This window comes from Desulfovibrio sp., assembly GCA_016208105.1.
Classification (GTDB): Bacteria; Desulfobacterota; Desulfovibrionia; order Desulfovibrionales; family Desulfovibrionaceae; genus Fundidesulfovibrio.
On sequence record JACQYS010000019.1, the window covers coordinates 114,007 to 171,677 of the forward strand.

General features: G+C 59.4%; 50 protein-coding genes and 1 pseudogene (2 of these 51 only partly in view). 24 read left to right on the forward strand and 27 right to left on the reverse strand.

Annotated elements, in window-relative coordinates; genetic code table 11:
• The 3 genes in view from HY795_10410 to HY795_10420 are tightly spaced (at most 5 nt apart) and all read right to left on the reverse strand, a layout consistent with a single transcriptional unit that may run on beyond the window.
• Positions 1 to 960, reverse strand: partial view of a metallophosphoesterase gene (locus HY795_10410; GenBank protein MBI4805633.1) — the 5' portion only. The gene continues 24 nt to the left of window position 1, outside the view; the window shows 960 of its 984 coding nt (coding positions 1-960); it begins with the start codon at positions 958 to 960; the stop codon falls past the left edge of the window.
• The gene (locus HY795_10415) at positions 914 to 2,146 is read right to left on the reverse strand and encodes an AAA family ATPase (GenBank protein ID MBI4805634.1); all 1,233 of its coding nucleotides are present in this window, start codon (positions 2,144 to 2,146) and stop codon (positions 914 to 916) included. The genes HY795_10410 and HY795_10415 overlap by 47 nt, the downstream gene beginning before the upstream one ends.
• Positions 2,147 to 2,151: 5 nt before the next feature.
• Positions 2,152 to 3,321 (reverse strand): sensor histidine kinase, encoded by a 1,170-nt coding sequence (locus tag HY795_10420; GenBank protein MBI4805635.1) that lies wholly within the window; start codon positions 3,319 to 3,321, stop codon positions 2,152 to 2,154.
• Positions 3,322 to 3,401: 80 nt separating this feature from the next.
• Here HY795_10420 and HY795_10425 point away from each other — a divergent pair, with 80 nt between their 5' ends.
• The 10 genes from HY795_10425 (at position 3,402) to HY795_10470 (ending at position 15,682) form a co-directional block, all read left to right on the forward strand.
• Entirely contained in the window at positions 3,402 to 4,451 is a 1,050-nt protein-coding gene (locus tag HY795_10425; GenBank protein ID MBI4805636.1) for a hypothetical protein, read from the forward strand.
• Positions 4,448 to 6,541 carry a methyl-accepting chemotaxis protein gene (locus tag HY795_10430; GenBank protein MBI4805637.1) on the forward strand — a complete coding sequence of 698 codons (2,094 nt, stop codon included), beginning with the start codon at positions 4,448 to 4,450 and terminating at the stop codon, positions 6,539 to 6,541. The genes HY795_10425 and HY795_10430 overlap by 4 nt, the downstream gene beginning before the upstream one ends.
• Positions 6,542 to 6,985, forward strand: a complete 444-nt coding sequence (locus HY795_10435; GenBank protein MBI4805638.1) for a chemotaxis protein CheW — start codon at positions 6,542 to 6,544, stop codon at positions 6,983 to 6,985.
• Positions 6,982 to 8,127, forward strand: coding sequence for a hypothetical protein (locus HY795_10440; GenBank protein ID MBI4805639.1), 1,146 nt, complete (start codon positions 6,982 to 6,984; stop codon positions 8,125 to 8,127). Before HY795_10435 ends, HY795_10440 begins: the two co-directional genes overlap by 4 nt.
• Positions 8,124 to 8,681, forward strand: a complete 558-nt coding sequence (locus HY795_10445; GenBank protein MBI4805640.1) for a chemotaxis protein CheW — start codon at positions 8,124 to 8,126, stop codon at positions 8,679 to 8,681. The genes HY795_10440 and HY795_10445 overlap by 4 nt, the downstream gene beginning before the upstream one ends.
• Before the next feature lie 41 nt (positions 8,682 to 8,722).
• Complete coding sequence (locus HY795_10450) at positions 8,723 to 10,891, forward strand: hybrid sensor histidine kinase/response regulator (protein ID MBI4805641.1); 2,169 nt, start codon at positions 8,723 to 8,725, stop codon at positions 10,889 to 10,891.
• The gene (locus tag HY795_10455; GenBank protein MBI4805642.1) at positions 10,891 to 11,481 is read left to right on the forward strand and encodes a chemotaxis protein CheB; all 591 of its coding nucleotides are present in this window, start codon (positions 10,891 to 10,893) and stop codon (positions 11,479 to 11,481) included. Before HY795_10450 ends, HY795_10455 begins: the two co-directional genes overlap by 1 nt.
• Positions 11,474 to 12,634: a fused response regulator/phosphatase gene (locus HY795_10460; protein MBI4805643.1), complete on the forward strand. Its 1,161-nt coding sequence runs from the start codon at positions 11,474 to 11,476 to the stop codon at positions 12,632 to 12,634. Before HY795_10455 ends, HY795_10460 begins: the two co-directional genes overlap by 8 nt.
• A gap of 359 nt (positions 12,635 to 12,993) precedes the next feature.
• Complete coding sequence (locus HY795_10465; GenBank protein MBI4805644.1) at positions 12,994 to 13,941, forward strand: hydrogenase small subunit; 948 nt, start codon at positions 12,994 to 12,996, stop codon at positions 13,939 to 13,941.
• Positions 13,942 to 13,990: 49 nt separating this feature from the next.
• Positions 13,991 to 15,682, forward strand: coding sequence for a nickel-dependent hydrogenase large subunit (locus HY795_10470; protein ID MBI4805645.1), 1,692 nt, complete (start codon positions 13,991 to 13,993; stop codon positions 15,680 to 15,682).
• Positions 15,683 to 15,751: 69 nt separating this feature from the next.
• Here HY795_10470 and HY795_10475 read toward each other — a convergent pair whose 3' ends face one another.
• Positions 15,752 to 16,018 (reverse strand): hypothetical protein, encoded by a 267-nt coding sequence (locus HY795_10475; protein ID MBI4805646.1) that lies wholly within the window; start codon positions 16,016 to 16,018, stop codon positions 15,752 to 15,754.
• Positions 16,019 to 16,064: 46 nt separating this feature from the next.
• Entirely contained in the window at positions 16,065 to 18,008 is a 1,944-nt protein-coding gene (locus tag HY795_10480) for a right-handed parallel beta-helix repeat-containing protein (protein MBI4805647.1), read from the reverse strand.
• A gap of 177 nt (positions 18,009 to 18,185) precedes the next feature.
• On the opposite strand from HY795_10480, the gene HY795_10485 reads away from it, so the two are divergent.
• The 4 genes from HY795_10485 to HY795_10500 all read left to right on the forward strand — a co-directional run bounded on the left by HY795_10485 (position 18,186) and on the right by HY795_10500 (position 24,087).
• Entirely contained in the window at positions 18,186 to 18,680 is a 495-nt protein-coding gene (locus HY795_10485; GenBank protein MBI4805648.1) for a HyaD/HybD family hydrogenase maturation endopeptidase, read from the forward strand.
• A gap of 59 nt (positions 18,681 to 18,739) precedes the next feature.
• Positions 18,740 to 20,371, forward strand: a complete 1,632-nt coding sequence (locus tag HY795_10490; GenBank protein MBI4805649.1) for a 5'-nucleotidase C-terminal domain-containing protein — start codon at positions 18,740 to 18,742, stop codon at positions 20,369 to 20,371.
• A 123-nt stretch (positions 20,372 to 20,494) separates the two neighbouring features.
• Positions 20,495 to 22,819 (forward strand): glycosyltransferase family 39 protein, encoded by a 2,325-nt coding sequence (locus HY795_10495; protein ID MBI4805650.1) that lies wholly within the window; start codon positions 20,495 to 20,497, stop codon positions 22,817 to 22,819.
• A 44-nt stretch (positions 22,820 to 22,863) separates the two neighbouring features.
• Complete coding sequence (locus tag HY795_10500) at positions 22,864 to 24,087, forward strand: MFS transporter (GenBank protein MBI4805651.1); 1,224 nt, start codon at positions 22,864 to 22,866, stop codon at positions 24,085 to 24,087.
• A 287-nt stretch (positions 24,088 to 24,374) separates the two neighbouring features.
• Here HY795_10500 and HY795_10505 read toward each other — a convergent pair whose 3' ends face one another.
• The 4 genes from HY795_10505 to HY795_10520 form a co-directional block, all read right to left on the reverse strand.
• Complete coding sequence (locus HY795_10505; protein MBI4805652.1) at positions 24,375 to 25,961, reverse strand: SGNH/GDSL hydrolase family protein; 1,587 nt, start codon at positions 25,959 to 25,961, stop codon at positions 24,375 to 24,377.
• Between the two features lie 275 nt (positions 25,962 to 26,236).
• Positions 26,237 to 28,033: an ATP-dependent metallopeptidase FtsH/Yme1/Tma family protein gene (locus tag HY795_10510; protein ID MBI4805653.1), complete on the reverse strand. Its 1,797-nt coding sequence runs from the start codon at positions 28,031 to 28,033 to the stop codon at positions 26,237 to 26,239.
• 840 nt (positions 28,034 to 28,873) lie between these two features.
• Positions 28,874 to 30,784: a molecular chaperone HtpG gene (htpG, locus tag HY795_10515; GenBank protein ID MBI4805654.1), complete on the reverse strand. Its 1,911-nt coding sequence runs from the start codon at positions 30,782 to 30,784 to the stop codon at positions 28,874 to 28,876.
• Between the two features lie 69 nt (positions 30,785 to 30,853).
• Positions 30,854 to 31,075 carry a zinc ribbon domain-containing protein gene (locus HY795_10520; protein MBI4805655.1) on the reverse strand — a complete coding sequence of 74 codons (222 nt, stop codon included), beginning with the start codon at positions 31,073 to 31,075 and terminating at the stop codon, positions 30,854 to 30,856.
• Between the two features lie 205 nt (positions 31,076 to 31,280).
• Here HY795_10520 and HY795_10525 point away from each other — a divergent pair, with 205 nt between their 5' ends.
• The 5 genes from HY795_10525 (at position 31,281) to HY795_10545 (ending at position 34,265) form a co-directional block, all read left to right on the forward strand.
• On the forward strand, positions 31,281 to 31,697 hold the full coding sequence (locus HY795_10525; protein ID MBI4805656.1) for an Hsp20/alpha crystallin family protein: 417 nt from the start codon (positions 31,281 to 31,283) through the stop codon (positions 31,695 to 31,697).
• Between the two features lie 15 nt (positions 31,698 to 31,712).
• Positions 31,713 to 32,078 carry an Hsp20/alpha crystallin family protein gene (locus HY795_10530; protein MBI4805657.1) on the forward strand — a complete coding sequence of 122 codons (366 nt, stop codon included), beginning with the start codon at positions 31,713 to 31,715 and terminating at the stop codon, positions 32,076 to 32,078.
• A gap of 325 nt (positions 32,079 to 32,403) precedes the next feature.
• Positions 32,404 to 33,264, forward strand: coding sequence for a bifunctional methylenetetrahydrofolate dehydrogenase/methenyltetrahydrofolate cyclohydrolase FolD (gene folD / locus HY795_10535; protein MBI4805658.1), 861 nt, complete (start codon positions 32,404 to 32,406; stop codon positions 33,262 to 33,264).
• A gap of 10 nt (positions 33,265 to 33,274) precedes the next feature.
• Entirely contained in the window at positions 33,275 to 33,745 is a 471-nt protein-coding gene (locus tag HY795_10540; GenBank protein MBI4805659.1) for a YbhB/YbcL family Raf kinase inhibitor-like protein, read from the forward strand.
• Positions 33,729 to 34,265, forward strand: coding sequence for a YbhB/YbcL family Raf kinase inhibitor-like protein (locus tag HY795_10545; protein MBI4805660.1), 537 nt, complete (start codon positions 33,729 to 33,731; stop codon positions 34,263 to 34,265). Before HY795_10540 ends, HY795_10545 begins: the two co-directional genes overlap by 17 nt.
• A gap of 319 nt (positions 34,266 to 34,584) precedes the next feature.
• On the opposite strand, the gene HY795_10550 is transcribed toward HY795_10545, so the two are convergent.
• Positions 34,585 to 34,728: a hypothetical protein gene (locus tag HY795_10550; GenBank protein ID MBI4805661.1), complete on the reverse strand. Its 144-nt coding sequence runs from the start codon at positions 34,726 to 34,728 to the stop codon at positions 34,585 to 34,587.
• 115 nt (positions 34,729 to 34,843) lie between these two features.
• On the opposite strand from HY795_10550, the gene HY795_10555 reads away from it, so the two are divergent.
• From HY795_10555 to HY795_10570, 4 genes and pseudogenes are all read left to right on the forward strand, one after another.
• Positions 34,844 to 35,590 (forward strand): hypothetical protein, encoded by a 747-nt coding sequence (locus HY795_10555; GenBank protein MBI4805662.1) that lies wholly within the window; start codon positions 34,844 to 34,846, stop codon positions 35,588 to 35,590.
• On the forward strand, positions 35,587 to 36,093 hold the full coding sequence (locus tag HY795_10560) for a bifunctional adenosylcobinamide kinase/adenosylcobinamide-phosphate guanylyltransferase (GenBank protein ID MBI4805663.1): 507 nt from the start codon (positions 35,587 to 35,589) through the stop codon (positions 36,091 to 36,093). The genes HY795_10555 and HY795_10560 overlap by 4 nt, the downstream gene beginning before the upstream one ends.
• Positions 36,094 to 36,100: 7 nt before the next feature.
• Positions 36,101 to 37,069 (forward strand): annotated as a pseudogene (locus HY795_10565) (DHH family phosphoesterase).
• An 83-nt stretch (positions 37,070 to 37,152) separates the two neighbouring features.
• A complete protein-coding gene (locus HY795_10570; GenBank protein MBI4805664.1) occupies positions 37,153 to 38,154 on the forward strand; it encodes an HD domain-containing protein in 1,002 nt (333 codons plus the stop codon).
• A gap of 80 nt (positions 38,155 to 38,234) precedes the next feature.
• Here HY795_10570 and HY795_10575 read toward each other — a convergent pair whose 3' ends face one another.
• The 5 genes from HY795_10575 to HY795_10595 all read right to left on the reverse strand — a co-directional run bounded on the left by HY795_10575 (position 38,235) and on the right by HY795_10595 (position 41,942).
• The gene (locus HY795_10575; protein MBI4805665.1) at positions 38,235 to 39,590 is read right to left on the reverse strand and encodes a protein kinase; all 1,356 of its coding nucleotides are present in this window, start codon (positions 39,588 to 39,590) and stop codon (positions 38,235 to 38,237) included.
• Positions 39,587 to 40,327, reverse strand: coding sequence for a metallophosphoesterase family protein (locus tag HY795_10580; protein MBI4805666.1), 741 nt, complete (start codon positions 40,325 to 40,327; stop codon positions 39,587 to 39,589). Before HY795_10580 ends, HY795_10575 begins: the two co-directional genes overlap by 4 nt.
• Entirely contained in the window at positions 40,324 to 40,704 is a 381-nt protein-coding gene (locus tag HY795_10585; GenBank protein ID MBI4805667.1) for a response regulator, read from the reverse strand. The genes HY795_10580 and HY795_10585 overlap by 4 nt, the downstream gene beginning before the upstream one ends.
• 122 nt (positions 40,705 to 40,826) lie before the next feature.
• On the reverse strand, positions 40,827 to 41,171 hold the full coding sequence (locus HY795_10590; protein ID MBI4805668.1) for a hypothetical protein: 345 nt from the start codon (positions 41,169 to 41,171) through the stop codon (positions 40,827 to 40,829).
• Between the two features lie 66 nt (positions 41,172 to 41,237).
• Positions 41,238 to 41,942 carry a HEAT repeat domain-containing protein gene (locus HY795_10595; GenBank protein ID MBI4805669.1) on the reverse strand — a complete coding sequence of 235 codons (705 nt, stop codon included), beginning with the start codon at positions 41,940 to 41,942 and terminating at the stop codon, positions 41,238 to 41,240.
• A 755-nt stretch (positions 41,943 to 42,697) separates the two neighbouring features.
• On the opposite strand from HY795_10595, the gene HY795_10600 reads away from it, so the two are divergent.
• A complete protein-coding gene (locus tag HY795_10600; protein MBI4805670.1) occupies positions 42,698 to 43,582 on the forward strand; it encodes a GGDEF domain-containing protein in 885 nt (294 codons plus the stop codon).
• Positions 43,583 to 43,590: 8 nt separating this feature from the next.
• Here the strand turns inward: HY795_10600 and HY795_10605 are convergent, their stop codons facing one another.
• The 12 genes from HY795_10605 to HY795_10660 all read right to left on the reverse strand — a co-directional run.
• Positions 43,591 to 45,225: a radical SAM protein gene (locus tag HY795_10605; GenBank protein ID MBI4805671.1), complete on the reverse strand. Its 1,635-nt coding sequence runs from the start codon at positions 45,223 to 45,225 to the stop codon at positions 43,591 to 43,593.
• A gap of 60 nt (positions 45,226 to 45,285) precedes the next feature.
• A complete protein-coding gene (gene ftsZ, locus HY795_10610; GenBank protein MBI4805672.1) occupies positions 45,286 to 46,641 on the reverse strand; it encodes a cell division protein FtsZ in 1,356 nt (451 codons plus the stop codon).
• Between the two features lie 61 nt (positions 46,642 to 46,702).
• On the reverse strand, positions 46,703 to 47,935 hold the full coding sequence (gene ftsA, locus HY795_10615) for a cell division protein FtsA (GenBank protein ID MBI4805673.1): 1,233 nt from the start codon (positions 47,933 to 47,935) through the stop codon (positions 46,703 to 46,705).
• A gap of 33 nt (positions 47,936 to 47,968) precedes the next feature.
• On the reverse strand, positions 47,969 to 48,904 hold the full coding sequence (locus tag HY795_10620) for an FtsQ-type POTRA domain-containing protein (protein ID MBI4805674.1): 936 nt from the start codon (positions 48,902 to 48,904) through the stop codon (positions 47,969 to 47,971).
• Complete coding sequence (gene murB / locus HY795_10625; GenBank protein MBI4805675.1) at positions 48,901 to 49,803, reverse strand: UDP-N-acetylmuramate dehydrogenase; 903 nt, start codon at positions 49,801 to 49,803, stop codon at positions 48,901 to 48,903. The genes HY795_10620 and murB overlap by 4 nt, the downstream gene beginning before the upstream one ends.
• Positions 49,793 to 51,169, reverse strand: a complete 1,377-nt coding sequence (locus HY795_10630; protein ID MBI4805676.1) for a UDP-N-acetylmuramate--L-alanine ligase — start codon at positions 51,167 to 51,169, stop codon at positions 49,793 to 49,795. Before HY795_10630 ends, murB begins: the two co-directional genes overlap by 11 nt.
• Before the next feature lie 135 nt (positions 51,170 to 51,304).
• On the reverse strand, positions 51,305 to 52,369 hold the full coding sequence (murG, locus tag HY795_10635; GenBank protein ID MBI4805677.1) for an undecaprenyldiphospho-muramoylpentapeptide beta-N-acetylglucosaminyltransferase: 1,065 nt from the start codon (positions 52,367 to 52,369) through the stop codon (positions 51,305 to 51,307).
• A complete protein-coding gene (gene ftsW, locus HY795_10640; protein MBI4805678.1) occupies positions 52,366 to 53,502 on the reverse strand; it encodes a putative lipid II flippase FtsW in 1,137 nt (378 codons plus the stop codon). Before ftsW ends, murG begins: the two co-directional genes overlap by 4 nt.
• Complete coding sequence (gene murD / locus HY795_10645) at positions 53,499 to 54,815, reverse strand: UDP-N-acetylmuramoyl-L-alanine--D-glutamate ligase (protein ID MBI4805679.1); 1,317 nt, start codon at positions 54,813 to 54,815, stop codon at positions 53,499 to 53,501. Before murD ends, ftsW begins: the two co-directional genes overlap by 4 nt.
• 2 nt (positions 54,816 to 54,817) lie before the next feature.
• Positions 54,818 to 55,894, reverse strand: a complete 1,077-nt coding sequence (locus HY795_10650; GenBank protein MBI4805680.1) for a phospho-N-acetylmuramoyl-pentapeptide-transferase — start codon at positions 55,892 to 55,894, stop codon at positions 54,818 to 54,820.
• Entirely contained in the window at positions 55,891 to 57,288 is a 1,398-nt protein-coding gene (gene murF, locus HY795_10655) for a UDP-N-acetylmuramoyl-tripeptide--D-alanyl-D-alanine ligase (GenBank protein ID MBI4805681.1), read from the reverse strand. Before murF ends, HY795_10650 begins: the two co-directional genes overlap by 4 nt.
• Positions 57,285 to 57,671, reverse strand: partial view of a UDP-N-acetylmuramoyl-L-alanyl-D-glutamate--2,6-diaminopimelate ligase gene (locus HY795_10660; protein ID MBI4805682.1) — the 3' portion only. The gene runs 1,062 nt beyond the window's last position; only the last 387 of its 1,449 coding nucleotides appear in the window; its start codon lies beyond the right edge, outside the window; its stop codon occupies positions 57,285 to 57,287. Before HY795_10660 ends, murF begins: the two co-directional genes overlap by 4 nt.

Sequence of the window (57,671 nt, forward strand, 5' to 3'; positions counted from 1 at the left end):
CACCTCCTTGTAAAGTTCCCATATCAGCCCGGCTTCGGGGTGTTCCGGGTTCAGATTGGCCGAAAGAAAATCCTTGAGCCCGAGGGCCTCTTGCGTGCGCCGCCAGGCAAGCCGTTCCAATCCCTTCAAAAAAAGGGACTTCTTTTCGCCTGCAACGGTTTCAGGCGGAAAGGGCTGGTCCGGGAAGACCATTTCAAATGCCAACGCGGGAACAGGCCAACACTCCAGTTCCAGCGCGCCTGGACGCCATACTGACGCGGCCGGGACACGCTCCTTGCTGCGCTTGGAAAAAGTGAGTCTGGTGATGTTTCCGGGATTGCACCAGCGCGTAGCGCCCGTGACCACCATGGGCTGCGGACGATGGATGTGGCCGTTGATTACCCAATCCAGACCTGGGATTTCCCGCGGGGAAACCACACGATCCTGAAAATCCGGAAATGTTATGGAGTGGTGGGTGAACCACACGGTGGCCACTGCGCCGTCGCGATCCACCTGGCGAGGAAGAGGGGTCCCGTCCGGTGAACCGCCCACCAGAACGGCTCCGGCCGGAGTGTCCAGCCAGAAGGAAGGGCACGGTTCCGCCATGAGGCGGATCGCACCGGCGGCGTCCAGCACGGCCATGGACACGTCCCGGGTGAACCGGGCCAGGTACTTGTCGTGGTTGCCCACCAACACGGAAGGCCTATGCGGCCTGAGCAGCTCGATGAGCTCGACCACCAGACCGTTGGGATTCTCCCTGGGCCAGTGGAATAGATCGCCCGCGATGACGGGATGGCACTCAAGTTCACGCGCTCTATTCAAGCACGCAGAGAGTTTGCCAAGTATCTGTTCACGATAGCCTTCCAGGCGCTGTCCCGGAGGCGTGGCCGCCACATGCGGGTCCGCAATGACGAAAAGGCCCTTGCCAGCGAGCCTAGGGAGTTCCACGGTTCCCAGCCTTTTTGAGGAATCGTTCGGCATCGAGCCCGGCCCCGCATAGTGGGCATTCCTCAGCCTCTTTTAGTCGGATGGAAATGGTCTCGGCCAGAAGCGCGAGGTCCTGCTCCCGCTTATTGAGCCACTCTTTCCCGTTGGCCACACGCGCGCGGACAGACTCAAGGGATCCAAGCAGCTCCGCCAACGGAGCAGGATCGGCAGTTATAGGAGCCGGGCTTAATGAGGCGAATGCCTCAAGCCTAGCCTTGGCCTTGGCTGTGCGTGAGCGCAACTCCCCTGTCAGCACAACTGTTGCGGCAAGATCAATCGTTGAAACGACATCAGGAGGCGGGGCAAGAGGGGCCAGAAGTTCCAGCCCGGCCTGTACGGCATCACGCTTTCGCCCAAGAACGTCCATGGAACGAAGGGTCTCGGCCAGTTCCGCAGCAGGCGCGGGGACAGGCGGTGGCGTCAGCTTACGCAATCGGCCTGTGCGCGCCTCAAGCGAAGCGGTTTTGGACACAACCGTTTGCATCCGCTCCATGGTGTTTTCGAGTGCAGGGACTCTCGCAATGGTCTCACGAATTGCCCGTCCATCTGTCCTCAACCTATCCAAAGAGAGCGATACATCCGGTAGCCCCACCAGTCGGTCAAGGCCAGCCCGTACACGGGCCGTCTCGTCTTCGAGCTTGCGCGCATCAATCTTGGCCCGGCGTGACCGTTCCCGCAAAAGGTCCTGCATGGCCATAAGGTGGGCGCTCTCCGTGGACGAGGCCAAGAAGTCCGCCAACAGGGAACCGGGTTTGTCCAAAAGAAAAATCGGGTGACGCTGGTCGCCCAGGTGCACGTCCACCTCGTCGCCTTTGTCGGCCCCAACAGGACCAAGCTTTAAAAGGCTGGCGACCTCATCAGGAACGGTTCCTCGGCCAAGCTTGGCGTACACTGTGGGTTCTTTGGCTCCGGGGGGGTACACCTCGTAGAGGGCGTAAGCCTTGCGGCGCACCCATACGACCCTCCATCCGTCGTCCAGCAGTGCCTCAACCCGGGCCTCGACGGCTCCATGGCGGATGTAATGACGCGGAGTGGGATTATTGGCCAGGCAACGAAGGGCTTCCACCACAGCGGACTTTCCCGTGTTGTTGGGCCCGCACAGCACATTGAGGCCCGGCGCCAGTTCCAGCGTGGTTGCGGCATGGGCCATGAAATCGGTCAGGGTCAGGCGGCGGATCACGGGTGCTATGGAGCTCCCAGCCCAGAGGAGTCAGCCCGTCCCGGAAGGAGTGGCAGGCGCAGAGTAAAGACCGTTCCCTCGGGCTGGCGTGTTGTGAAGCTCACTTCGCCTTCGAGGTAGCGCTCGCTTAAAAGCTTCATCCCGTAAGTGCCCAGGCCCCGGCCGGAGCCTTTGGTGGAGAAGTTCCGCTTGAAGATCCGCAAGCGTACGTCATCCTCCATCACGGCAGAATTTCGTACCTGAAAGACCACCTCGGTTCCATCCGGGCTGCACGACAACTGCACCCCTTCGCCGGAGTTCGAGGCCTCCAGGGCATTTTTGACCATGTTTACGAGAACCCGCTTGACCAGAGCGTAGTCGCTTACGAACTCAACATCCCGGCTGTGCGGCAGGACACTTACGCTCTTGCTCTCGGACTGTGCCAGACTGGCACCCATTCTGGCCACCACGCCGAGAACTTCGAGGCTTTGCAGTGGGACGAACACCGGGGTGAGCTCATTGTTTTCGGCGGCAAGCAGGTCCCTCTGCCCCTGCAACTCGTCCACCAGGTGAGCCAAGGTGGAGTTTATGAATTCCGCGTCCGGTTTGAGCTTGTCGGGCACCTCCAGGCACAAAATGCCAGAGAGCCCGCGCAGCCCCCCCACCGTATTGAGAATATCGTGGAAGAAAAGACGCTCCAAGGTCCGGCGGCGTTTCATGTCGCTCTGATCCTGAATGCAAAAAAGCGTGTACTGGTGCCCCTCCACCTCGATTGGGGAAGAGCTTACCTGCAGGTCCAACGCTTCGATCCCCTTCATTCCCCGGCGCAGCAGGTTGCACTCTTGGACGTTTTTAACTCCCTCCAGTCCCATGATGATGGAACGGATGGCGCCGCATTTGGAACAGAACTCGGTGGAACCGCATCCCCCCGGCTCCTGGCCGGCGTGGACGCAGCCGAAGGCTTCACCGGGACGTTTGCCGAGAATATGATCCATGTCCCGCCGGGTGGCCGCCAAGGCTTGCGCATTGGCCAGAACAATCTGCCGGCGACGGTTCAAAACCACAAGCACCACCGGTATGGCATCCAAGGCTTGGGAAATAAAATGGCGGCAGAGAAGAGAATGTTGCATCTGAATCTGCTCAAAAGTATCCCTTTCGAGCGGAGCCAGGCATGCTGAAACAGCTTGAACTTCCATGATGAACTTAAAAGATACCCTTTTTTCCGTCCTTCTTCAACTATCCGTCAGTTGCGTAAGGATTGGATGCGGGGTAACTTATGGACATGTTCAGTACTCCAGGCAAGGCGCTCTCTCTTTTGTGTGTCGCCGCGGCTCTCTTCTCAGCCGGGCTGCAAGAACTCTTCAGCTTGGCCACCGATGGTTCCATGCCCCTGGTCTCACTGGTTGTCGCCTCAGTACTCGCAGGCGTGCTTGGCTGGCTCCTGGCACCTCTGCTGCCTGCTCGTGAGGAGCACAGGAGCGAGCAAAAGTCCGCGGACGCCCCATCCTTGCCCCGGCAGGAGCCCCCCAGGACACATGGCGATGACTTCGTGGCCATGACCGATACCTTGTCGGACACGGCCCGCCGGTCAGCTGACACCGCTTACGAGATGGGGGCATTTCTCATGGCTGCCACGGCCAAGGCGGAGAGCACCATACGGGGCACGCGCGATGCAGCCGACCCCGTGGATCATGCTCGCGCGATACTTCTTTCCTGCGGGGAATCCCTGCAGAGCCTGGCCAGTGCCATGGAAAGGATTCTTGCGGGCTCTGCCAGCGCATCGGCCAAGCTCGCCGTCATCTCCGGAACAGCCGAACAGGCCCAGACCCTGGTGGCGGGCATGTCGGCCATCGCGGAGCAGACCAACCTGCTCTCGCTCAACGCCTCGATAGAAGCTGAAAAGGCCGGAGAGCACGGCCGCGGTTTCTCTGTGGTGGCCCGTGAGGTCCGCCGTCTGGCGGATACGGCCGCCATCGGTGCGGAGGACATCGAGCGTCTGGTGGCGCGCATGAGTCAAGCCGTGGCCGCGGAAGTCATGGAGATGGAGAGCTTCTCCAGGGAGACAGGAAACGGGGAACGCAAACTCCTTGAAGCCAAAGCCTCCCTGGGAGAGGCCGGCAAGGCTCTCAACCTTATCTCCGCACGAATTGCTGAAGCCGATTCCCACGCCAAAGGCGTTCCCCCCGATTTGGAGAAAGCCCAGGTTCTGGCCTCGTCCATCAGCTCCACACTCGCGGAGCTTTCCTCCCTGGCAACACAGATCAGCCAGGCAGCAAGCACAACGCACGCCCGCAATGAACCACAAACAAAGGACGGCGACTCATGATCGCCTGGTGGCGCGACCTCAAGCTGATTTCCAAGCTCGCCTTCTGCGGCATGACCTTCCTTGTTCCCATAGGCCTGCTGTTGTTTCTGCTGCTGGGGCAGATGTCCAAGGACATCAAGCTCACCATGATTGAGATCAAGGGCATTGCGGCCGTTGATCCGCTGGAGGACGTGACCGAATCCGTGGCTGAACATCTTCGCCTGGTTCTGGCGCGAATGTCCGGTCAGAATGTCGACCAGCAGCTTTCCCAACTCGAGGCATCCACCAGGGAGCGCTGGACCCTCCTGTTCAACCGGCTCATAGGCGATGCGGTGGTTTTGGGCCTTACCCCGGACAAATTGGACCGCCAGGGCCTCGCCTATTTGGAACCCCATGTTTTCCTCAAAACCCTCCAGGACATGTCTGAGCAAAAGCCGACCACGCCGGAAGCGGCCGTTGCCCTGCATTTGAAATTTCAGAATCTGCTCGGCGAGCTGCGCGACTATATTGCGGATTCCGCCCAACTTGTTCTCGACCCCGAACTGGCCACCTATTACCTGATGTACCTTCTGGTTTTCGATATCCCCCGGGCCCAAGAACGGCTGGGCATGCTCTACACCTCGGGGTTCATGGCCCTTTCCAAACTGCCCGGGGGAGAAGTCGAACGGGTCAAGATGGAACAGATCGGGGCGGCCTGGGAACAGTCCGTGGTGGACCGCATCCTCGACAAGCTCGGCAAAGCGCAGCGAGCCATCGGAGGCGACCGTCTGGCCATGCTCCCCAAGGCCGTACAGGCCTACGCGGAGGCTTCCCGGACCTTCCTCAGGATGGCCAAGGCCGTAAGTCACAAAGACTCAACCGTCACCTTGGAGTCTTTTCTCAAAGCCGGACAGGAGGCGCGGGACACCGGGGCTTCCCTCTGGGACCAGAGTTATCCTCTCTTCGTCGACCTGCTCAAGGAGAGGGGCTCCGCACTCAAAACACGAATGGCCTGTATTCTTGCAATAAGCTTGGCTTCGGTCATCGGCTCCGCATTCCTGGCCTGGACCATCGCCACCTCCATAACCAGGCCCTTGAGCCGGGTTGCCCGCATAGCCACCACCATTGCCGAAGGCAAGGTGGGAGAAGCCTCGAAACTTCTGGAACAGGCCTGCCCATCGGGCAGTTGCACCCGTGAGAGGCTTCAGGCCCACAGCCGCTCGCGCTCCGAGACCAACCAGCTCTTCTCCGCCGTGGCCGTCATGATCCATGGCCTGGAGGAATTGCTCACGGCGGTACACTCCACCGGCACGCAGTTGCAGTCCTCGGCTGGACGCATCGCGTCCACGGCCCGCCAGATCGAAGCCTCCGCCACCCAGCAGGCCGCTTCCACCGTGGAAGTCGGTGCCACCAGCAAGGAAATCTCGGCCACGGCGGGCGGACTGGCCGACACCATGGCCGAAGTGCTCGGCGTGGCCAACAGATCTTCAACCCTGGCTGTGGAAGGGCGCGAAAGTTTGGCCAGAATGGGCCAGGCCATGGACGACCTCTCTGATTCCAGCCGCGAGATGACCGCCAAGCTGACGCTCATCCGCGAAAAGGCCTCCGGAATCGGCCAGCTTCTCTCCACCATCACCAAGGTGGCCGCACAGACCAACCTGCTCTCCTTAAATGCCGCCATAGAGGCCGAAAAGGCAGGGGAATTCGGTCCCGGCTTCGCCGTTGTCGCTCGCGAAATCCGCCGTCTGGCCGACCAGACAGCATCCGCGGCCCTGGATATCGAACGCACCATCCGCGATATGCAAACCTCGGTTCAGGCAGGGACCTCGGCCATGGAAGGCTTCAAATCCCTGGCCGACCAGACCTCCGACACGTCGCGGACCGTCAACGCCAAACTCGGGCGCATCATCGAAGCGGGCGAAGAGCTTACCCCCCGGTTCTCAACCGTCAGCGAAGGCATGAGACTTCAGGCGGAAGGGGCGGACCAGATCAGCGTGGTCATCTCCCAGCTGGCTGACAGCGCCGGCCAAACGCGAGACTCCCTGGCGGAATTCAGGCATGCGGCCGAGGAATTGACCCAGACAGCCGCGGGGCTCAAGGAAATTCTCGTCCGTTTCGATCTGGGGGCATAAGTGCTCTTCGTGACATTCAAGGCCTCAGGGACCCGCTTCGCCCTGCCCGCGCGTTCCGTGGACGAAATTACTCCCCTTGTGGCCTTGAACCTGTTGCCCGGTGCGCCCGACTACCTGGCTGGGCTCATGAATCACAGGGGAAAAAGCCTCCCAGTGGCGGACATGTCCCTTCTTTTTACCGGAAAAGCTTCCAGACCGTGGACCTCCACCCGCATCATGATTGTTCAGGCCGCACCGGGCCTCATGCTGGGGCTGATGGCCGAACGGGTCCTCAAGGCCATGGAGCTTGATCCCGACTCCATCACCCCGCCAGGAGCCCCCTCAGCGCCGTATGTCCTCGGGGTGGCCACCGCCGGTGATGAGTTGGTGCAAGTAATCGAAATCGAAAAAATTATTCCTTCTGACCTGATTGAGAGCTTGAAAGCAGCGCTGGAGGCCGCATGAACGCCCTCGAGCGCGCCGCCGGCCTGGCCGGGCTCGACCTCAAGGCTGTGGGAGCGGACAACCTTGGCCGCGCCATGGACCGGGCTTTAGGCAGGCTCTCTCTGGAGGCGCCGGAGCCCTACCTGGATATTCTGGCCGCCTCCCCGAAGGAGCGCCGTCTTTTGGCCGGAGACGCCATCGTCCAGGAGAGCTGGCTCTTCCGCGACCCTGAAGCCTTTGCCGGGTTGACCCGCATAGCCTTGTCGCTCAAGCTCCCGTTGCGGGTTTTGTGTGTTCCCTGCGCGGCAGGGGAAGAACCCGCGTCCATCGCGCTCAGTCTTGTTACCGCAGGACTCGCCCCTGAACAGTTTGTTATCGACGCGGTGGACGCAAACCCCACCGCCCTGGCAAGGGCGCGCGCCGGACGATTCGGACCGGCCAGTGTCCGTAACGGTCATTCTCCATTCGGTCCCTACTTGAAATCCCACGGGCAGGACGCCGTTTTGGCGCCGGAGATTCTTTCCCGCATCCGCTTTCTCGAGGCCGACGTGCTGGATGACACCTTCCTGGCTGACGAGCCTCCCTATCCTGTGATCTTCTGCCGCCATCTGCTCATTTATCTGGCGTCCGCAGCCCGGGTCCGTCTGGCCAGAACCCTGACCAGACTCCTCGAACCGAGCGGGGCGTTTTTCACCACTCCCGCCGAGGCCTGCCCATTCATGGACCTGGGGCTGGTTCCCTATCCCCGAACCGTGTCCTGTTCCGCCGCGCCGCCGCCACCTTCAGCCCGTGATATCGTTCCGGCCGCAAGACCCCGGACGCCATCCCCTTCCCCGAGCGTGTTTGAAGCAGCTCCCGGTTCGCTGCAGAAAGCCAGGGAGCTGGCCGACGCAGGCTGCCGGGAGGAAGCATTGGCCGTGATCGACAGCGCTCTTTCCCAGACAGGGCCCGATGCCGCGCTCTACCACCTCAAAGGCGCGGTGCTTCTGTCGTTGGGCAACGACGAGGAAGCCGAAGGGGCGTTGCGCCGGGCCATCTATCTCGATCCCGGCCATCATGAATCGCTCACTCATCTCGAGCTGTTGAGCCATGCCAAGGGTCACACCCGCGAGGCCGCGCTTCTGGCGGACAGGGCCAAGCGCGCCAAGGAGCCTTTATTATGAGTGGCGAAGACACTTTGGCTGCCCGCCTTGTCTTCGACCGCGAAGTCGAGCCGGAAACCCTCTTGGAGTGGACTGAACAAACCGCCACCCCGAAACCGGCCCGCGAGGTTCGCCTGGCAGGAGCGCTGCTGGTAAGGACCGGCAAGGAATGGCTCGGATTGCCAGCACCCATCGTCGAGTCAGCCATGCCTTTGGGTCCCGTCCATTCCGTTCCGTATCTCTCTTCCCGTGCTTTTCTGGGTCTTATCAACGTTGACGGCGAACTCCTGCCTTGCGTCTCTCTCGCCGTGCTTGCCGGCGCCGAGCCTGACCCCGCCCCTGCCCGGCCCCGCATCATCACGGTGACCGTGGCCGAAGGGCGTTTTTCCCTTTTGACGGATGAAGCTGAAGGCACCTGCGGCTATGACCCTGATACCGCGACCCTTCCTCCGGACACGGTGTCCAACTCCCCGTATCGCCTCGTAAAACATATGGCCGTTCTGGAGGGACGGACCGCCGGCATCATGGACGAAACTCTTCTTGGCCGGGCGCTTTTGAGGAGTCTTAGACCGTGAGCCCCGAGCTGGCCGACCTCTCCCTGCTGGAACTCTTCGCCATGGAGCTCCAAACCCACCACCAGGCCATGGAAGACGGTCTGGTGGGTCTGGAAACCGACGCCCGTCCGGAACTTCTGGAATCACTCATGCGCGCCGCCCATTCCATCAAAGGCGCGGCCCGCATCGTGAACCTGGACCAGGCAGTGGGTCTGGCCCACGCCATGGAAGACATGTTTCAGGCTGTCCAGAAAGGGCAGTTCCAGTTGGGGTCAGCCCATGTCGATTCCCTGCTCAAGGCCAACGATTTTTTCGGCCGGCTTGGTTCCGCCCCTCCTACCGAGATGCCCGCCCTGCTCGAATCTTCGATCGCGGAAGCGGACATGCTCTCCCAGGAGCTCACACGCCTCATGGACGCTCCTCCCCAGGGACAGGGCCAGACCTCGCCCGTACCGCACCCCCACGCGGGCACTCCGGCTCAGTCACCCCAGGAGAACGCTCAGGAAGCCGTGGTCAGACTCTCCGCGGACCTGCTGGGAAGGCTCATGGGGCTTGCCGGACAGTGCCTGGTGGAAGCCGGGGCCCTGGGCCGCCTATTCTCCAGGATGCGGGGCGGCAGACGGGATTTCCATGATCTTGCGGACATCCTGGCCTGGCTGCGCTCCAACCTGTCCGAATCCGAAGCCAAGGCTCATGTGGATCGCGCTTTGGAGCTTATCAAGGGTATGACCGGCTCTTACTCGCATGTGCTCGGCACCATGGATGGCCTCACCCGGCGCATGGAAATACTCTCGGACCGGCTGTACACCCAGGTTCTGGGCAGCCGCATGCGCCCCTTTGGCGAAGGTGCCAAACCATTGCCCCGCATGGTCCGCGACATCGCCAAGCAACTGGGCAAGGATGCCCGCCTCGTCCTGGAGGGGGCCAAAACCCACGTGGACCGCGACATCATGGAGCTGCTGGAAGCCCCGCTCATGCATCTGGCCCGCAACGCCGTGGACCATGGTTTGGAAGTCCCGGAAGAACGGACCAGGCTCGGCAAACCAGGGCAGGGAACCTTAACCCTTGGCGCTCGCCATGTGGCCGGAACTTTGGAAATCCGCCTGGGTGACGACGGCCGCGGCATCGACCTGGAGAAACTGCGCGAGACCGTGGTGCAAAAGGGCCTGGCCACCCCGGACATGGCCTTGCGCATGAGCGACGCGGAACTCTTCGACTTTCTCTTCCTGCCGGGATTCACCACCGCTGAAACCATTACCCATGTATCCGGCCGGGGAGTGGGGCTGGATTCGGTAAAAACCATGGTTCAGGGAGTGGGGGGACATGTCCGGGTCGAATCCTCCCTTGGCAAGGGCACGGTCTTCATCCTGCGCCTGCCGGTGAGCTGCTCCGTTATTCGGGCTCTCGTGGTCCAGGTGGCTGGCGAACCCTATGCCCTGCCCCTGGCGCGCATTGGGAGAGTTGTGTCAGCAGGGCCGGATGAAGTCCTCTCCATCGAAGGCAGACAGTATCTGACCCTGGACGGTGCCAACATCGGCTTGGCGCCGGCATCGCAGATTCTCGGCAAGCCCCCCGCCCCGACCATTGGCGAGGAGTTGCCCGTGGTCGTCCTCCAGGGTGAATCCAGCCGTTTCGGCCTGGCCGTTGACGCTTTTCTCGGAGAACGCGATCTGGTGGTGCATCCGCTGGATCTTCGCCTTGGCAAAGTCCCGAACGTGGCCGCCGCATCCATTCTGGACGATGGAGCGCCGGTGCTCATCCTGGACGAGGCGGACCTGGCCCGGTCGCTGGAAAGCCTGCTGACCGAAGGCCGCCTGGCCAAGGTCGGATCGGTCGCACCCACAGGACCGGCACGTGGCCCCAAAAAAGTGCTCGTTGTGGACGACTCCCTCACTGTGCGGGAAGTGGAACGCCAGCTCCTGGCCGGGCGCGGCTACCAGGCCGTGACCGCCGTGGACGGGATGGAAGGCCTCGCCCTGGCAAGCATCGGCGAGTTCGACCTCATCATCACGGATGTCGACATGCCGCGCATGACCGGGATCGAGCTCACCCGGAGAATAAAGGCCGATCCGGCCCTAACCCGTACGCCAGTCATGATCGTTTCTTACAAGGACCGCCCGGAAGACCGCATGGCCGGCCTTGAGGCCGGAGCGGACTATTACCTGGCGAAATCCGGATTTCGCGACGACGCCTTGTTGGACGCCGTTTTCGACCTCATCGGGGGACCTTGATGCCTTCACCTTTTCGTTCCGATACTCCGGTGCTGGCCATCGGCGCGTCCACAGGAGGTCCCACGGCCGTGGCCGAACTCCTGGCCGCCTTGCCGGACACCCTCTCCGCGGCTGTGCTCGTGGTCCAGCACCTTGATCTGAGCTTCAGCAAGAACTTGGCCGACATGCTCGGTTCCCAGGCTTCCTTGCCCGTGTCCCTGGCCGAATCAGGCGACCGCCTGAAGCCCGGAAAAGTCTTTGTCGCCAAGGGGGGAGACCACATGGTCTTGTCTTCAGTGAACACGCTCGAATACCGGCGGGAACCGGCGGACAATCCTTACCGGCCCTCCATCGACGCCCTTTTCGAAAGTCTGGCCAAAGCAGGACTTCCACCTGGTGTGGCCGTCCTGCTCACCGGCATGGGCAACGACGGAGCTCACGGACTGCTCACCCTCAAGAAGGCGGGGTGGTTCACCATTGCTCAAGATCAAAGCACAAGCGCCGTCTACGGCATGCCGAAGGCCGCCCGTGAACTTGGAGCTGCGGACCTGATCCTCCCGCTCTCGGCCATCGCCTCCCAGGCCGCCAAACACCTGCCCCGCCATGACTGATCCTTCCGCTGGCCCCGAACCATCGGTCACGGTGCTTTTGGTTGATGATCAGCCCATGGTGGCCGAGGCTGTGCGCCGCATGCTCGCCCCGGAAACCGACATCGCCTTCCACAGCGTTCAGGACCCGGCCAAAGCGCTGCCCGCCGCACTTGAAGCGCACCCCACAGTGGTGCTTTTGGATCTGGTCATGCCGGACATCGATGGGCTGACCCTGGTGAAATATTTCCGGGCGCATCCCAAGCTCAAAGACCTGCCCCTGGTTGTGCTTTCAACCAAGGAAGAGGCCGAAACCAAGGCCCAGGCCTTTGGCCTTGGAGCCAACGATTACCTGGTGAAACTGCCGGACCGCATAGAGCTGGTGGCCAGAATCCGACACCACTCCCAAGGCTACACGCGCCTGTTGGAAAGAAACCGGGCATACCAGGAGCTGGCGCGCCAGCTGGACCAGGCGGCGCAATATGTCCGGAACCTTCTGCCCAAACCGATTGAGGACGGGCCTATACGTACGCAGTGGCTTTTCGAGCCGTCGGCCCAGCTTGGAGGCGACGCCCTCGGGTATCATTTTATCGATGAATATCGCTTCGCCTTTTATCTCTTGGACGTGTGCGACCACGGCGTTGGCCCTGCCCTTCTCTCGGTCTCGGCGCTCAACGTGCTCAGGTCGCAGACGCTCCCCGGCGTGGATTTCGGCTCTCCAAGCCAGGTCATGGCCGGACTGAACATGGTATTTCCCATGTCCAAGCAGAACGACCTGTACTTCACCATATTCTATGGCGTGTACGATTCACGGACAAAGTCCATCCGCTTCGCAAGCGCGGGCCACCCTCCTCCCTTGCTGTTCCAGGCATCCGGCGAGGTGGAGGAACTGCGCTGCCAGAGCATCTTCATCGGAGCCATGCCCGGCGTGGACTTCAAGGAAGCTGAGATATCCGTGCACGCACCAGCTCGTCTGCTAGTTTTCTCCGACGGCGCGTACGAAATTCGACGCAAGAGCGCCGGAATGTGGAGCTACGAGGAATTCAAGGACTACGCAGCCTCCCAGGCCAACTCGTCCGGGCTTGAACTGGGAAGCGTGTTGTCCCACGTCCGGTCACTCTTGGAGCGTGAGGTCCTAGACGACGACCTGTCGATGTTAAAGATACTGTTCGAATAGACCGCTACTAGCGTTCGTTTTTTCACAATCAAAGTAGCACGTCTTTTATTTTCATAGCACTATCTGCGGTTTTCCCTCGCAAAACGGACTTTTCACCCTGTTTTTCTCACAAAATGACGAGTTGAACGTCCGTACTCCACAAGTTCCACTGGGTCCAAATACGACTTGTGCGCCAAGTCACAATTTCCACTAGAAAAGGACTTCAGGTTATGCTATGGAACTGTCCAGCCTAAGAAAGTCAGGTTTTATGCCTTTGGATTCACACCGGGGCGGCCTCTGTGGGGGAAGCCGCACGTGGTTTGCAATGAGGCTTTATCAACAACCAACCCAGCCAACCTGTAACGATTTGGGAGGTCCGTATGCGCGTATCCATTGGTCTTGCCAAGGACGACGCCGAAAAACGCTTGGAAGAAAAGGGCGTCTCCCGCCGCGACTTCATGAAGTTTTGCGCGGCGGTGGCAACAGCTCTCGGTATGGGGCCCGGCGCAGCCGCTGAAGTGGCCGCCGCCCTGACCGCGAAGAAACGCCCCAGCGTCATCTACTTGCACGGCGCAGAATGCACCGGCTGCTCCGAGGCCGTGCTGCGCACCTATGAACCCTTCATCGACGCCCTTATCCTCGACACCATAAGCCTCGACTACCATGAAACCATCATGGCCGCCGCTGGCGAAGCTGCCGAGAAGGCTTTGAACGACGCCATCAATTCCCCTGACGGTTTCGTCCTCGTGCATGAAGGCGCCATCCCCACCATCGGAAACGGTACCTGGGGCATGGTTGGCGGACATACCATGGCCGACAACCTGAAGAAATGCGCCGCCAAGGCCAAGGCCATCATCGCCATGGGCACCTGCGCCACCTTCGGCGGCGTCCAGGCCGCCAAGCCCAATCCCACCCAGGCCGTGTCCGTAAGCGAGTTCCTGGGCCGCAAGGACGTGATCAACATCGCCGGTTGCCCGCCCAACCCCATCAACTTCGTGGGCGCGGTTGTGGCTTTCCTGAAGGGCGACAAGATCGAGCTCGACTCTCTGCAGCGTCCCAAAGTGTTCTTCGGCAAGCTGGTGCACGACCTGTGCGAGCGTCTGCCCCACTTCGACAAGGGCGAATTCGCCAAGAGCTTCGACTCACCGGAAGCCAAGAAGGGCTGGTGCCTCTATGAGCTCGGTTGCCGCGGACCTGAGACCTACAATAACTGTCCCAAGGTTCTCTTCAACTCGACCAACTGGCCAGTGAAGGCTGGACACCCCTGCATCGGGTGCTCCGAGCCGAAGTTCTGGGACTCCATGTCCCCGTTCTATTCCGCCCGTTAGTCTGGTCCGCACGTAGCACGAACCGCAGCACACCTCACGGAGGAAAGACATGGCTGACAGCAAGCCTCAGATAATGAAAACGCCCCAGAGCTCCTTCACCGGCCCGGTAGTGGTCGACCCCGTCACCCGCATCGAGGGTCACCTGCGCATGGTGGTCGAGGTCGAAGGCGGCAAGATCAAAAATGCCTGGAGCTCCTCGCAGCTCTTCCGCGGCCTGGAAATCATCCTCAAAGGACGCGATCCCCGCGACGCCCAACACTTCACCCAGCGCTCCTGCGGCGTGTGCACCTACGTGCACGCCCTGGCCTCCACCCGCGCGGTGGACAACGCCGTTGGCGTGAACGTGCCTGAGAACGCCACCATCATGCGCAATCTGGTGATGGCTTCCCAGTACCTGCACGACCACATCGTGCACTTCTATCATCTGCACGCCCTTGACTGGGTGGATGTGACCAGCGCTCTGAAGGCCGACCCGGTCGCCGCCGCCAAGATCGCCAACTCCATCTCCAAGCGCAAGACCAAGCCCGAAGACCTGAAGGCCGTTCAGGACAGGGTGAAGGCCCTGGTCGATTCCGGCCAGCTGGGCATCTTCACCAACGCTTACTTCCTCGGCGGCCACCAGGCCTACTATCTGCCCCCCGAGGTGAACCTGATCGCCACGGCCCACTACCTGGAAGCCCTGCACCTGCAGGTGAAGGCCGCCAGGGCCATGGCCATCTTCGGCGCCAAGAACCCCCACACCCAGTTCACCGTGGTGGGCGGCTGCACCAACTACGACGCTCTGCGCCCCGAGCGCATCGCCGAGTTCATGACCCTGTTCAAGGAAGTGAACGCGTTCATCAACGAATGCTACATCCCCGACCTGCTGGCCGTGGCTTCCTACTACAAGGACTGGGGCGGCATCGGCGGCACCACCAACTTCATCTGCTTCGGCGAGTTCCCGCAGAAGGGCGAGCACGGCATGGCCGACCGCTTCCTGCCTGCCGGCTACATCATGAAGCGCGACCTGGCTGGTGTGAAGGACGTGGACCAGAAGCAGATCATGGAACACGTGGCCCACTCCTGGTACAAGGGCAACGAAGCCAAGCACCCCTACGAGGGCGTCACCGATCCCCAGTACACCAACCTGGAGGACAAGGACCGTTACTCCTGGATGAAGGCCCCCCGCTACATGGGTGAGCCCATGGAAACCGGCCCGCTGGCCAAAGTCCTGGTGGCTTACGCCAAGGGGCACAAAGCCACGGTGAAGACCGTGGACATGGTTCTGAAGAACCTGGGCGTTGGCAAGGAAGCCCTGTTCTCCACCCTGGGCCGCACCGCTGCCCGCGGCATCGAGACCGCGGTCATCGCCGGCGAGATAGAAGGCTGGATCAAGAAGCTGGCCGCCAACGTAAAGAAAGGCGACACCAAGCTGTACCAGGACTGGAAGATGCCCGACTCCGCTCAGGGCGTGGGCTTTGTCGACGCTCCCCGCGGCGCCCTGTCCCACTGGATCGACATCAAGGGCGGCAAGATCAACAACTTCCAGTTGGTCGTGCCCTCCACCTGGAGCCTTGGGCCCCGCTGCGCGGCCGGCAAGCTCTCCCCGGTGGAAGAAGCCCTGGTCGGCACCCCGATCGCCGATCCCAAGCGCCCGGTTGAAATCCTGCGCACCATCCACTCCTTCGACCCCTGCATCGCCTGCGGCGTGCACGTGATCGAGCCGGAGTCCAACGAGGTGCTCAGCTTCAAGGTGCTGTAAGCCTTGGATTGATTCGCATTGAAGAGGGGCCGCGAGAGCGGCCCCTTTATTATTTCCAGAATACGATTCTTACTTGCCACACAGCAATAAGATTTCCCTTCCAGCAGGCGTGAGCTTCACCTTGGCATGCTGCAATAGTCCCACTGATTTTCCTGATTCCACCACTGTGACTAAAGTATCGCTCAAGCGCAAAAGCGGTTCTTCCCCTTCGTCACATGCAACAAGAAGCGTGGATTCGTTCATCCACTGTTGCTTGTCTGTAGGAGCCTTCCAGTCCAGGTAGTCGCCGGCGTCTGAAATCCTTTTGAGCATGTCGAGAAGAATGTTGTCACTCATTACGCCTCCACACCATGACGATAAATACAGGCCACCAAAGACTACCTCAATCCTCCGCTCCACAGTCGCAGAAGCAGACTGGCCGTGATGGAGCAATGCGGGACACCGGGCCGGTCTTATAGAATTTGAGCCCTGAGTACACACTGGACCACAGGGTAACGTATTCGCCATTCGCCCCTCTCAGGTCGTCAGGGAGCCAAACCCTTTTGATGCGATGTCCAACCATCTCTTCCGGCAGCTTCGCCCGGAGAACCCGTCCCGAAAGTGCGGCCTCTACCCATTCTTTTCCCTTCCCCGCCTTCACGCGAATCCGCACCGTTTGTCTGCTTTCCAGGGGTGCGGAAAAGGTCAACACAAGGTCGGATTTGTCTTCTTCAAAGCGGACCAGCCTTGGCATCTCAGTATAGCTGTCATCACTCTCTTCCGGTTGCAGGAACACGAAAGCCGGACCCACTATCGGCTTCCCGTCTGATCCGTATGCCCCCATGGGCGTTTCAAGCCCGGACGTCCAGTTTTCGGCTCCTGGCCAATCAACACCTCGGGTAAAGTCCACCGGGCAGCCCCTCGGCGTTTCTCCTGTCAGACGCATGTCGCCCCTGTTTGGATCCACGAATTCAGCCCCAGGATCGAACACCCCCCTGGCTTCCTGATGGTTGTCCACGATTTTAGGCGGCCAAGGGATGTTGGTCAGGTCACAGTCGAAGCTGACCCTTGGGTTCCACCCTCCAGGCATGAAGCCGTTTCCCAGGAAACGTTCGTCCCCGGTGTTGCCATCAGTGAAAGGCCGGAGCACAGCTGGTGGCAGGGGGCACCCAGCCTCCCTGTCCTGCGAAGCCGAGGCTGGCAGCGAATTTCTGAACAGCACCGCGTTGTTGCGGTGGGTGAGAAACGTTGTCGCCCCGTCCTTTATGAGCGAATTATAGAGAGAATAGCTGTTGTTGAAGGCGAACACCGGACGAGAGGGCATCACTCCATCCGAGTCGTATTTGTAAACCTTACCTCCACGGTTCGGGTCCAGTTGGGAGCCTGGCTTGTCCGTTACCCATCCGGTATTGGCGAAATAGTACCAGAACCCTCCGGCCACCTCGTCCAGGGAGAACCAGGCATGGGCATTGTGGATTGCGTTGTGATGCAGCCACCAATTGGTGGCCGAGCGTTCTGGTTCAACAGGATTGTCGCGTATACGCAGCATGCGGTTCCCATAAATTTCCACGTTGTGGTTTTGTGATTTCTCCTTCTTCTTGTCGGCCTTCAGGCGTACAGCATTGAAAGCATCGCAGATGGTATTGTTGCGGAGCACCACGCTGCCCGATATCCCAACACTGCCGAAGATTCCGCCATTGTAGTAGAAGTAGCGCTTACGCTTTGAATCAAGCCAAAGCAGATCACGCCACATGGACCCAGTGGGGTCCTGGCGCCAGTGGATGCTCTCCAGCAGGATATGGTGGGTGGCCTGCCCCCGGGCATACACCAAATAGCGGCTGTCCACGGCAGCCACATTGCGAACGGTGATGTAGGATGAGTTCTCGATATAGAGGAAGGTGGGCCAGCAGCTCTCTACCGAGAAATTCTCGAATTCGATCCAGGCGCAGTCCGAGAGTTTGAAAAAAGCGAAGTGTTTCATCTCAGGGAGCATGGAGTCGTGCGGCACGCCGCCCAGGCCACCGTTCAGCACCGTTGCGGTTCCGAGGCCCCGGATGGTGATGGGCACTTCTGGGACCCCCTTGAGCTCGTTTATTTTCACCGGCCGGCAGGTTGGAGGGTTGCCGGATTCTTCATCGAACAGGATCGGCGGCCAGTATTTTCCAGGCAGAAGCTGGAGGATGTCTCCGGGCCGCACACAGGAGAGCGCATCGCTTATCGTGTGAGTGGTGAAAAGCAGATCCTTGCCACTGACATGAACCATGCGGCAATCGCCCTTGTAGGTTATGTACAGGATTCGGCGCCCGTTCTCGACCCAATACGGAAGGGGGAAGATGTCGTCTCGCATCCTGGCTCCTGTTTTCACTATAGATCGATTAATAGATATAGTAACACAACTAATTATACGTTCTATCAAATAAAGCACGGACGTCATGTTGAGTCAATCTCTTTGAAACCTCCGCCAGGCTTGCCCCCGGGAGATTTGCCGGGCATGATGTTTTGCATCTTTCATCTGGGAGCGGACATGGACGAAAAGCGCAGGATTCTGGTGCTCGGCGTGGGCAACATTCTCTACACCGACGAAGGCGTGGGCGTGCGTTGCATGGAAAAGCTGGAGAGTGAATACGAGTTCTCGGACAACGTGACTCTGATGGACGGAGGGACGCTCGGCATGCGCCTGATGGATGCCCTTCTCAACTGCGATACGGCAATCGTGCTGGACGCGGTCCTGGGCGGACAGGAACCGGGCACCATCTACCGCTGCACCGGGGATGAGCTTCGCAAGTCCTTGGCGTTCAAGGATTCCATGCACCAGTCCGACCTGGTGGACACCCTTATCTATTGCGACCTGATCGGCAAACGTCCGGATGCTGTGGTCATAGGCATCGAACCGCACGACTACCAGACCATGTGCGTGGAGGTGTCCGAGGTGCTGGCAGGCAGGTTAGACGACATGGCCGCGTTCGCGCTCAAGGAAGTGGAGGCGGCGGGGGGCACGTACTCAGCCCGCGCCAAGTAGTCGCCTGAACCTGTGCACCAGCACCGCCCGCTTTAAACAGTATCCGCTCTGGAGGCCACATGCCATTCGTCCGCATGCTTGCGGTGTTCGCCGCAGCCACTCTTCTCACGACCCACGTCTGGGCCGCCGAGGCCAAGCCTTACCGCCTGACCATCCTGCACACCAACGACATCCACGCCCGCATCGCCGAGTTCAATAGCTTCGGCCAGACCTGCACCCCCGACGAATCCGCCAAGGGAGAGTGCTTCGGCGGCTACCCGCGCATCGCCGCCACGGTGGAAGCGGCCCGCAAGCAAGGCGGCAACCTGCTCCTGCTCGACGCGGGCGACCAGTTCCAGGGGACACTCTTCTACACCGCGCTCAAGGGCAAGCCCAGCCGGGACGCCATGAACACCCTGCGCTATTCGGCCATGACCTTGGGCAACCACGAGTTCGACGACGGCCCAAAGATGCTGGCGGACACTTTCCTTACGGGCCTTTCCGTCCCTGTCCTGGCCGCCAACGTAGACGCCACGGCCGAGGCGTCCCTCAAGGGGAAATTCAAGCCCTGGTCCATCTTCACCATGGGGGGCAGAAAGATCGCGGTCATCGGTATCGCCAACGAGGACATCGCCAAGCTCTCCAACCCTGGCCCGGACATGACTTTCACGAAAGCGGACGAACCGCTGCGCCAGGCTGTGAAAGACGTTGCCGCCCAGGGAGCGGACATCGTGGTGGCACTCACTCACGTGGGTTTGCAGCGTGACAGGGAACTGGCTGCCAATGTTGAAGGCATCGACGTCATCGTTGGCGGGCACAGCCACAGCCTGCTCTCCAACACCGACCCAAAAGCGGCCGGGCCGTATCCCGTGGTGGCGTCCTCTCCTTCCGGCAGGCCCGTGCTCATCGTTCAGGCGGAAGCCTGGGGGAAGTACCTGGGCGACCTGACCGTGGATTTCGATTCGAAAGGAATTCCCGTGGCCTGGGCCGGTGCGCCGATCACCCTCAACGCCACGAAACCGCAGGACCAGGCCATGCTGGCCAAAGTATCGGCCTGGCAGGAAGAGCTGAAGCCTCTCCTGGGCCAGCCCGTGGGCAAGCTCACCGAACCTCTTCTGGCGGATTGCAGGCATGGAGAGTGCGGCCTTGGTGACGTCATGGCCGACGCGGTCCGCCTTTCGGCAAAGAGCCAGGGCGTTCGGGCCGCGTTCATCAACAGCGGGGCCGTGAGAGCCGGGCTTAAGGCCGGGGATGTGAGCCTGGGCGACCTGCTCACGGTCTATCCCTTCACGGACAACGTGGCCACCTTCGAGCTCTCCGGCAAGGACCTCCTGGAGGTGCTGGAATACAGCGTGGGCCTGGCCACCCAATCCGGGGCCTCGGGCTCCGGGCGGTTCCTGCAGTTGTCGGGACTTAAAATTTCCTTCGACCCGCGCAAGCCAGTGGGACAACGGATCGTCACCGCGGAGATATTGGACCCGGATGGGGGCTACTCGCCGGTGGGCCCGGAAAAGTCCTATCCTCTGGCTTCAAGCGGCTATTTGCTCAAGGGCGGCGATGGATACGCCATGCTCAAAGAGAAGGCTAAACGGGTTTACGCCTTCGGTATGCCCATAAGCGACGCCCTGGCCGACTACTTCTCCAGCCACTCCCCCCTTTCTCCGAGGCTGGAGGGACGCATCGTCAACCTGGGGAATGCGTTGACGAAATAACTGAACTCGAGCGAGTTACTCCGCCTCTCTACTATTTGGGGGATCATTCATTTGAAAGCTAAAAGCATATTTATCCCGGCCGAGGAGAACGCCTCACCCGTGCCAGGAGAATCAGTAATCCTAATGATCATAGTTGTCATAGGCTTTATACTGCGTTTCGCCTGGCTGGATTCCCCAACCCTTATGCGTGACGAGGCTCTCGTGCTGTTGGCAGCGGAGCAAAGCCCGCTCTTCATCCTCATTCGCGCCCTTGCCACTGATGCGCACCCCCCATACTTCTATTACCTATCCAAGTTACTCCTGCTTTTCGGCCATTCCGATTTCGCAACCCGTTTCTTTCCAGCCCTGGCCGGAACTGCAGCAGTCTTTTTTCTGCATCGCTTTGCGGCACGCCTGATCTCACGTGAATCCGCACTTATTGCGGCAGCATTGCTGGCCGGGTATTTTCTGCACATCCAAATTTCGCGTACAGTGAGACCCCATCCTTACATCGTCTGCCTCACCATCGTTTCCCTTTCCTGGCTCCTGGATTTTTTGCGCGCCCCTTGCCGCAAAAATCTGATAAAGCTTACCTGTCTCAATCTGGCACTTTTACTCTTCCACTTCAACGCGCTGCTTGTTGTGGGCTCACAGATGTTCCTCGTAGGATGTCTACTTCCCGGATCGTGGCGGTCGCAAATCCGATCTAACCTCATACAATTTCTAATGATAAGTTGCGTGTCTATGGCTGTAAATCTTCCCATGTTCATCTACAGACTGGGAAAATTCCCTGGATTTGACCTGAACATCTCCATGCTGTGGACCCTGGAACGAAGTATCACCAATTTGAACAAATTGATGGCAATCTTCCCCTCCGAGACTTCAAATATAGCCGGGTGGCTATTGTTCGGTTTGGGCATGGGGCTTCTTTTTTCTAAGAATTGTTTTGCGTTCTTTTTTCTTGCTTCTAGCATCTTTCTTCCGATTATTGCTCTTATTCTCGCCAAGTACGGATTATTCTATGAACCTTGGCATCTATCTTTCATCATTCCATGCTTGTTGACGGTTTGTGCACACTCTCTTGTATGGCTCTTACGCATTCAATTTCTTGTCAAGGCAGCGGCTCTCGCCATCCCAATTTGCGCTGCTGTGACCATCTTTCTGTCACGCTACGATGCACTCTATTCTATACAAGCTTCAATCTTCGGATATGAGGAATGCAACAAGAAGATCGCCTTAGAGTTGCCACGCGGGTTGGGAAATCCACATTCTGTTTTGTTCAACCAAATTTTTGAGCTCAACTTTGTCAATTGGTACACTCGCCAGTTCTCATCACTTAATCTTAACCACAATTCCCTCACGCCAAAAGATTCCAATGTAAACCTTGCCCTGGTGGCCAGTGGCCCCATCTATTCTGACGCGGACAACCCAGTTGAGGTTGCCCGGAGGGCCCAACAACTTCTGACTGACTTCGGCAAGGAATACAGCATTGACACACTCTCTTGTTCAACAATCCACCGTTGGAATTACGCCAGATCTCCAGGCATCCGCTTGAACTCATATCCAGCAAAAACGAGTTTTACGGCCTATGCACCCGAGTTTCTGAAGAAGGTCTGGCAGGCCCAGGACGTGCAAATATACTTATCTCCCTTGGCGCATGTGATTTTCCCTTCCGCCTTTGACACCCCAGGAAGCTTCACTGTCCGATATCAGAACGACACACCTGTTCCAACCACAGATATAACCCTTGATCTGCACTACGCATTGGAAGGAAGTGGCAACAGTATGGTTGTGACTTGTTCCTTTGATGACGCTCTAGCACAGGAAGTGTTCTCCTCTTCGGCCCAGGCCGGAACACATCCTAAACGAATTATTCTACGCGCACCCAACCCATATCGAACCGTGGATGTGACTTGCACCATGACCTCCTCTAGTCTCACTCCTAGTTTCTACACCATGAGCAACGCAGTGAGTTTCAGCAAGATGGAACTGACCATCTTGCCTACTCCGCCAGAGGAGTTCCTCCTTGACCTACCAGTTGCCATACGTGACCTATCTCAGGTTGAAAGCACACCCGAGGGCTCCTATCGTTGGGGAAGCGGGCCAGAAACAACACTTCGTTTTAACGTGCCAAAATCTGGACGCATACGTTTAGAAATGGGACTAAACAACCCAATCCCTGGGCAAGGATTCACGGTGCTTATCAACGATTCCATTGTAAAGCGCCTGGAGAACTTACCCGCAGCCCCTTGGCTCCAGAACGCTAAAAGCGTACTTCTCGATGTCGACGTTAAGGCAGGAGATAATACGTTGGTTCTGCGCTATGACCTCTGGAACGGTAAACCCCAAGCTTCACCTGCTGTCAACTTCGCACCAGGAGACGGTCGGGCTTTGGCCATGGCCTTCACCAGCTTGCGCTTACTTGCCCCAGAATTTGCAGGGACATCCCTGTCTGTTGAAGACTATTAGTCCAAAGAGTATCCAATTGTGTCGACGCTTGACGCCCCACCGTCATGCTCCTAGCATCCGCCGCCGTGAGTAAATCCCCTCTTTTCAGGTCCCTGCGGCACCCCAACTACAAGCTCTACTTCTGCGGCCAGCTCGTCTCTTTAACCGGCACCTGGATGCAGTCCACTGCGCAAGGATGGCTTGTCTACAGGATTACCGGGTCGAGCCTGGCTCTTGGAGTGGTTGGGTTCGCGGCCATGATCCCGATTCTTCTCTTCGGGCTGTTCGGCGGGGTGCTGGCCGACCGTTTTCCCAAACGCAGCCTCCTGGTCTGGGCTCAGGCCCTGGCATTGGTCCAGGCCACCGCCCTCTGCCTGCTCACGCTGTCTGGCCATATCGAAGTGTGGCATATCGTGCTGTGCGCCGCATTCTTGGGCCTGGTGAACGCATTGGAAATCCCCACGCGCCATTCCTTCGTGGTGGAGATGGTCGGCAAGGAGGACCTGCATAACGCCATCGCGCTCAATTCCTCGATCTTCCATCTGGCCCGGGTGGTCGGCCCGACCTTGGCCGGATTACTCGTGGGCTGGGTGGGTGAAGGCTGGTGCTTCGGCTTAAATGCCGTAAGCTTTCTCGCTGTGATAGCGAGCCTTCTGGCCATGCGCCTTGAACTAGCCACAGTTGCACGACGTGAGGCCGGGGTGCGCGAGCACCTGATGGAAGGAATCCGCTACGCCTGGAGTACCCCCCTGGTGAGGTCCATCCTGCTGCTCATATCCATGGCCAGCCTGTTGGGAGCATCAGGCATTGTCCTCTTGCCCGCATTCGCCGGAGACGTGTTCAAGGCCGGTCCCCAGGGGCTGGGCTACCTGACCGCATCCTCGGGTGCTGGCAGCATCGCGGGTGCGCTGTACATGGCCAGCCGGGGAGAAGCCAAAGGGCTGCGCAGCCTGGCCATGTGGGGCTGCGCCGGGCTTGGCGCGGCTCTGGTCCTGTTCGCCCAGGCGCCGCACTACTGGATTGCCGTGGCGCTTATCGCCCCTTCGGGCTTTTGCCTTATGGTGCTCATGCCCAGCTGCAACACCATGCTCCAACTGGCTGCTCCGGACGGGATGCGCGGACGGGTGATGTCCCTCTACACCATGCTCTACATGGGGGTTGCGCCGTTCGGCGCGCTCCTGGCCGGAAGCCTGGCCCAGTGGCTGGGCGCTCCCCTGGCCGTGACCATACTCGGAGCTGGATGCCTGATCGGAGCCCTGGGACCGGGACGGTCAATCCACAAGGCTTGACATCTTTGTACCGTAGTGTGCGTTTGTGTGGTGGTAGAGCAGACACAACATATCGTTACCCTGTTTATCCTGGAACCTTCGCATCAGCAGATTCAAGTAGAGAGACCTATTACTCATTCTTTCAATTGATCGAAGAGAATAATCACGCTTGAATGCTTATTCTTGAACATATAACTATCATTTCTCCAGACGCCCCCCCCACAACAACACCAACTTCTTACGTCTCAGAAGAGTTCCTGCATACCTTGTTAAATCGTGAGATATTTACACTTGTAAACATCTAGAACTCAACGTGGTTGTTTAAAAAAGATGCTCCCGTCCTTTTGGAAGAGTTGGGCGCCGCTACCTATAAGTCTGACTCTTACGGTTGTATCGTTGGGGTTAAGTTTGTCAGCAGAGAAGCCGTAGCGAGCCCCGACAGGCGACCATTGTCCATCGTCTTGATACTTCACCATATTTGCAAGGGGAACCCAGGCCCCCTCCAAAAATGCCTCCACCGTGACCCACCCTCTGTTGGAGAAGATTCTGGGGAAACATGCCAGCACCCCGTTTGTGTTCTCCAGAACTAGGCGCAAAGTGACCACCCCTTCTTCATCAGAATTGTGGGGAGTTAATTCGCACCAACCATCCTCATCCGTGTGACCAATGACAATATTTTGCGTCTCAATGTCTCGCGCGAGGACGGGCTTATCCGTACTTCGTGGGCGTCCGTAGCCAACGAAGTGCTCTCCCCAGGCAAAACGAAAGGCAAAGTGGGCGTCCACTTGGTCGGATGCGGGCAGGGTGCAGTCGTTCAGAAACTCAGCTAGAAATTTGTTTGTCTGCAATTCAGCGAATATATGTCTGGCAACAAAGAAGTCAGAATATGGAGTATAATGCATTTCATCAGTGAAGACCCTATAGAGTAGAGGAGAGCGATCACTAAGAGCATCAATGAGAATTTGAAGGTCGACCAGGGGCGCGTCGAGCTTACGGGAAATCTCATTGTTTATTCTGCTCACGTAGCTTCGTCCAAACTGGTAAAGTTGAATATTAAAATCATAAGGGATACGCGCCGCTTCCGACTGCGAGGAAGCTTTGTCGCGCGTAATCCAACCATAATTAACCAGTGTAACCCCGATGCCCTTAGCTTGGCGCTCTCTGATGAAAGATTCTATGTTACCTCGGAACCCAAAGGCCTCCATTTTTTTTTCCATGATGTCATTCAATATCAGGGTGCTAACTGCCTGCTTGGCAAGACGATAGAATGCTAGGCGCTCGAAGGTGTGAAGCACCTGGGCCAGGATGGACGTTTGCCTTGGGGTGGTGTTAATAAGTTTTGTGAAGATTTCGCGTTGCTTTATGGCCTCATTGATATCTTCAATAGCGGCGGCAGCAACTACGTCATTGAGCCCATCCATAAGTAAGTACATGTCCGGAGACAAAGAATCCAATTCTGTTTCAGCTCGCAGACGTGTATGCCAACTATGATATCCCATCATACCGGCGTTAATGATCTCAACCTTCTTATTGCAATTAGCAAGCGCATAATCGAACAAGGATTGAAGAACGGGAGGATAGGAATCTAGCTTTGAGTTGTAGACGCCCAAGGTAGTGGATCCACCGATGCAGATGATCCGAAAGGTACCCGGAGGTTTGGCAATAGACACCACGTGCCCGGCAAATAATCTGCTCTGCTGGTCGATGTTGGACAGCTGAGAGACGAGCCTATAGCCTAGTTCGTCGTCCAGTACAGCGATGTCCTTAAAGGCATCAGGCAATTTGGCTTTGAACGTGGCGGGGAGAGGTGAAAGAAAACGTACGCACAATTCAAGGCCACCGAAAAAAAGTACTAGCGAAAGGACCGCAAGAGCAACATTGGAAAGTATTTTCATCTGATAATCATTCGAACGTGGGAATGAAAACTGTCATCATCGGTCGTCTATTGAACCAAATAACCAAGGCCGTCAAACGGGAAGAATGACTGTCATTCTCCATCGAGACCATATCAAGGAATACATTCAACCCTCGATTGTCAAAGGCCGGAACATTATCCGTTTTGAAAACCTATACATAGTCACTCCCCTTACGGCCTGCAGATTATGTTCTCATTGAGATTTTCCGATAGTACTTACCACATCATCTATGCTGATTTCTTTGGCCCCTCTCCTCACAAAAATCCTTCAAACTCGGACGAATCCATCACTTCCGTCTTCAACAATTTTTGGGCCACAGCGTCGAGCTTGTCCTTGTGCTCCTCAAGGATGCCCCGCACCCTGCCGCGGGCGGACTCCAGGATTTCCTTCACCTCGGCATCGAGCTTGGCCGCTGTCGATTCGCTGTATTCCTTGCCCACCAGGGGCGCCTGTTCGGGGTTCAGGAACATGGGCCTGGCCTGCCGCGGGTAGGTGGAAAGCCCCAGGGTCTCCCCCATGCCGTACTCGGCCACCATGGCCCGGGCGATGTCCGTGGCCCGCTGCAGGTCGTTGTGAGCGCCCGTGGATATTTCTCCAAAAGCAAGTTCTTCGGCCACACGCCCACCCAGGAGTACGTCGATCTTGCCCAGGAGCTCCGGCTTGGTCATCAGGTAGCGGTCCTCGGTGGGCAACTGCTGGGTGTAGCCTAGGGCGCCCAGGCCGCGCGGTACGATGGATATCTTGTGAACCTTGTCCGCGCCGGGGGTGTAGGCCGCAACCAAAGCGTGCCCGGTCTCGTGGTAGGCCACGATCTTTTTTTCCTTGGGGTTTATCACCCGGTTCTTTTTCTCAAGCCCGGCTATCACCCGGTCCACCGCTTCGTTCAGGTCATCCATGTCCACGGCGGTCTTTCGCCGCCGGGCCGCCAGCAGCGCGGCCTCGTTTATGATGTTGGCCAGGTCGGCTCCGGAAAATCCCGGGGTCTTCTGGGCCACCACTTTGAGGTCCACTTCAGGGGAGAGCTTCACATTCTTGGCGTGCACCAGGAGTATTTCCTCCCGGCCCTTCACATCGGGCTTGTCCACCAGCACCTGGCGGTCGAAGCGCCCGGCCCGCAGAAGCGCGGGATCCAGGGTCTCGGGCCGGTTGGTGGCGGCCATGATCACCACGCCCACCCTCGGGTCGAATCCGTCCATCTCCACCAGCAGCTGGTTCAGGGTCTGTTCGCGTTCGTCGTGGCCGCCCATGACCGCGATGCCCCGGGCCTTGCCGATGGCGTCCAACTCGTCGATGAAAATGATGCACGGGGCCTTTTCCCGCGCCTGGGTGAAGAGCTCCCGCACGCGCGAGGCTCCCACGCCGACAAAAAGCTCGACGAATTCCGAACCTGAAATGGAAAAGAACGGCACTCCGGCTTCTCCCGCCACGGCCCTGGCCAGAAGAGTCTTGCCCGTGCCCGGAGGGCCTACCAGCAGAACCCCTTTGGGCATGCGCCCGCCCAGAACCTGAAACCGTTCGGGCTCCTTGAGGAAGTCGATGATTTCCTTGAGCTCTTCCTTGGCCTCGTCGCACCCGGCCACATCGACGAAGGTGGTGTTGAGTTCGGATTCGGCCACGATTTTGGCCTTGCTACGCCCCACCCCCAGAAGCTGATCACCGGGATTGAACTTCCGCATGAGCAGGAACCAGATGCCGAAGAAAATGAGCGCTGGCAGAATCCAGCTCATGATGTCGCGCAGGAAGGTGGATTCGGGCTGTCCGCGAAAGTCCACATTGTACTTGGAGAGCTCCTCCGAAATCTCGGGGTCCACGCGCAGGGCCACAAAGCGCTGCTCGCTCTCCTGGCCGTCCTTGACGATCTTCATCTTGCCTTGGAGCGAACCCTGCCCGATGGCAACCTCCAGGATATGGCCGGCCTTGAGCTCCTTTAAGAAATCGGAATAGGCCAGGGTCTTGGGCCCGTAGGAACGGGCGTAGAAGTCCTGGATGAGGACCAGGCCCCAGAGTGCCGCGATCACATACCAAAGCGTGAAATGATGTTTCTTTTCCATGAATGGTCCAAAGGTTTGGTCTATTTGGGATTCTTTATTGATACGACCAGGCGGCGCACTGGTCAAGCGGACGGGCTGAAATCGGTTGGTTTGTTTGCCGATTCTTTAATGGCTGCACTTTTACGCCGGTTGACACCGTGGGAGGAAAAGGGCGGGGAGGCAGGCACAATTGCCGGCATAACTCAAGAACACCCTTAACAGGCTCCATGTTTTGAGAACAAAGGTCTCTTCACAAGTTCAAAGCGAAACCCACAACTCGGCAACAGGTTATGCCCAAGATAATATGTATTTGCTGTAGGATATTTTTTGCAAAATGAGAGTCGTTTCGAATAGTCGCGGCATCGTCCGTCTGTAAGCCAGCTGCAAGAAAAAAGCAGCACACCATTTGGGTCTTCCCCATTCACCGTGAATCGGCAATAGTCTGGGTTCTCCCGGCACAGTTCAGAGAAGTGCCATTGGCTGGCAATAAGCCCTCCATCGGCCTGAAGGTACAGATCGCGACAGCAATTGCCGCATTGATTGCAACTGCCGGAGACAATGACTTCCCTTCGCAGGAGCGTGGAAACGAGAGAACGAAAAGCGCCGAGAACAGCCTCTGGAGTGAACATTGTGTCAGTCTCATTGCAAATGGATTCAGCTTACTGCAGATGGACAGACCCAGCCTGCCATCCTGAACCACAGTCACAGAAAAACCAACAAGCCAACGCGTTCCAAAGCATTCGTACACGGAGAAACGTCCAGCCTCACCGAGAAGAAAAAAAGCCGGGCTTTTTCTCCAACTCTACTCGAAGAAAATAAGCCCGGCCATAAAAACGGTCAACAGGTACTGGCAACCAGTCTTCAATTCCCCTTTTTCAGTCCCGCATACCAACCGCTGGCCTGCTCCAGAATGGCGTTGATGCGTCCCACCATCTTGTGCGGGTCGGACAGGTAGCCCTCCAGAAGCAGAGCGGACTCGTACATCTGCTCCGTTGCCTGGACAATGAACGGATCGGCAGCATCCGCACCATAAATGGCTATGAGGTTGCGGGTGAGCGGGTGGCCAGGGTTCACTTCCATGATCTTGTCCGGAACTGACTCGTCTTTTTGCATCATGCGCATGATGCGCTGCATCTGCGAGCTCAGCTGGCCGTCGGCCGAAACCAGGCAGGAAGGACTCGATTTCAGACGCTCGGAACCCCGCACGTCTTTGATGCGCTCGCCGAGCACCTCCTTCATGCGAGCCAGCAGCCCATCGAAGAGCTTGGACTCTTCCGTTGTAAGGGCCGCGGCTTCAGGTTCCGCGGCGGCCGAATCCTCGAAACCGGCCAAATCCTTGGCTTGGGTCTGCTCAGCGGACTTGAATCCGAATTCCTTGAAGGTATTCATGGATTCCAGCACGAATTCGTCGATGGGTTCGTACAGGAAGAGAACCTCGAGTCCCTTGCGTTTGAACATCTCCAGATGCGGGTTGAGTTCCATCGCATCCCGGCTGGCCCCGGATATGTAGTACACCGTCTTTTGCCCGTCCCTGGCCCTGGACACGTAGTCAGAAAGGCTGGTCAGCTTGCCCGGACCCTCCAGGGCGGAAGAGTCGAAACGCAGAAGCTCCGCGTAAGCCTCCCGGTTAAGGAAGTCGGAGTAGCCGAGCTTGAAAATCTTGGCGTGCTCCTTCCATAGGTCGGCGTAGCCGTCCGGGTCGGAGGTGGCTTTCTTGCGCAGGCGGGACAGGATGTCCTTGGTCACCACCTGGGCGATGCGCCTGAGCACAATGTTCTCCTGCAAGGTTTCGCGGGAGAGGTTCAAGGGCAGATCCTCGGTGTCCACCACGCCCCGGCAGAAGCGGAGGTACTCGGGCAATAGTTCCGTGGCGTCCTTGGCTATGAGCACTCGGCGCACATACAGGTCCAGGCCTTTCTCCAGCTTCTGGATGCCCAGGAACTCCTCAGATTTTTGCGGCACGAACACCAGGGCCGAAAACTGAACCGGGGCGTCCACGTTCATGTGGATGGTTTCCATCGGGGCTTCGGGGTCGTGGGTGAGGAAGGAGTAGAACTCCTTGTACTGCTCGGCCGTCACCGATGATTTCGGCTCGCGCCAGATGGCCGAAACGGTGTTCACCCTCTCCCCGTCCACCAGGATGGGGAATGAGATGAAGTGCGAGTGGCGGTTGATGATGTCCTTTATGGCGGCGGGATCGGCGAACTCGGTGGCGTCTTCCTTGAGGTGGATTTCTATGGAAGTACCGCGCGACACTTCCCCCTCGGCCTGGATGAGTTCGTACCCGCCCAACCCGTCGGAAATCCACACCCAGGCAGGCTCGTCCGCAATCGCGGACTTGGTGGTGAGCACCACTTGCCTGGCGGCCATGAACACGGAGTAAAAGCCCACGCCGAAACGCCCGATGATGGAGCTGGCTTTGGAGGCGTCCTCGCCCAGAGCCTTGATGAAGTTCTCGGAGCCGGAATGGGCGATGGAGCCGATGTTCTCCACCAGTTCCTTTTCGCTCATGCCGATGCCCGTGTCGGAGATGGTCAGAACCCCGTTTTCCTTGTCGGTGGTGATTCGGATCTCAAGCGCCAGATCAGCTCCGGACACCTCGGTACCCCGGCTCTGTTCGAAGCGGAGCTTTTCCAGGGCGTCAGATGCGTTGGAGATGAGCTCCCGCAGAAATATTTCCCGGTTCGTATAAACGGAATGAGTTATGATATCGAGGAGTTTGACTATATCCGCCTTGAACTGGCGTTTCTTTCCTTTGACGTTCTCAGACATGCTTCAACCTCTGAATGCTTGCTGTTGTGTGATGATCTCTCCCAGCCGACCGGCCGGGTGCTACGAAGCTCAGGAAAACCCGCCGGAACCGCATCCCATGTTGGTTGGGAATGGACCTGCCGCGGGACTGTCTGCCGTGCCTTTGTCCGACGTTCTCCCGCAAACAGCCGACAGGATACGGGTGGCGCCGCCAGCGCCGCACGATGGACACGCGGGAGCTTGGGCCGTGGCACTCACGAGTTCCTCGAAACGCTGCCCGCATGTGCCGCATTGGTATTCGTACAGTGGCATACTTTCCTCCTGCTGGTCGCAATCAACGGCTTAGGATAAGCAGCCGGTCGTTCCTGTCAAGGCAATGCGTGCTCCCGAGTCGCGTTGACTCGCTGGTCCCTTCGGCCTAGATGGTGAAAAGATGTAGTTTCCCCAAAATCCGTCTTGACCGATTCCAACGCGTGCTTAGTGTAAACGTCGAAAAATGATCAAGGAGGGCAACATAATGGTCATCGACTTCAGTCCGTTTTTTGGACAACAGACCCCGCTTGACCGGGTCTTCGAGGCCTTCTGGTCACCCACCATGTCCATCTCCCAGCGGCCGTATGCGTATCCGCCTGTCAACATTTCAGAGGACCAGGACCGCATCACCGTGCGCTGCGAGATTCCGGGCATGGATATCTCGGAGCTTGACCTGACGCTCACCGAATCCTCCCTTGTCATCAAGGGGGAACGCCAGGCCGCAAAGGGGAAATATTACCGGCAGGAGAGGCCCACCGGAGCGTTCCAGCGCCTTGTGAACCTCCACTCTCCCATCGACAGGGAAAAGGTGACAGCCAAGATGAAGGATGGGCTCCTTGAGGTCGTGCTGCCCAAGTCCGAAGCCTCCAAGCCCAAGAAAATCTCCATCGATATCGCCTGATTGCGGAGGAACACCATGAGCAACAACGTAAAGACCGAAGAGAAGGGATTGCCCAGGGTCAAACCCGCCACGGACATTGTGGAAACCGACGAGGGGTTCTTCATCTACATGGACATTCCAGGTATTCCCAAGGAATCATTGATAATCGATCTGAACGAGGACGAGATCAAAGTGTCCGGAAGGACAGACTACCCCGCGCCTGACGGAGAAAAGCTTATCCACGTGGAGTTCGGCAACGGGGAATACTACCGTGGATTCACCCTGTCGCACATCGTGGACAAGGCCCGCATAAAAGCCACGGTTAAAAACGGCGTGCTGGAGCTGCACCTGCCAAAGGCGGAAAAGGCCCAGCCCCGCAAGATTGAAATACAGATGGGCTAACGCCCCCTTAAACGAGACGGCCGCGTCAGCCAAGGCGCGGCCGTTTTTTGGAGCTTATGCTTAAAAGCCGCGTTCTCGCTTAGAAAAAGCGAACCTTCCGAAAACGCATCCACACCTTCAAAACCGAGGAACGACCGCCCCACCCGCATGGCCCGTATAGGCCGGATCAAGGGGCCTGGAACGCCCTTCTGTCTATTTCTGGTGAAGTGGCCTTCTTTTGCTTCCGGTTTGCATTACCCATGTATTTATCCTATCTTGCACAAACGGTTCGCTGGATTCCTCCCGCCGGCGAGCTGTAATCAGCTCATTCCGAGGTTTATTTCGTATGCAGCTCCTCGACGGGAAGGCCACCGCTCTCTCAATAAGGCAGCAGCTCGCTGCTGAGGTCGCACGTCTGGTTCCGATCCACGGACGCCCGCCGCATCTGGCGGTGGTTCTGGTGGGCGACGACCCTGCCTCGCAAGTCTATGTTCGCAACAAGGAAAAGGCCTGCGCCGAGGCGGGCATCAAATCTAGCGCATACCGCGTTGACGCGGACATCACCCAAAAAGCTCTTGATGAGCTCGTTACTTCGCTTTCCGCAGATGACGGGATCGACGGCATCCTCGTGCAGGCCCCCCTGCCCCGCCACCTTGACCTTTTGGCCGTCCAGGCCCTGGTTGATCCTGCCAAGGATGTGGACGGCTTCCACCCGGTGAATGTAGGCAAACTCTGCATCGGGCTGCCAAGCCTCATGCCCTGCACGCCGGCCGGTGTCATGGAGCTCCTCAAGCGCTACGACATCTCCTGTTCCGGAAAGAAGGCCGTGGTCATCGGGCGTTCCAACATCGTGGGCAAACCCATGGCGCTGCTCCTGGCCAGGTCCGACTCCATGGCCAACGCCACCGTGACCATCTGCCATTCCCGCACCCCGGACCTTGCCGGAGAATGCCGCTCGGCCGACATCCTGGTGGCCGCCATCGGCAGGCCCCGTTTCGTCACCCGGGACATGGTCAAGCCCGGGGCCGTGGTCATCGATGTGGGCATCAACCGCACCGACACGGGCCTGTGCGGCGACGTGGATTTCGAGTCAGTCAAGGATCTGGCGTCCGCGATCACGCCGGTTCCGGGCGGCATCGGCCCCATGACCATCGCCATGCTGCTCTCCAATACGGTCCAGGCATTTACGTGGCGCATGGCGCGCTAAGGAGCCGGACATGAGCGAACCCATCACCGTGGCCAGCGACGCTTTTGCCGAAGGGCAGAAGATCCCCGCCGCACACACGTGCGACGGCCAGGACCTCTCTCCGCGTATAATGGTTTTCGACCTGCCGCCAGGCACCAAGACCTGGGCCATCCTCTGCGACGACCCGGACGCCCCTGGCGGGGACTGGGTGCACTGGCTGGCCTTCAACCTGCCCCCGTCACTCACCGAACTGGCCCAGGGAGTTACTCCCGAAGCCTTGGCAAAGCTGGGCGGCGCTACCGGGCGCAACAGCTGGGGCAATTCCCGTTACCAGGGCCCTTGTCCTCCATCCGGCTCGCATCGCTACTTTTTCAAGGTGTTCGCCCTGGACTGCTCCCTGGAACTGCCCGCTGGCACCTCCAAGGCCGACTTCCTGGCCAAATCCAAAGGCCACGCTTTAGCGAACGGCATGCTTATGGGACGCTATGAGAGGCAGCGCTAAACCGCTCTTTTTCGCGGCATTGGCCCTGCTCTTCTGGAGCGGGGCCTGCGCGGCCGCAACGCTCACGGTCTCGAGCCCTCTGTTCAAGGACGGTGACAAAATGCCGCGCAGCGCCAGCTGCGACGGAGGAGACCACTCCCCTGCCCTGGCCATTTCCGGCGTTCCCAACCAGGCCAAGACCGTGGCGGTCCTCATGTTTGAGCTGGAAGCCCCCAAGCGCCCATCCGCTCTCTGGATGGCCTACAACATCCCGGCGGCGGCCACAGTGACTGTGGCGGAAAACCAGCCCAAGACCCGGCAGATGAAAGGCGAAGGATTGCAGTTGTCGTGCGCCGCCGGGAAGGTGGGCTACTGCGGCCCATGCCCGCCCCAGGGGGCCACACGCCGCTTCATGATCGAGGTGTTCGCCCTGGACACCTCTCTGGATCTGCCTGAGAACGCCACCAAACAGCAGTTTCTGCTGGCAGTCGAAGGCCACATCCTGGCCAAGGGCAAGCTGACGGGCAAGTACAAGAAATAAGGTCTCTTATTTCTCTCTCTGCATTCATCTCACCGCTCCACGCCTGGCATTCCCTGGCACGATCGGATACCAGCATGGGGCCGGCCCACACCTCTGGCATGACGCGAAGCGGACCCATGCGATAACTCGCCGATAACCACTCAGATCCTTTGTGGACCCGTTCGAGTGAGCTTGCTCTCACCGCTTGAGCACGTCTCCAACGGCAACACTGGGCACAGGAGAAGGCTCACCAGTATCGACCAGCTTCTCAAAGAGGAAAATTCATGAGGGGGCAGGAATCCTGGGAAGGGCGGGTGCCCTTCTGAAGAGGGCAGACAGCTTAGGGCAGCAGTCTGAAAACGAAGCGTTCGTAGGCCCTGCACATCCGATGGGCCACCCGGCCGGAGAGGCCGAAGTCTTTCAGACGGCAATACACATGCAGGGGGTTGAACACGTGATGGAAGGCGTTCCGGAAGCGCGTCACGAACTAAACCTCCGCCGAAAAACGCTTTCGTCCGAGGCACTTTTTTGCCAAAACCGTCCAGCGCCGCGAACCGAGTTTTCTCTACCAAATGTAACCTCCCCTAGCAAGTGAAAGAATGAACAAAAGCCTCGAAATACGGCCCCTCGCGGCCACCAGCTGGCTCTGGCCAACCACCCTGGCCGAGAACATCCGGCGCATCGCCGCATGGGAGTTGCCCATCGCCCAGGTGGCTCTTCTCTTCTACCAGTGCCGCGCCTCCCTGGCCTACTCAGCCGAAGACTTCCCCACCTCTCCTGGCCTGTCCGCCCATGTTCATCTGCCCATCGATCTGCCCTGGTCCAGCGGCGCTCAAGCCGTATGGGAGGACATCGCCCGTTTGATGGAGTTGCCGGGGAGCCTGTCCCCGTGGGGAGGGGTGCTGCACCCGCCTGACGACCCGGATCTGCTCGCGGGGGTTGCTTCCCTCTGGCGCAAACACGCCCCGGCCTGGAACCTCATGATCGAGAACATACCGGGCCAGGACCTGCGCTCCCACTGGCCGTCCATCACGTCTCTTGATCTCCCGATTTGCCTGGACGTGGGGCACCTGATGGCCTTCGACCAGCACTGGCTTCTGGACCAACCCGGCCTGTCCGAACGTGTGGAGTTGATCCACTGCTACGCCCCGGGCATCGTCAAGCACCGCCACGAGCATCTGCCACTTTCCGAACTGAGTCCCGGGCAGTCGGAAACCCTGCGTCTGATTTTTGAACTGATCAGGCCAGACACCCCTGTCCTCTTTGAGGTTTTCAGCGAATCGGACTTGCGCGACAGCCTGAAAACATTCTACGCTTTGTTGCGGGACTGGAGGCTCCAGAAATGATCCGGCTGGTTTTGGGCGGCGAGAAGTCCGGCAAGTCCGACCTGGCCTACGGGCTCTTTCGGGACGCACCTGGGCCGGGAGTGGTCATGGCCATGGGCATGGCCCGGGATGCGGGATTCCGCGACCAGATACTGAAGCACCGTTTGCGCCGCGATCCGGCCGTTCCTGTCATGGAACCGGGCCTGGAGCTGGCCGGGGCTCTTGCCGAAGCCCACGCAAAGGGATTGAACGTGCTGGTGGACAGCCTGGACTTCTGGGTTTTCTCCTGCATGGAGCAGGGGGAACACCGTAGCGAGGAGTTGGCCGAGAGCCTTTCCGGATTCGCTGCCCCAGGCTCTCCCGAATGCGTGCTGGTCAGCTGCGAGGTGGGCCTTGGGCCCATTGCGCCCACGGCCCTGGTCCGGCGTTTCGCCAGGGCGCAGGGCGCGCTCAACCAGCGTTTGGCCGCCCTGGCCTGCGACGTGCGGCTCGTGGTCGCGGGATTGCCCATAGCTCTCAAGTGAGGAGAGAATGTCTTTTTTCAGGATGCTGACGGAGAAGCTCGAAAGCCTCACCAGGCTTATCGTGCCTCAGGAGCGGTGGCTCATCGTCATCAGCGCCGATCCCGACGCCCTGGGCTCGTCCATGGCCCTGCGCCAGATCATCCGTTCTCACGGGGGGCTGGTGGACATCGCCCACATCAACGACATCTCCCGGCCGGACAATCTGGCAATGATCCGCACTTTGCGCATCCCCCTTGTGCGCATTACCCCAGATTTGGCCAAGTGCTGCAAACGCTTTGCCATGGTGGATTCCCAGCCCCACCACAGCACGGATTTCCCGCAAGTCGACTACGACGTGATCCTGGACCATCACCCCCTGGATCCGGCTCATCCGGTGCGAGCCAAATACCTGGACATTCGCGCCGACTACGGGTCCTGCTCCAGCCTGTTGACCGAATACCTCTACAACCTGCGCATCAAGCCGGGAAAGCTTCTGGCAACAGCCCTGCTTTACGGGATCAAGACAGACACCGGTTCCTTTGAGCGCGACTTTTCCGACGTGGACGTGAAAGCCTTCAGCTACCTGGCCAAGATTTCTGACAAGATGCTTCTTAGGCGCATTGTGCACGCCGAATTCAACCGCAAATGGCTCAAGTATTTCGCCCGGGCCTTCGAACGCACCCGCTATGTGGGAAGGGAAGGCCTGTTCGCCTACGTGGGGCCTGTGGACAACCCTGACGCTTTGGTGGTGCTGGCCGACTTTTTCCTTCGCGTGCACGGCCTTTCCTGGAACTGCATGGCTGGACTCTACGGGGAACGCCTTGTGGCTGTCATGCGCTCGGATGGGCTCAGACGCCACATGGGAACCAAGGCCCAAGCATGGTTCGGCGGCTTCGGATGTGCAGGGGGACACAAGATGGCTGCTCGAGCCGAAATCGAGATATCCCGCCTGGCAGGCTACGACCCCGAACAGTTCCTGTGGAAACGGCTCACCGGACACACCCTCCGGCCGGACTGGCCCCTGGCCGAGGGCGACAACTGCCCGGTGAAATCCTCCGGACATACGCCGGAAGGTGCTCCATGACCATCCACCAGCCCGGTCCGCAGCAATCCAAGGTATCCCAAAAGCGGGAGGACTATTTTCCCATCCACCCCAAGACCATTCTTCCAGGAACCGCTGGGCAATTCGATCTGTACCTCAAACGCGGCGACTGGTTCGTGCTCTACGCCAAGAGGGGAGAAACCTTCAGCGTCGAGCCAAAACTCAAGGACCTGCTCGACGTCTCCGAATTCTACATCCGCCTGGACCAACGTTTCGACTACGAAACATACTTGGCCAAGAATCTTGGCAACATGCTCCTAAACGACCAGATCCCCATGGAAGAACGCTCCAAGCTGTTCTACCAGATATCGTCTGGCATGCTCAAACAGAGCTTCAACAGCAAGCTCCCCAGGGGCCTGGACGAAAAGACCTACCAAGCCATGCAGACGCTGGTGAAGCGAGGAATTGCCCTGCTCTCCAAGGAGGAATCCCTCAAGAGCCTCTCGGAGTTCCTCTCCCACAAATACCATACCTACAGCCATTCCCTGAACGTCATGGTGCTCACCATTTCCGTGCTCCAGTCCCTGCCGGGTGTGGACAAGAACACCCTCTTCGAGGCCGGCCTGGGCGCGGCCTTGCACGACATAGGCAAAACCCAGATCCCGGACGACATCATCAACAAGCACGGGCCGCTCAACCAGGCGGAGTGGGAGATGATGAAGACCCATCCTGTCCGGGCCCTGGGCATCTGCGCCAGCATGCCCATAAGCCACGTGGCCACCAACGCCATCCTTTTCCACCACGAGCGCTTCGACGGAGGCGGCTACCCGGGGGGCATTTCCGGAGAGGCCATTCCCATTCACGCCCGGGTCCTGGCCCTGTGCGACGTCTATGACGCCCTGACCTCGGAGAGGCCTTACGCCAAGGCCCTTCCGCCTTACAGGGCGCTGACCATCATGCAGGAAGACATGAAGGGAGCTTTTGACCCCGTGCTCTACAAACGTCTGGTCTATGTGATGGGAAATGCCAGGATCATCTGATTCGATGCCTCACAGACTGCGCCGCAAGGTATCGCAGCGAAGCACCAAGCCAGTTTTCAAGCCAAGAGTGATTGAATCGCTCAAGCCGTTCGAACGGCGCGGACATGCCTGCGGCAGGTCATGTCAGCCCAGGCGAACGCCCCGAGTTCCGTATCGGCGAACCAGGCCTGGGTGAAGGCACGGCGATCAGCACTCCAGAGAAGGCGCAACTCCCTGTCGAACACCGGGTCAAGGCAATGCCCCGTGAACTCGAGCGGAGGAGTGAGGATGCGGGAGAGTTCATCCACCGTTGGCAGCCGCCAGTCCCTGGCACCGGCGAACCCGGTGGCGTTGAGGCCCGCCACGTATTCGTGGGCCTCATGCCAGGTCACCCTGTAGGGGCTTCCGCCCATCTGCCATTCCAATCCCGAAGCTTCATCCCGCACTTTACCCGCTGCCGGGACCAGACTTTGGTGTGCGTAACATCCAGGCCGCCACAGAAGATCCAGGCCCAGCTGTTCGCGGGTGTGCTTGCCGGAAATCTTGACTGGCTCCCAGCGCGCCCGCTCCTGGCTTTGCGGGATGGGGCACGGTGTTGGCGGATCCTTTTCCGCCAGGCGGCAGGCACGCTCGAGGCGGAGCTTCCATGCTTCCAACAGGACCGCCAGCTCCGCCGCCATTTCCCTGGCCCCCCGGTGCCGTATCTCGGGCCTGGGAGAAAGCGCCCGGAGGAAATAATCATCCCAGACTTCGTCCAAGTCCTGTGACAGAGCGCTCGGCAGGCTCTGGCCCTCAAGGGGCCACACCGGCAGCACTCCGGTGAGCATCCGGTAAAGTGTCACGCCCACCGAGTAGAGATCCGCCCTGGGACCGGCCAGGTCGGGATTGTCCTCCTGCTCGGGGGCCGCGTAGAATGGCGACCCCACCTTGAGCCCGGAGGTGCTGGCCAGGGCCTCCCCGCGCACCTTGGACAGGCCGAAATCCGTGATTTTGATCTGATCTTCGTCGGTAAGAAGCAGATTGAAGGGCTTGATGTCTCGGTGCACGATGCCGGCGTGGTGGAGCCGCGCCAGACCCTCCAGGGTTTGCAGGGCGTAGCTTACCGCCCTTGGCAAGGAAAGACGGCGGGTAGGGGCCTCCACTTCGGCGGTTTCGCCGATAACCTGTCCCAGATCCCGGCAATAATATTCCATGAGAAAAAACGGCCTGCGGCCTGTCCGCCCGAAGTCCCATACCGCTGCAACATTCGGATGGTTCAGCCCGGCCAGGGCGGCCGCTTCAGCCGTAAACCGCCGTTCAATTTCCTTTTTCCCGACCAGACTTGCAAGAAAAGGCGAAGGCGCCAGCAGTTTGAGGGCCATTATCTTGCCTGTGACAGGCATGGCCACCTTGTAAACGGCGCCCATGCCCCCCCGCCCCAGGAGCCCGAGGACCTCGTATCTGCCGATGTGTCTCACCCGTTCACCGCGGAAAGACGCTCGGCGTACACCCGTGGCTGGCCGGCATCGATGATCTTCCTGGCCGCGGTTGCCGCGTCGTAGCTGACAAAACGCGCCGTGAGTTCCCGGCTTTGCGTGTCGTAGAGGCAATACTTGGCTTTCGGATTGCCGTCGCGGGGCTGCCCCACGGCTCCGGCATTGACGATATGCCTGATCCCTGGCTCCAGGATCTGACGGCCCTCGGGAAGGCGTTTTCCATCCAGCTGCCCATCGCGGAGGCTCACCAAGCGTAACTGATGGGTATGCCCCACGAAGCAGACATCCTCAGGGATTTCGCCCATGACCCGGACAACATGCCCGGTGGAAGCCTGAAAAAGATACGTGTCCACTTCGTCTGGCGGCAGGCCGTGGACAAAACGGCAGTCCCCAAGGGACAGGCTGGCGGGGAGTTCGCAAAGCCATGCCCGGCTCTGGGCGGAAAGCCTTGAGCTGGCCCATTTGACTGCTTCCCAGGCCTGGGGATTGAAACGCCCCCGGCTTGAAGGATCGTTCACACCCATCTCGTGGTTGCCAAGCACGGACAACGCCCCGGCTCGGCGAACGGCCCGCACGGCTTCCTCGGGGTCCGCTCCGTAGCCTACAATATCGCCAAGGCACACCAGCTGCGCTCCTGGAGCGATCTCGGAGGCATCATGCAACACAGCCTGGAGAGCCTCAAGATTGGCGTGAATGTCCGATAGAACAACCAGTCTCATTCCCTGCATTCCGACAGGGCCTCACGGAGCCGCTCGGCGAGATCATGGGAATCCACCGGTTTGGAAACGAAAAGGGAACAGCCAAGCTGGCCCGCTCTCTCCTTGGTGGCCGGGTCGTTGCAGGCGGACACGAACACCACGGGGACTTGGCACCCGTTGCGGATGCGCCTGGCGGCTTCAATGCCGTCAAGATTTCCGTCAAGGACAATGTCCATGAGCACAAGGTCCGGTTGCAACTCACCCGCCAACCGCACGGCTTCAGTACCGGTGTGGGCCAGACCGAGCACGGTGTAACCGAGCTTTACGACCTTGCTGCGCAAATCAAGTGCGATGATGCGTTCGTCCTCGACGATGAGGATGCCTGCTTGGCTCTCCATGCAATCCTCCAGAACACCCTGACGCCAGTATTTCAACCGTTAAAACCGTATCGCGCAGGTGACGAAACGGCAACAAAAAAGGCCGGGATGCCCGGCCTTTATGATATTCGCCATATTTGCGTCTAGTTGCTCATCTGCGTCTTGAGCCAGTCCTTGATTTCCGGGGTTGGTTCGTAGACTCCCTTGTTGTTGCCGACATGCTCAAGGAATTTCCCCCGAAGGTGGTCGGGCAGAGGCAACTCGGCAAGTTCCTTGGCGTCGTCGTGGGTGCGCTTTATCAGAGTAAGCTTGGGTTCGCGCTCCCACGTGTTGACAACGAAATATGTTGTCGAGTCACTCCTGTGGCGTACCGGCTTGAAATCGTTCAACCAGCAGTTGTTTCCCCATTCCAGGTACAAGGTCACGGCCCCTTCCGGAGTCATCTCCCAATCCACATCGTATTCCGTGAAATTCTTGAGTCCAGCCATGGATGTCTCCTTGCCGCGATTCGTTTTAAGATTCTGACCTGGATAATAACAATTCTTAAAAAATGGTCAAGGGGAGACCTTCAATTGTGCTGCATCTGCAACCGTCGTTTTATTCAAGGACCCATTCGCATACAGGTCGAACTCCGAGTAGTCTTTGCCAAGCCCGGCCAATTTTTCCCTCACCTCGTCCTTCCTGGCTCCCGCCACTTTAAGCAGGAACCCCAGGGCCCTGGCCGCTAGCCCTCTGCTTTCAGGGTCTTCTTCTTTCAAAGCCAACAGAAGGTCGTCCAGAGCCGGAAGAACAAGTTCCGGCCTATCCTGGGCCAGCCTGGCCAAGCCCCAGTATACACCCCGGCGCAGCGCGCAGAGTTCCAGGTAATTGTCTCCAGTCTTGCAATCGCGGTCGTTGATATAGGAAGCCAGCACTCGGTGGAACTCGCTTGCCAACACCGGCTGGGCCGCCAATATTTCCCCAAACGACTCGGGAATTCCCCAGGCGATGTTCCCGGATTCTTCGTTCAGACGCCACATGAACTGCCTCATCAGCTGACGTGCATCCTCAGGCTTATGCGCGAAGAGCCGCTTGGCGACGTGGCCGAAAGCCGACGCAGCCCGCCAACGGATAAGCTGATCCGGTTCGAGCAGGCAGGCGAACAGCGCCCCAATAAGAGGCTTTGCCGGAAAAGCGTCGAGCCCTGCCAACCCACTGGGCCATGGCTCTGCGCTCAAGGCTTCGAGCACGCCTTTCCTTCTCTCCTTCAACTTGCTCATATGTCCTCCATCCGGATGGTTACCGGCTATTTGCATGCCAATCATCAACAATAAAACATCTTTGGGCAAAGACAATGGACGGACTCTCACAGGCGCCGCTATGGCCTGTTGATCCCTGGTTGGATTCATCCGCTCCTAATACCAGTGATGCCGTTGCCTATAGGCACGAATAGCCGTGTATCCGCCAATAACGCTGGTACTATCTCTGGTCTTTCGTTTTCTGTGACAGTCGGCTCGCCCGGCTGACAAAAATAAACCGGAGGGCTTTCGCCCTCCGGTTCTTTTTACCAGTGCCTATAATAGTGCGGTCGGTGATGGTGTTTATATTTATAAACGTACACCGGTGGCGGTGGAGGGGGGGCATAATACGGGCCGGGGTAATAATACCCGTAGTATACCGGTGGCGGAGGCGGAGGCGCTGGGGTCCCTACTGACACTGAAAAACCAGCCCCGGGGAGACCGACGGACACCGAACCATACGCACTGGCCTGTGAGGCGAAAGCCGCGACCAGCAGGGCGGCCAATATCATTCGTTTCATGGCTGTGAACCTCCTGACAACACATTGGCATATACCATGCCAAACAAATTATGCTTTAAAAACAAGTGGTTGGATAAGAACGAATTCGGACCCGATTACGATATTTTCCCAAAGTGATGACGATAATTGCATCCCGTATGTCCTTGACAGAGATTGACGGGGCAAGTACCGAGCAATCGACTTTGATTTTCATTATCATATCACTCGGAGTTGTGTGTGAGTCCTCATCTCAAACTGTCCGCAATTCTATTTTCCCTCATGATAGCCCCGCCACTCGCTGCCCTGGCCCTTCTCGAAGCTGGGCACAAGCCAGACGCCATCGTTCTTTTGGCGCTTTACTGCGCCTTGGGCATAGCCATGCTCCCCTTCATCTCCCGCCTGGCATTGTACGTTTGTGTCTTCAAGGATCTCGACCAGGTGGTCGTCTTTTCCGGCCGGCTAAGGTGCGGTGGGTTCCCTTCTCCTTTCAACCTTCCGGTGGAGAAAGAGGACGAGCACATCCTTCTGACGCTCAAACGCAACCTCAACTGGATGCTGCACGTGCTCAAGGACAGAGAGAAACGTCTGCTCTGGCGCCTGGAGGAAACCGATCAGGCCAGACGAGACTTCGAAGGGCTTAGTCGAACCGACCCGCTCACCGGGCTTGGCAACAGGCGTGAATTCGATGAGCTGCTTCTGAGTTTGTCCGGCCAGAAGGCCCGGCCTGCCACGCTTATCCGCGTGCTGCTCATAGACTGCGACAAGTTCAAACAGGTCAACGACGTCTACGGACACCAGGCTGGTGACAGGGTCCTCATACTACTGGCCTCGATAATAAAGGAATCCGTGCGTGAAGACCTGGACCATTCGTGCAGGCTAGGCGGGGACGAATTCGCGGTGCTGCTTTCCTGCAGGGAGGACCAGGCTGTGGATGTCGCAGAGCGGATCCGGAAGCGCTTCAAGGAAGCCAACGGACTTGGCTGCACCCTCTCCATGGGGCTCTCCTCCTGCCATCCGGCCAACGGCAGCGGCGATGTGAACTGGGAGGCCGTTCTGGCCAAGGCGGACTCGGCCCTCTACGAAGCCAAGGGGGCTGGGGGCGACAAACTGAGCCTTCGCTGAGTCAGGCCTTAGCCCGGACATGCTCCGCAAATGGAGCATCCTTTTTCTGGGCACTTTGGGGTTCGCTTGCCGCTTTTGTAGCGCTCCCACTCGCGCCAGAGAGATGCCCGGGACACGCCGATGTCGATGCACTCCCATGGGAAGGTCTCATCGCGGCCCCGCTCACGGTCGAGCACAGCCCCCGCGTCGCCGCCCCATTGCCGCAGGGCTTTTCGCCATCCGAGCTCACCCGCCAGCATGTTCAACTGGGCCAGTTCTTCTGTTCCCCTGGCCAAAAGACCCTGGACTCTCGCCCAGGAGGGCTTTTCCCCCTCCATGCGTACCCCGCGCAAAGGCTTGATGGTCGCGGCCATCCAGGCCAGGCGGTTTTCCAGAGACTCTTCGGAGGCCATTGGCGCCCACTGCATGGGGGTCCACGGCTTGGGCACCAGGGGATTCACTCCCAAGGTCATATGCCCGATCCCTTTCTTGCCCCCGCCAACCCTTCCGGCCTTGCATATCTCTCGCAGAAAATCAGCAAGCTCGGCGTAGTCCGAGTCCAACTCGCCGGGCCAACCCGCAATAAGATACGTCTTCAGATGGTTCACCCCGCGCTTGGCCGCCAGCTCGACGGCCTTCAGGAACACGTCTTCGTCCAGATTCTTGTTGGCCATGCGGCGGATGCGGGCGCTGGGCCCTTCCAAAGCAAGGGTCAGTGTACGCAGTCCGGCGTTTCGTAAAATATCCAGAAGAGTTTCGGTCACGCCATCCGCCCGAACGGACGACAACGTGAACTTCACCTTCTCAGTTGAAAGCCATCGCAAGAACTCCGGCAATTCGGGCCAATCCGTGAGCGCAGTCCCAACCAGGCCCACCTTCTTGGGCCGTGTTTCCTTCACAACGGCCCGGAGATCCTCCATGCGGGCCTGCCTGGGAGGACGGTAAACGAAACCGGCAGCGCAGAACCTGCAGGAATGCGGACAGCCCCGGTTCACCTCCATGAGCAGTGTGTCCTTGAATTCAGCCTCATGGCTGACAAAACTGGAGCATACGGGTTCGATGAGCACGCGGCCTCCAGGGGCCACGGCGCGCTTCACCGGCAGAAGGCTTTGACCAGGCACGTAAAAGCCCGGCATATCTGCCATCATGGCAAGCACGGACGCCTTATCCGCTCCAGCCAGGACCGACTCGGCAACGCGTTCCAGACAGGGGATGAGCCCTGCCTCGGCTTCGCCCACGAACCAGGCGTCCAGAATCGGTGCGAGTGGCGCGGGATTCAAAAAGGCCAGCGGCCCGCCCCCCAACAGGATGGGGAATCCGGGCCGCCGGCTCGCAAGGAGAGGAACACCAGAAGCGGCTAGCGCTTGGGTCAGCACCGCACCGTCAAGTTCAAACCCCAGGGAGAAGGCCGCCAAAGGGAACGCGTCCAGGGGGGAAGACGAGTCCTGCGACCTCGGGGGGGTACTTCCCGCGGAAAGGAAGAACCGCTCCACAACCAACCAGGGGCTCTGCCCGGCCAACCGGTACACGGCCTGCCACCCAAGCGCCGAGAGCGCGGCGCGGGGGGCTCCAGGGAAGGCCAGGGCAACCGGCAGCCTGCCTCCGGGGTCCGGAAGAACAGGCTCTTGGCCGTTGAAAAAGACGGTGCGTTTGTTCGCGGTCACCTCCTCAAGGTGTCTCTATAAGGGACATTTGGCAACATCTACGATCCTCAATCTGCTAGCCTAATCTGCCTGCATCCGGATGAATGCAGGAACTTCGAATTCGTCCTCGTCGAACACGAAGTCCTCTGAGCCAGGGGTGTGGGTCTTGTACTGGGCTATCCCGGCCGGGTCCGGATTGTTCTTGCGGCCACGGCGAAGGTACGCCGGGATGGTCAGGTCATTGTGGTGCGTAGCCATGATGCGCTCCGTGCGCGGGCTGGCCACGTGAGGCTGCGCGGCATCGCGGGGGCTTTCCTGGCGAAGTTCGGGCTCGCGCGGGGCGACTTCCTGAATGCGGGGAGCCGGTTTGGCCTCTACGGGTTGCGCCGTGGCCTGCGGAGCGGCGCTCTGAACGGCCTGGGCCACGGCCGGATGCACGCTCACTTTGGCGTGCTGGGCCTGCAGCCGGCTCATTTCTTCGGCGGTCTCGATGCCAGTGGCGATGACGGTGATGCGGATCTCGTCTCCCGCGGTCTCGTCGAACACAGTGCCGAAGAACACCTTGGCGTCCTCGCTCACAGCCGCGGTAACGGTGGAAGCGGCTTCATCCACTTCCTCGATGGTCAGGTCAGGCGAACAGGTGATGTTCATGAGCACGCCCTTGGCCCCGTCGATGGTCACGTCTTCCAGCAGAGGGCTGGTGATGGCCTTCTGGGCGGCTTCCTTGGCGCGGTTTTCGCCACGGGCTACGCCAAAGCCCATCATGGCCAGACCCATCTCGCTCATGACGGCCTTCACGTCCGCGAAGTCCAGGTTGATAAGGCCAGGCACCATGATCAGATCCGAGATGCCTTTCACGGCGTAGTAGAGAATCTCGTCGGCCTTCTTGAGCATCTCCATGAAGGTGGCCTTCTTGGAGGCCAGGGTGAGCAGGCGGTCGTTGGGGATGGTGATGATGGAGTCCACCTGCTCGCGAAGGGCCGCGATTCCCTTTTCGGCCGCGCCATGGCGCTTCTTTCCCTCGAAATAGAACGGCTTGGTGACAACGCCCACGGTGAGAGCCCCGGCTTCCTTGGCCGCCTGGGCAATGACCGGCGCCGCGCCGGTGCCGGTGCCGCCGCCCATGCCGGCGGTGACAAACACCATGTCGGCGTCCGAAATGGTTTTTCTTATCTGGTCGATGGATTCGAGCGCGGCGTCGCGGCCGCAGTCCGGGTTGGCGCCAGCGCCAAGGCCCTTGGTCAGTTTGTCGCCAAGCTGAATCTTGAATTCGGCCTTGGACTTGTTGAGCGCCTGGATGTCGGTGTTGGCGGTTATGAACGTCACGCCGCGCAGGGCCGAGCAGATCATGTTGTTCACCGCGTTTCCGCCGCCCCCGCCTACTCCCACGACTTTGATGCGTGCGTTGGATTCAAAATCGATGTCGTAGATGTCCATGTTCCCTCCTCCTTGCTCTTTCAACAAATCCCCCTGAATAAACATTGCCTCTACCTCGTTCTTACTTCACATCCACGAACCACTTCCGCATGCGGCCCAGGATGCGATTGAAGACTTTTTCATCGGAACGGATGCGGAATCGCTTGTCGGTTCCTTCCTTTTCCGCGCCGTACATAAGAAGCCCCACAGCCGTGGCGTACATGGGGCTGTTCACCACGTCCTTTAGCCCGCCCACGCGCATGGGGAAGCCCACGCGGGTCGGCAGGTTGAAAATCTGCTCGCCCAGTTCCTGTATTCCCTCGATCAAGGCCGTGCCGCCCGTGAGCACCACGCCTGCGGCGATGGAGTTCTTGAGCCCCGACTTGATGAGTTCCTGGTCCACCAGGGCCAGCATCTCCTCGATGCGGGGCTCGCAGATCTCCGAGAGCACCTGGCGGGAAAGCCTGCGCGGCTCGCGCCCGCCCACGCTTATCACCTCGATCACGTCGTCCTTGCGCACCAGGTCGGACAGGGCGCAGCCGTACTTGATCTTGATCTTCTCCGCGCTGGCCATGGGCGTGCGCAGGCCGAACGCTATGTCATTGGTCAGGTTGTTGCCGCCAAGGGCCAGCACCGAGGTGTGCTTGATGGAATCGTTGGAGAACACCGCCAGGTCAGTGGTGCCGCCGCCAAGGTCCACCAGGGCAACGCCGATTTCGCGTTCCTCCTCGGTGAGCACGGCCTTGGCCGACGCCAGGGCCTCGAGCACGATGTCGGCCACGTCGAGCCCCGCGCGGTGGCAGCTCCTGATGATGTTCTGGGCCGAGGTGACCGCCCCGGTAACGATGTGCACCTTCACTTCCAGACGCACGCCAGCCATGCCCAAGGGGTCCGCGATGCCGCGCTGGTCGTCCACGATGTATTCCTGGGGCAGGATGTGGATGACCTCGCGATCCAGTGGGATGGCCACGGCCTTGGCCGCGTCGAGTACGCGCTCAACGTCTTTCTGGGTGACTTCGCCGCCCTTTACGGCAATGACGCCGTGGGAGTTGAATCCCTTGATGTGGCTCCCGGCTATGCCGGCGTAGACCGTGCGGATTTCGCATCCCGCCATCAGCTCGGCTTCTTCAAGAGCCCGCTTGATGGACGCCACGGTCTGTTCGATGTTGACCACCACACCCTTGCGAAGGCCCGTGGACGGCGCGGTGCCGATACCCACCACGTCCACGCCTTCGGGCGAAAGCTCGCCCACCACCGCGCAGATCTTGGTGGTGCCGATGTCCAATCCGACAATGAGTTCCGAAGCCTTTGCCATTACGGGGTCCCCCTCGTATCCGTTCCTGAAAAGCTATCCGTGCTTTTCCACCCACACCTTGCGGTTCTGTGCGGAAATGATGGCGGCATGGTCGAGCTCGCCGCGTTTCACCAAATTCCCCCAGACCAGCCCGAGGCGGGTGAGATTGTTCTTCCAGTCGTCCACTCCAACGCAGAGCAGGACGTTTCTATCCATAAGCCTGACTTCCAGGCCGTATCTCCACGAAAGCCTGATCCAGGCCACCTGGTCCAGGCCGAAAGGCGTCTGCTTGGCAGCTATGGCCTTGCGCAATTCCTCCAGGATAGGCAGGTGGCGTTCCATGCCCGATTCCACTTCCACCTGGGGCAGAGACACGAACTTGTCCGCCTGCGCCTTGTCGATGATCCTGCCTTCCCCGTCCGCGTAGCAGAGGCTGTCCTCGTATTGGACAAGGTAGCTCGGTTCGCGCTCCACGATCCTGATTTTGAGGGTATCCGGCAGCACCCTGGTCACCTGGGCCGATTCGATCCATGGGTTCTTTACAAGAAGCGCTTCCACGCTCTCCATGTTGACGGCCAGCAGGTTCATCCCTGGTTGCAGCTCTGCATGAGCCAGCACATCCTCCCGGGCCATGCGGCTTATCCCCGCCACATGAAGCTCGCGAATTGTGAAGTAGTCGATGGTGGTCAGCCAGCGGTACCCGGCTAAAAGTCCTATGGACAATGCCACCACAACCATGCACGCTAGCACCAGGGAGCAGAGTTTGGTGAAAAGCCCCCCGATGAGCGAAATCTTTCCAAGTCCGTCGAACGGCATTCCCTTGGAGCGGTTCACCTTCACCCGGGCAAGGGGCAACCGGCCTTCACGGGCAGCTGTGCGCGAAGCCGTGATCTTTGCCCGGCGTTCGGTTTGACCACCGTACGAATGGGCGTTGCGGCTCCTGCCCGACCCCAGACCAAGGCGAGAGGCTCCTCGTGCGGCGACGCTCATTGGACCACCTTCACTTCGAGTTCCAACGCCACTCCAAAGCGGCCCAATACCGCTTCACGGGCCTTGGCTATGAGCTCCAGTGCGGCCTTGGCCGTACCGCGCCCCTCATTCACCAGAAAATTCGCATGCATGGCTGAAAAGCACATGCCCCCAAGGCTCTTGCCCTTAAACCCCAGTTCGTCGAGCATCTTCCCGGCACTCGCCCCTTCCGGGTTCTTGAACACGCAGCCACACGTGGCTGTGTTCACCGGCTGGGTGGCCTTCTTTCTGGCCAGATTCGCGTCAACCGCAGCTCGAACGGACCCGGCCGTAGCAGCCTTCAGTGTCAGCTCGGCCTCAAGGACCAGCCAGGGCACTGCGCACATCTGCGGGGCAAAGCTGCGATAACCTGCGGTCCACTGGGCGGGCCCGATCCAACGCAAGCCCCCCTCCGCGTCCCATATGCGCACCCGGGCCAGCAGGTCGGCTGTTTCACGGCCGTAGCTTCCGGCGTTCATGGCTACCGCCCCGCCAACCGTGCCGGGGATGCCGGCCAGGCCTTCCAGGCCGGACAGACCAAGCTTGGCAGCCCAGCTGACCAGCTTGGGCAGCATGAATCCTCCGCTGACCCTGACCATCACCTGGTCCCCTGCCTGCCCGGCGCAACAAGCCCCCTGCTCCACTATGACGGGTTCAACCGGGGCGAGGCTCATCACAGCCAGGTCGAGATCGGAATCCACTGCCAGAATATTGCTGCCCCAACCCAATACAAAGGGTTTGGACGCATGCCTGCTGAGCTCACCGGCCAGCTCTCCCGCGTCGTCCGGGGACTCCAGGAGAATCTCGGCCTGAGCGCGCCCTCCGAGTCGAAGCGTGGTCCGCTCGGAGAACTTGGGGCCTGGCAGGACTTTAATCGGCATACCCCTCCTCCAAATACTGGACGCCAACCTTCCAGACGCTGCCCGCTCCCAGGGTCACCAGAACGTCGCCCGGGCGCAGCATCACCTTGAGCGTGCTCAGAGCCGCTTCGAAATCCGGCACAAAGGTCACCTTTGTCTTGGAGACCTGGCGTATTCCCTGGGCCAGGCTCTGGCCGGAAACGCCGGGAATCGGCTTTTCCGATGCCGGATAGATTTCAGTGAGCACCAGTTCGTCCACATCCTCGAAGGTCTTGCAGAAATCTCCAAACAGTGCCTGGGTGCGCGAAAAGCGGTGGGGCTGGAAAAGCACAACCAGACGGCGGTCCGGATAGCAGGAGCGTGCGGTGTTCAGGGTTGCCAGGATCTCGGCGGGGTGGTGGCCGTAGTCGTCGATAACCAATACACCGTTTCTCTCGCCCTTCTTCTCAAAACGCCTGCCCACGCCGCCAAAACCGGAAAGACCCTTGAGCACGGCGTCCCTGGGCAGACCCGCCTCTATGGCCACGCCGATTGCTCCCAAGGCGTTCAGCACGTTGTGCCGGCCGGGATGGTTGAGCGTCACTTCGCCCCAGTAGGCGCCGTCTATGCTCACCTCGAACCGCGACACAGAGCCGCTCTCGAGAATGCGTCCCTTCAAGCGGGCCTTGGGGTCTTCCACACCGTAGGTAAGGACGGAGCGGTTGATCTTGGGGAGGATGCGTCGCACCCCGACGTCATCCAGGCAGACCACGTTCACCCCGTAGAACGGGATGGAGTTGCAGAACTTGATGAAGCTCGCGTCGATCTCGTCCTGGCCGGAATAGAAATCCAGATGGTCGGCGTCCACGTTGGTGACGATGGTCATCACCGGGGAAAGGCACAGGAAGGAACCGTCGGATTCGTCGGCTTCGGCAATCAGGTACTGCCCTTCCCCAAGCCGCGCGTTCGCTCCCATGGCGTTTAAGCGCCCGCCGATGATCACGGTGGGATCAAGCCCTGCCTCGGAAAATATTGTGGCCAAAAGCGAGGTGGTGGTAGTCTTGCCGTGTGTGCCCGCCACTGCCACGCCCGAGCGCAGGCGCATGAGCTCTGCCAGCATTTCGGCCCTCGGGATAACGGGAATCCCGCGCAAACGGGCCTGTTCAACCTCTGGATTGGACTCGGAAATGGCGGTGGACTTCACCAGCACGTCAGCCGGCCCCAGATTCTCCGCCCCGTGGCCTATGGATATGTCCGCTCCCAGGCGCTTCAAGCGCTTCACCGTGTCCGACAGAGCCATATCCGAACCGGTGACCTTGTACCCAAGGTTCAGGAGCACCTCCGCGATGCCGGACATGCCGGAACCGCCGATGCCCACCATGTGGATCTTGTTCACCTGGGTGCGCATGCCGCGCGCCGGATAGAGTCTGTTTTCCTGATCGCCCACTCTGTATTCTCCTCGTTCCCTGTTTTGCGGCTTCTGCTCCGATCTTCAGGAAACGGTCTGAATCTCTTCTTTATTCAAAAACCTTTTGCGCCTTGCTTAAGCCGCCAGGCGGGTAAGTTCCTGCGCTATCGCCCGCGCCGCGTCCGGCCTGGCCTGGGACCGTGCGGCCAAACCCATGGCCGCAAGTCTTTCGGTATCTTTCATGAGCCCAAGCACGGTGTCGGCCAGTACCTGAGCATTCAGATCCTTTTCCTTGACCACCACCGCCGCGCCCGCCTTTTCCAGGTACGTCGCGTTAATAGTCTGATGGTCATGGGTGGCGAACGGGAATGGCACCAGCACTGATGGAAGGCCCACGCAAGAAAGCTCCGCAAGAGTGGAGGCCCCTGCCCGGCCGATCACCAGATCCGCCCAGGCATAGGCTTCGGCCATGTCCGTAATGAACGGTTCAACCCGGACGCCCTGTTCGCCGCGATATTGGTGCAGCACCGACTCGTAGTCGCGTGATCCTGTCTGATGCCACAATTCAATCTTCTGAGCGGCCAAACGGGGCCAGGCCGCAACAACCATTCGGTTGACGGCTCTGGCCCCTTGGCTGCCTCCCAGGACGAGGACCCTACTTGGCACCACCCGCGAGGGACCGGTCCTGACTGATTCCGCTATTTCCGTGCGTACGGGGTTGCCCGTGAGAATCACTTTTCGCGCCGGGAAAGAGCGGGCCAGGTCGGGGTATGTAACCATAACCTTGTCCACCACCCGGCCAAGGATACGGTTGGTCACCCCGGGAACGCTGTTCTGTTCGTGCACGGCGGTGGGAACGCGGAGCATCCAGGCGGCCAGCACCGGACAGAATCCGGCGTAGCCTCCGAACCCCGCTACCACCTGAGGTTTGAAGCTTTTCACAAGACCAAGGGCCGTAAACAAGCTCAAGCCCATGCGCAGAACGGCCGGGATGGCGCTCACGCCCTTTCCCAGCACTCCGCGCACAGGAAGGCCGCGAAATTCCAGTTCCGCCTTGCGAGCCAGCTGCCCCTCCGGGCCTTCACCACCCACGAAGAGAACCTCCACCCCGGGGTGCAGGGCGCGAAGCTCCGCGGCAACTGCCAGAGCCGGGAAAATATGGCCTCCCGTGCCGCCGGTGGTAACCATGGCCCGTCTCACTGCGTCTTTCTCCTGGAGAGGTTCAAGAGAATCCCTACACACAGGAAGCATGAAATGAGGTTTGATCCGCCGTAAGAAAGAAACGGCATGGCCACGCCCTTAGGGGGCACGCACCCCATGACCACCGCCAGATTGAGAAGAAATCCGATCCCCATGACCAGGGCCATGCCGTAGGCAGTGAAACGGTCGCGTAGGTCGTCCTGGGCAAGGGCCACCCGGATGGACCGCCACATGAGCACACCCACCAAGGCCAGAATCACGGACACCCCGATGAATCCCAACTCCTCGCCAGCCACGGCCATGATGAAGTCGGTATGCGCCTCGGGCAGATAGAAGAGCTTCTGCTTTCCGGAGCCGAAGCCCACGCCGGTTATCTGCCCGGAACCGAAGGCATAGAAGGATTGCACCAGCTGATAACCAGTGCCCTGCGGGTCCTGGAACGGATCGAGGAATGCGAACCAGCGTTTGAAACGGTACGGAGAATTTATGACCAGGAGAATCGCGGCGCCCGCGCCGAAAATGCCCGACACCAGCAGATAGATGATGCGCGTGCCGCCAACCAGGCTCATGAGGAAGAAGAGCATGCCCATGAACACGGCGCCGCCGAAGTCCGGCTGAACCAGCATGATCACGCCCAGAAGACCTGTGACCACGACCGGCGGAATGAACCCCACTGAGAAAGACTTCACCAGGGCCTGTTTGCTGGAGTAGAAGTAGGCCAGGTAGAACACCAGCACCACTTTGGCCAGTTCCAGCGGCTGGAGGATCATGGGCCCAATATGCATCCAGCGCCGCGCCCCGCCCGCCTTCACCGAAAAGGGCGGTATCAGGGTCAAGACCAAAAGCCCGATCACCAACAATAACCAGAGATACACCGGGCCGTAGAGCAGCTTTTTGGGCAGCCAGGCCATGAAGAGCATGATGCAGATGCCCAGGCCGAAGAAAATCGCCTGTTTCTTGAAGAAGAAGTACTTGTTGTGGACCATGCGCTCGGCCATGACCCCCGAAGCCGACAGCACCAGGATCACCCCGAGTCCGGCAAGCAGCACGGCCACCGCGGCCAGCCACCAGTCGAATCCGGGTTTGGGGCCCATAAGCGGGGCCGAAGGGACATGGGCGGCGGAATGGCTCATTGCCTCGCCTCCCGTTCTTCAGGCAGACCAGCCATGATGCGGGCGAAATCCTTTCCCCGGGCCTTGTAGTCGCTGTAGAGATCGAAGCTCGCCGTGGCCGGGGAGAGAAGGATCACCTCGCCGGGCTTGGCGTCCAGGTACAACCTGGTCACCGCGCCTTCCAAAGTGGGTTCCCACAGCATGGGGACCACCCCGATCCAGGCCCTTTCAAAAATCTCACGGTTGGCCCCGAACAAGCCTACCTGAGAGACACGAGCTTTTAATAGCGGGACCAGACCTTCCAAGTCGCCACCTTTGAACACTCCACCCGCCAGAAGACGAACAGGACGGTCGAAACTTTCGATGGCCGCGCGCATGGCCTCCACCGTGGTGGCCTTGGAGTCGTCCACGAACAGGACTCCTCCCTTTTCTCCCAGGTTCTGCAGCCGGTGAGACAAGGGTTTGAAGGACGCAATAGCCGCGCGGGTCTGGTCTTCGGTCACTCCGAAAGCCTTGCAGGCAAGCCAGGCCGCTTCCATGTTGGCCCTGTTGTGGTTTCCGGGCAGGGCGTTTTCCTTGAAACGATTGGCTGCGGTAAAATAGATCCGCCTGGCTTTCGTGAAGTCCCTCTTCTCCAACTCATCCTTCATTTCAAAGGGAAGCACTGCCAGGTCCTTGTCGTTCATGCGCGCGAACAGCTTGAGCTTGGCCGCGAGGTATTCCTCAATGTCCGCATGGTAGTCCAGGTGGTTGGCCGAGAAGTTCAGCAGCACGCCAACCTTGGGATGGAAGCTCTGCACGTTCTGGAGTTGGAAGCTGGAAACCTCGAGCACGGCCACGTCGCAGGGCTGGCCCGAAAGCACATGGTCTGAGAGGGGCGTGCCAATGTTTCCGCCCACGAAAACCTTCTTGCCAGTGGACTCCAGGATATGCCCGATGAGCGTCGTGGTGGTGGTCTTTCCGTTGGTTCCGGTGACGGCCAGAATAGGCGCGTTGGTGAACCAGGAGGCCAGCTCCAGCTCGCTCATCACCTGCGCCTCGGGGCAGACGGCCAGGAACGTTTCCAGCTTGGCCACCGGTATCCCCGGGGAAAGCACCACCATCTGGGCGTCTTTGAAGTAGGCAGGCTTGTGAGGGCCGAAAACAAGCTCGATCCCGCGAGCAACAAGCTCTTCCCTGGCATCGGCGGTGAGCGCTTCGGGGTTGCGGTCCAGAAGGCGCACGCTGGCCCCGAGAACGGCCAAGAGCTTGGCGGCCGCAACACCGGAGATGGCGGCTCCAACCACCACGGCCTTGTGCCCGGCCAGCTGTTTCTCGTGCAAGAGCGCCCGCATGCCTACCTCAGCTTCAGCGTGCTCAAGGCCACGAAGGCCAGGAGGATTGAAAGTATCCAGAACCGGATGATGATCTTTGATTCCGGTATGCCCTTGAGTTCGAAATGGTGGTGAAGCGGTGCCATTCGAAAGATGCGTTTACCGCCAGAAAACTTGAAGTAACTCACCTGCAGGATGACCGAGAGGGTCTCCAGAACAAACACCCCACCCACAATCAAAAGGATCAGCTCCTGCTTGCAGACCACGGCCACAAACCCGAGCGCGCCCCCCAGGGATAGAGAACCCACATCGCCCATGAACACCTGGGCCGGGTAGGCGTTGAACCACAGGAAGCCCAGCCCGGCTCCGACCAGTGCCCCGCAGAATACCGTCACTTCGCCCACTCCCGAAACCGGCACCACCTGCAGGTAGCGGGCTATCTGGGCGTGACCTGCCACATAGACGAACAACGCGAACATGCCCGCGGCCACCACAGTGGGGCCAATTGCCAGTCCGTCCAACCCGTCGGTCAGGTTCACGCCGTTGGACGCGCCCACGATCACCAGCACTGCGAAGGGCAGGTAGAGAAGACCCAAATCTGGTTGGAAATTCTTGAAAAACGGCACGGACAGCTTGGTGGAGAAATCCGGATCCAGCATCAGTATGCTCACCGCAGCCGCCGCAATAAGCACCTGCCCCGCGATCTTGGACCAGCCTGAAAGCCCCTTGTTCTGTTTCTGGACCACCTTGAGGTAGTCATCCGCCAATCCGATGATACCAAAGCCCAAAAAGACCAACATGGTCATCCACATGTATTCGTTGGTCAGATCCGCCCAGAGGAGCACGGACGGGATGATGGCCACAGCCATGAGAATGCCGCCCATGGTGGGTGTTCCGGCCTTGCACTGATGCGCCTTCACATCCTCGTGGATGTACTGGCCGCATTTGAGCCTGGTGAGCCAGGCGATGATCCTGGGCCCGAAGATGATGGTTATGAGCAGCGCGGTGGTAAATGCGTAGATGGACCTGAACGTGATGTAGCGGAAGACGTTCAGTACGGACAGCTGCGCTGCGAAGGGAACGAGCAGATGGTAGATCACCTTTTGCCCTCCCGCAATTTGGCCTTGAAACGATCCAAGAAATCCTCCATGCGCTGGGAGCGTGACCCCTTAAACAGGACCGTGCCCCCGGCAACATCCATATTCTCAACCTTGCCGGCGAAATCATCCGGGGTATCAACCGGATGGAAATCCCCTTTGAAACCGCCCCGCGTTAGACCGCGTTCCACCTGAGAGGCCTTACCACCCTTGAAGAACACCACGTCGCAGTCGCCTCTGGCGATGCACTGGCCTAATTCCTCGTGAGCCAAGTCGGCTTCCGAGCCCAGTTCACCCATTTCACCAAGCACCAGAACCAGAGGTTTTTCCCCCGCAAGCTTTCGAGCGGATTCGATGGCCGCTTTCATGGACAGCGGATTGGCGTTGTAGGTGTCGTCGATGACCGTGAAGTTCCCAATGTCACTCACGTCGAAACGCCGTGAAGGAAGCACCGCCTCGGATAGCCCGGAAGCGATCTGCTCCGGGCTGGCTCCAAGAATGTTCGCAGCGGCGGCAGCGGCCAGCACATTCTCGGCCAGATGCTCGCCCCGGCAGGGCAGCACCACATCCATGGCCTCTCCCTGCAGGACCAGATGGTACAAGCCACGACCAGCAGGGTCGCACCCCACGTAATGACAATGGAAAGGCGCGGTGTGGTCTATAGTGGACATTGCCATCACATCCGTGCGGATGGCCTTGGCCGCGCCCCACAGTTCTGGATAGTCTGCGTTGGCCAAAGACACTCCGCCCGGGCGCACGAAGCCGAACAGGGCAGCCTTGGCCCGGGCCACGCCCGCCAAGTCACCCAGGCCTTCAAGATGGGCCGGGCCGATGTTGTGCACCACCGCCAGGTCTGGCTCGCAGATGGCCCCCAACTCCTCCATGTCGCCGGGGCGGCTGATGCCAAGCTCCAGCACCCACACGCGGTGTTCTTCCTCGGCAGCCAGCATGGAGAGCGGGAGCCCCAACTGGTTGTTGTAATTGCCGGGATTCTTGATGGATGGAGCCAGACGCATTGTGATTGCGGACAGAAGTTCCTTGGCCGTGGTCTTGCCCGCCGATCCGGACAGGGCGGCCACCACAGCGCGAGTGCGCCTGCGCCAGAAGCGGGCCAGAAGTCCCATGGCCTTAAGCACGTCCGGGACAACCAACACAGCGACCCGGTCCACTATGTCCGGCAGTTCCTTGGCCGCAAGCACTGCCACCGCACCCTGGTCAGCTGCCAAGGCCGCGAATTCATGACCATCGACGCGGCTTCCCGGCAGACAGCAGAACATGGCTCCCGCCTTGGCTTCCCGGCTGTCGGAGGTCACAAGCGTGACCGGGGTCGCCAGGTGCGCCCTTATGTCGCCCACGGCCTGGGTGGCGGCCATGATTTCAGACACGTTAAGCCTCATGCCAGAAGCTCCTTCACAACGGTTACGTCGTTGAAGGAGTGCTTCACGTCGCCTATCTGCTGGTAGGTCTCATGACCCTTGCCCGCTATAAGGAGCGCATCATTGGGGCCTATTTCATCAAGCGCCAGCCTGATGGCCTTACGCCGGTCCTGTTCCAAGACTGCCCTGGCCGCCTTCTCCAGGCCGGGTTTTGCGTCTTCCATGATGGTCAAGGGATCTTCATGCCTGGGATTATCCGAGGTGAGCACGGCAACATCAGCCCACTTGGCCACGGCTTCGGCCATAAGGGGACGCTTGGCCCGGTCCCTGTTTCCTCCGCAGCCGAAAACCGCCACCACCTTTCCGAAGTCCAGGCTTTTGAGCGCCCTGAGCACGTTTTCCAG

Coding starts and splice junctions, on each gene's coding strand:
- HY795_10420 (MBI4805635.1), bottom strand. CDS start 3,321: ATGGAAGTTCAAGCTGTTTCAGCATGCCTGGCTCCGCTCGAAAGGGAT.
- HY795_10425 (MBI4805636.1), top strand. CDS start 3,402: ATGGACATGTTCAGTACTCCAGGCAAGGCGCTCTCTCTTTTGTGTGTC.
- HY795_10430 (MBI4805637.1), top strand. CDS start 4,448: ATGATCGCCTGGTGGCGCGACCTCAAGCTGATTTCCAAGCTCGCCTTC.
- HY795_10440 (MBI4805639.1), top strand. CDS start 6,982: ATGAACGCCCTCGAGCGCGCCGCCGGCCTGGCCGGGCTCGACCTCAAG.
- HY795_10445 (MBI4805640.1), top strand. CDS start 8,124: ATGAGTGGCGAAGACACTTTGGCTGCCCGCCTTGTCTTCGACCGCGAA.
- HY795_10450 (MBI4805641.1), top strand. CDS start 8,723: ATGGAGCTCCAAACCCACCACCAGGCCATGGAAGACGGTCTGGTGGGT.
- HY795_10455 (MBI4805642.1), top strand. CDS start 10,891: ATGCCTTCACCTTTTCGTTCCGATACTCCGGTGCTGGCCATCGGCGCG.
- HY795_10460 (MBI4805643.1), top strand. CDS start 11,474: ATGACTGATCCTTCCGCTGGCCCCGAACCATCGGTCACGGTGCTTTTG.
- HY795_10465 (MBI4805644.1), top strand. CDS start 12,994: ATGCGCGTATCCATTGGTCTTGCCAAGGACGACGCCGAAAAACGCTTG.
- HY795_10470 (MBI4805645.1), top strand. CDS start 13,991: ATGGCTGACAGCAAGCCTCAGATAATGAAAACGCCCCAGAGCTCCTTC.
- HY795_10475 (MBI4805646.1), bottom strand. CDS start 16,018: ATGAGTGACAACATTCTTCTCGACATGCTCAAAAGGATTTCAGACGCC.
- HY795_10480 (MBI4805647.1), bottom strand. CDS start 18,008: ATGCGAGACGACATCTTCCCCCTTCCGTATTGGGTCGAGAACGGGCGC.
- HY795_10485 (MBI4805648.1), top strand. CDS start 18,186: ATGGACGAAAAGCGCAGGATTCTGGTGCTCGGCGTGGGCAACATTCTC.
- HY795_10490 (MBI4805649.1), top strand. CDS start 18,740: ATGCCATTCGTCCGCATGCTTGCGGTGTTCGCCGCAGCCACTCTTCTC.
- HY795_10495 (MBI4805650.1), top strand. CDS start 20,495: ATGATCATAGTTGTCATAGGCTTTATACTGCGTTTCGCCTGGCTGGAT.
- HY795_10500 (MBI4805651.1), top strand. CDS start 22,864: ATGCTCCTAGCATCCGCCGCCGTGAGTAAATCCCCTCTTTTCAGGTCC.
- HY795_10505 (MBI4805652.1), bottom strand. CDS start 25,961: ATGAAAATACTTTCCAATGTTGCTCTTGCGGTCCTTTCGCTAGTACTT.
- HY795_10510 (MBI4805653.1), bottom strand. CDS start 28,033: ATGGAAAAGAAACATCATTTCACGCTTTGGTATGTGATCGCGGCACTC.
- htpG (MBI4805654.1), bottom strand. CDS start 30,784: ATGTCTGAGAACGTCAAAGGAAAGAAACGCCAGTTCAAGGCGGATATA.
- HY795_10520 (MBI4805655.1), bottom strand. CDS start 31,075: ATGCCACTGTACGAATACCAATGCGGCACATGCGGGCAGCGTTTCGAG.
- HY795_10525 (MBI4805656.1), top strand. CDS start 31,281: ATGGTCATCGACTTCAGTCCGTTTTTTGGACAACAGACCCCGCTTGAC.
- HY795_10530 (MBI4805657.1), top strand. CDS start 31,713: ATGAGCAACAACGTAAAGACCGAAGAGAAGGGATTGCCCAGGGTCAAA.
- folD (MBI4805658.1), top strand. CDS start 32,404: ATGCAGCTCCTCGACGGGAAGGCCACCGCTCTCTCAATAAGGCAGCAG.
- HY795_10540 (MBI4805659.1), top strand. CDS start 33,275: ATGAGCGAACCCATCACCGTGGCCAGCGACGCTTTTGCCGAAGGGCAG.
- HY795_10545 (MBI4805660.1), top strand. CDS start 33,729: ATGAGAGGCAGCGCTAAACCGCTCTTTTTCGCGGCATTGGCCCTGCTC.
- HY795_10555 (MBI4805662.1), top strand. CDS start 34,844: ATGAACAAAAGCCTCGAAATACGGCCCCTCGCGGCCACCAGCTGGCTC.
- HY795_10560 (MBI4805663.1), top strand. CDS start 35,587: ATGATCCGGCTGGTTTTGGGCGGCGAGAAGTCCGGCAAGTCCGACCTG.
- HY795_10570 (MBI4805664.1), top strand. CDS start 37,153: ATGACCATCCACCAGCCCGGTCCGCAGCAATCCAAGGTATCCCAAAAG.
- HY795_10580 (MBI4805666.1), bottom strand. CDS start 40,327: ATGAGACTGGTTGTTCTATCGGACATTCACGCCAATCTTGAGGCTCTC.
- HY795_10585 (MBI4805667.1), bottom strand. CDS start 40,704: ATGGAGAGCCAAGCAGGCATCCTCATCGTCGAGGACGAACGCATCATC.
- HY795_10590 (MBI4805668.1), bottom strand. CDS start 41,171: ATGGCTGGACTCAAGAATTTCACGGAATACGATGTGGATTGGGAGATG.
- HY795_10595 (MBI4805669.1), bottom strand. CDS start 41,942: ATGAGCAAGTTGAAGGAGAGAAGGAAAGGCGTGCTCGAAGCCTTGAGC.
- ftsZ (MBI4805672.1), bottom strand. CDS start 46,641: ATGGACATCTACGACATCGATTTTGAATCCAACGCACGCATCAAAGTC.
- ftsA (MBI4805673.1), bottom strand. CDS start 47,935: ATGGCAAAGGCTTCGGAACTCATTGTCGGATTGGACATCGGCACCACC.
- HY795_10620 (MBI4805674.1), bottom strand. CDS start 48,904: ATGAGCGTCGCCGCACGAGGAGCCTCTCGCCTTGGTCTGGGGTCGGGC.
- murB (MBI4805675.1), bottom strand. CDS start 49,803: ATGCCGATTAAAGTCCTGCCAGGCCCCAAGTTCTCCGAGCGGACCACG.
- HY795_10630 (MBI4805676.1), bottom strand. CDS start 51,169: ATGCGCACCCAGGTGAACAAGATCCACATGGTGGGCATCGGCGGTTCC.
- ftsW (MBI4805678.1), bottom strand. CDS start 53,502: ATGAGCCATTCCGCCGCCCATGTCCCTTCGGCCCCGCTTATGGGCCCC.
- murD (MBI4805679.1), bottom strand. CDS start 54,815: ATGCGGGCGCTCTTGCACGAGAAACAGCTGGCCGGGCACAAGGCCGTG.
- murF (MBI4805681.1), bottom strand. CDS start 57,288: ATGAGGCTTAACGTGTCTGAAATCATGGCCGCCACCCAGGCCGTGGGC.